The sequence below is a fragment of the Neisseria sp. HMSC070H10 genome (assembly GCF_001837635.1).
Classification (GTDB): Bacteria; Pseudomonadota; Gammaproteobacteria; order Burkholderiales; family Neisseriaceae; genus Neisseria; species Neisseria subflava_A.
In genome coordinates, this window is sequence record NZ_KV833368.1 from 56,432 (window position 1) to 113,512 (window position 57,081).

The following is a 57,081-nucleotide window of genomic DNA, read 5'->3' on the forward strand; positions in this document are numbered from 1 at the left end:
CTCCGGCTGCGTTTTCGCGGTTCCATTCTGCCAAGTCGGCTTTTTTGTACACTTGGATGCTGCGGTCGGTGGAGGTGGTTTGTTCGGCGGCTTGAGCGTTTAGAGATGTGCCGAGCAGAAGGGCGACAGATAATGCGGCAAATAGTGGTTTCATGGCGGTTCTCCGTTTGTCAGGTTGAGTCAGATAATGCGGATTCCGTTTTCAGACGGCCTGCGGGGTTGAAACGATTAACCCCGCAGGCTTCCCCCAAGATTTATTTCACGTTGCGCAGATAGTTCAACAATAATGGAACAGGGCGGCCGGTCGCGCCTTTTTCACCGCCGGATTTCCATGCGGTACCTGCGATGTCGAGGTGTGCCCACGGGTAGTCTTCGGTGAAATAAGACAGGAAGGTGGCGGCGGTAATCGTGCCTGCGCCGGGCGTGCCGATGTTGGGAATGTCGGCGAAGTTGGACTTGAGTTGGTCTTTGTAGGTCTCAAAGAGCGGCAGTTGCCATGCTTTGTCGTCCACGTTGCGGGAAGCGGCCAGCAGGCTGTCGACCAAATCTTGATTGTTGCCCATCACGCCGCTGACGTCATGACCCAAGGCGATGATGCACGCGCCGGTCAGAGTGGCAACGTCGATGACGGCTTTAGGTTTGAATTGCTCGGCGTAAGTGAGTGCGTCGCACAAAATCAGACGGCCTTCGGCATCGGTGTTCAACACTTCGATGGTCAAGCCTTTCATGCTTTTCACGACGTCGCCCGGTTTGTTGGCTGCGCCGGAAGGCATGTTTTCACAAGTGGCGACGATGGCAATCAGGTTGATCGGCAGTTGCAGTTTGACGGCGGCGCAGAAGGTACTGATGACGGTTGCCGCGCCACACATGTCGAACTTCATTTCGTCCATGTTCAGGCCGGGTTTGAGGGAGATGCCGCCGGTGTCGAAGGTAATGCCTTTGCCGACCAATACCACAGGCGCGGCTTCTTTGTCGGCCGCACCGAAATAGCTCAGTTCGACCAAATATGGATCCTCAACGCTGCCTTTGGCGACAGACCAGAACGAACCCATATTTTCTTTGATGTAGTCTTTTTCAATGATTTTGGCGTGTGCGCCCAGTTTTTCAGCTTCGGCTTTGGCGGTACGCGCGAGGAATTCAGGCGTGCATTCGTTCGGTGCCGCATTGCCCAAGTCACGGCAGAGGCTTTGTCCGTAAACTTGCGCTTCGGCGACGCGCAGGGCTTCTTTGACGGCGGCTTCGTGTGCAGTGTAAAACACGGCTTCTGCAAATTTGGCCGGTTTGGCTTCTTTTTTATAGCGGTCGAAACGGTAGGCGGCGTTGCCGAACGCGATGGCGAAGGCTTCGGCAACAGCTGCTGCTTGCGCTTCTTCAAAGGCATGAACGTCCACATTGACCGTTTCTTGGTTTTGCGCCCATTTGGCGGCTTCGGCGGCGGCTTTGTTCAGCGCGGCGCGGTCGGTTTTTTGGAGGCGGGCGACGGCAATGGCTTGCAAACCGTTGTCCGTCGGGATTTTGGCGTCGGCGAAATTTTGACCTTCTTCAAGGGAAGCGAAGAGGGCGAGGGCAGTCGGGTTGCTCAGTTGCGATGCTTCGGCGCAGACAAATAATTGCGCACCTGCCTGTTGAGCCTGCAAAGTTTCGGCTTTTGTGCTAAATTTCACGTTTATTCTCCTGATTGGAACGGTTGTCGGTTATTCAGACGGCCTGTTGACCAACCGTCCGAACAGATGAAAATCATTGTACTCCATTTGTGTCATGCCGTCTGAAGCCTTATGAATAAATATGGGTTTCCCATAAACCGTAGACCACGCTCAATCTTATGATTTACCAAAGAAACTTTATTAAAGAACTTTCCTTTACCGCCGTCGGCATCTTTGTCGTCCTCTTGGCGGTATTGGTGTCCACGCAGGCGATCAACCTGCTTGGCCGCGCAGCCGACGGGCGTGTCGCCATCGATGCCGTGCTGGCCTTGGTCGGCTTCTGGGTCATCGGCATGACGCCGCTTTTGCTGGTGTTGACCGCATTTATCAGCACGCTGACCGTATTGACCCGCTACTGGCGCGACAGCGAGATGTCGGTTTGGCTTTCCTGCGGATTGGCATTGAAACAATGGATACGCCCGGTCATGCAGTTTGCCGTGCCGTTTGCTATTTTGATTGCCGTCATGCAGCTTTGGGTGATGCCGTGGGCAGAGTTGCGCAGCCGCGAATATGCCGAAATTTTGAAGCAGAAACAGGAATTATCTTTGGTGGAAGCCGGCGAGTTCAATAACTTGGGCAAGCGCAACGGCAGGGTTTATTTTGTCGAAACCTTCGATACCGAATCCGGCATCATGAAAAACCTCTTCCTGCGTGAGCAGGACAAAAACGGCAACGACAACATCGTTTTTGCCAAAGAGGGCAATTTTTCGCTGACCGACAACAAACGCACGCTTGAATTGCGCGACGGCTACCGTTACAGCGGTACGCCCGGCAAAGCCGATTACAACCGCGTTTCTTTCCAACACCTCAGCCTGATTGTCAGCACCACGCCCAAACTCATCGACCCTGTTTCACACCGCCGTACCATTCCGACCGCACAACTGATTGGCAGCAGCAATCCCCAACACCAAGCGGAATTGATGTGGCGCATTTCGCTGACCGTCAGCGTTTTGTTGCTGTGCCTGCTTGCTGTGCCGCTTTCCTATTTCAATCCGCGCAGCGGCCATACTTACAATATCTTGATTGCCATCGGTTTGTTTTTGGTTTACCAAAACGGGCTGACCTTCCTGCGCAATGCCGTGGAAGACGGCAAAATCCATTTCTGGCTCGGACTGCTGCCCATGCACATCATCATGTTTGTGATTGCCGTCGTCCTGCTGCGCGTGCGCAGTATGCCTAGCCAACCCTTCTGGCAGGCGGTTGGCAAAAGTCTGACATTGAAAGGCGGAAAATGAACCTGATTTCACGTTACATCATCCGTCAAATGGCGGTTATGGCAGTTTACGCCCTCCTTGCCTTCCTCGCTTTGTACAGCTTTTTTGAAATCATCAACGAAGTCGGCGATCTTGGAAAAGGCAGCTATAACGGCGCAAAATTGGGGCAGTATGTTTTAATGCAGATGCCTGCGCGCGCATATGAACTGATGCCGCTTGCCGTTTTGATCGGCGGCCTGATTTCCCTCAGCCAGCTGGCTTCCGGCAGCGAACTGACCGTCATCAAAGCCAGCGGCATGAGCACCAAAAAGCTGCTGTTGATTCTGTCGCAGTTCGGTTTGATTTTCGCCATTGCCACCGTCGCGCTCGGCGAATGGGTTGCCCCCACGCTGAGCCAAAAAGCCGAAAACATTAAGGCCGCCGCCATCAACGGCAAAATCAGTACCGGCAATACCGGCCTTTGGCTGAAAGAAAAAAACAGCATTATCAACGTGCGCGAAATGTTGCCCGACCATACCCTGCTGGGCATTAAAATTTGGCAGCGCAACGATAAAAACGAACTGACCCAAGCGGCAGAAGCAGAATCCGCCGTTTTGAATCCTGACGGTAGCTGGCAGCTGAAAAACATCCGCCGCAGCATATTGGGCGAAGATAAAGTCGAGGTTTCCACTGCCGCCGAAGAAAACTGGCCGATTTCCGTCAAGCGCAACCTGATGGACGTATTGCTCGTCAAGCCCGACCAAATGTCTGTCGGCGAATTGACCACCTACATCGACCATCTGGAAAAAAACAACCAAAATACCCAAGTCTATGCCATCGCATGGTGGCGCAAGCTGGTGTATCCCGTTGCCGCATGGGTGATGGCGCTTGTTGCCTTCGCCTTTACGCCGCAAACCACGCGCCACGGCAATATGGGCTTGAAACTCTTCGGCGGTATCTGCCTCGGTTTGCTGTTCCACTTTGCCGGACGGCTCTTCGGCTTTACCAGCCAGTTGTACGGCGTGCCGCCGTTTTTGGCAGGCGCATTGCCGACGGTTTTGTTTGCACTGTTGGCGGTGTATCTGATACGCCGTCAGGAAAAAAGATAAGGCAAAATAAACTTCAGGCCGTCTGAAAGGCAATCTTCAGACGGCCTGAGTATTTTGTGTGCAAAAAACAAAATGCTAAAGTAAAATAATACCTTTCCAAACCAATGCGGCTATTGAAAATGTCCCAAACCATCTGCTTGAATATGATTGTCAAAAATGAAGCGGCAATTATCGAAGAAACACTGGCCAACATCACCGACCACATCAAACTTGACTACTACGTCATCAGCGACACCGGCTCGACCGATGATACTGCCGGCGTGATCCGCCGCTTTTTCAATGCAAAGGGCATCGCGGGCGAGATTCATCATGATGGTTGGCAAAATTTTGCATACAACCGTAATCAGGCTTTGAAACACGCAAAAGACAAAACCGATTACGTGTTGATTTTTGATGCGGACGACCGCTTTGAAGGTAAATTGGAATTGCCCGAGCTGACCGCCGACCGCTACCGCCTTCGCATGAGAAATGCCATGGGCAGCGTGGTTTATTACCGTCCGCTGTTGTTGCGCAATGACGGAACATTCTACTGGCGCGGCGTGTTGCACGAATTTATCGAAACCGACAAACAAGATGCCAGCGAAGCCACGCTTCATGGCGACTATACGGTTCTCAGCGGCCGTTTCGGCGCACGCAGCAATATGGCGAACAAATACCTGCTTGACGCCGTTTCTTTGGAAAAAGCGTTTTACAGTCCTGAAGATGAAGACCTGAAACCGCGTTACGCCTTTTATGCGGCGCGTTCTTATTGGGATTCTGATATGCCCGAGCGTGCGAGCGAATGGTTTAAAAAACGTATCGAGTTGGGCGGTTGGATCGAGGAAGTAACGGTTTCTTACCAACAGCTGGGCGAGTGCTACAAATTAATGGGCAAACGCGATGAAGCCTTGGCGACTTGGTTGGCAGGCTACGATTACAACCCGCACCGTGCCGAGTGTCTCTACCTCGCGCAAACCATGCTGCGTCAGGAAGGAAAATACCGCATTTCCCATGCGATTGGCCTGATGGCGAAACGCATTCCTTTCCCGAACGACGATATTCTTTTTGTCCAAAGCAATGTTTATCAGTTGGACATCGACTATGAATTGTCGGTTACCGCCTATGCGGCCGGCGATTTGCGCCAAGGCTATGAGTCTTGCCGCCACTTGCTCTTGCTTAATGTACGCGAGGCATTGACCACGGTGACCATGCAAAATATGTGGCTCTACCGCGAATACGCGCAAACCGAAACGCGCGAAGTATTGGAGCAGCTGGTGGCCGTAATGCAGCCTTATGCCGCGCAAGGCGGACGTTTGGCAGAAGTGACCGAATATTTTGCCGATATTTTGAAAAACCGTTAATCAGCACTTTGACCCAGCCGTCAGGCCGTCTGAAAGGAAATTTTTTGAGCAAGCGCAATCTGTTTTCCGTCGATAAATCTTTGGAGCAGCCCGAACGAGTCCTCTTGGTCGGCGTGATGTTGACGGCGGACTATTCCGGCGCGAACGAAACGCGCGAACGCGGCTTTCAGACGGCCTTGACCGAAGCGGCAGAATTGGTGAGCGCGGCCGGCGGTGATTTGGTTTCTATCGAAACTTCACGCCGCGACAAACCGCATCCGGCTTTGTTTGTCGGTACGGGCAAGGCGGAAGAGTTGGCGGCAGTGGTCAAGCAGCATGATGTCGGGCTGGTCGTGTTTAACCACGAACTCACGCCGACACAAGAGCGTAATCTGGAAAAAGAGCTTCAATGCCGCGTACTCGACAGAGTGGGTTTGATTTTGGCGATTTTTGCCAAACGCGCCCAATCGCAGGAAGGTAAGTTGCAGGTGGAGTTGGCTCAGTTGAACCATTTGAGCGGACGGCTGATACGCGGTTATGGACACCTGCAAAGTCAGAAGGGCGGTATCGGCTTGAAAGGGCCGGGTGAAACCCAGTTGGAAACCGACCGCCGCTTAATCGGACAAAAAATCACGGCATTGAAAAAACAGCTTGCCGATGTCCGCAAACAACGCGCCACGCGCCGCAAATCGCGCATGAGCGGCCGTCTGAAAACCTTTGCCATTGTCGGCTATACCAATGCCGGAAAATCCAGCCTGTTCAACCGCTTGACCAAAGCGGACGTATTGGCGAAAGACCAGTTGTTCGCTACTTTGGATACTACTGCGCGCCGGCTTTTCCTGTCGCATGAGGCAAGCGTGATTTTGACCGATACCGTCGGCTTCGTCCGCGATTTGCCGCACAAACTGGTGTCGGCGTTTTCCGCCACCTTGGAAGAGACGGCGATGGCGGATGTGCTATTGCACGTCGTTGATGCGTCCAATCCCGATTTTGAACGGCAGATGGACGATGTCAACGAAGTTTTGGAAGAAATCGGCGCGCATGAAATTCCGCAATTGGTGGTGTACAACAAAATTGATTTGCTGCCGTCGGGTATGCGTGAAGCAGGCATTTTGCGCGACAATTCCGGGCATGCCGTCGGCGTGAATGTTTCCGTTGTCGAAAGTTTGGGCTTGGACGGTTTGCGCGAAGCGATGATTGAATTGGCTATACAACCAAATGCTTGATAGTATGGAATGAAACAAGGCCGTCTGAATGTTCAGACGGCCTTACCGTAAAATTTTAAATCCGAGGATTATGCCGACAGAGGGCTTTTCTTTTTGAACACGCTTTCGTAAAGCATCCAAGCGGCGAGGCTCAGGTATACGGTGCTGGACAAAATGCCGATAACGGCAAAAATAGGCATAAGGCGATCAATCATGGTGAGGTTTCCCAATAAGTTAGTTTTATAAGTAAATGTGTGTTTTTTATTTCCGTCTTCGCGGAATGGCTAAAGTATGCTGCTTAAATGGACTGAGGTCAATAAAAAACATATTTGAATTTTTAAAAAAGTTCCATTTTTACATTAAAATAATTGGAAGTTTTTAAAGATAAACGGTATTTATATGTTACCGTTCATCATCTGATAAACGGTCAATACTTTGTTTTCCATATTTTTTACAAAGTCCGACAGTCTGTTAATTCAAAATTGAATGAAAAGAGGCGGAAAAACGCTTTTTGCTAAAATGTAACACCCTGGGACGGTTGTTTCAGGCCGTCTGAAAAATAAATCGAACACGTTATGACATCTTCCACACATCCCCAAAAAAACTGTTTCCATTGCGGGCTTGAAGTCCCGGATCATCTGCATCTGACGGTTCGTTTTGAAGACGAAGAACACGAAACCTGCTGCGCCGGCTGCCAAGCAGTGGCGCAGAGTATTATTGATGCCGGTTTGGGCAATTATTACAAACAGCGTACTGCAGATGCAGAAAAATCTGAATTACCGCCACCGGAAGTGTTGTCGCAATTAAAGCTGTACGATTTGCCCGAAGTACAGGCGGACTTTGTCGAGGTCGGCGCAGGGGATGAACGCGAGGCGGTGTTGATGCTGGGCGGCATTACCTGCGCCGCGTGTGTGTGGCTGATTGAGCAGCAGTTGTTGCGCATGAAGGGCGTAGTGCGCGTGGATTTGAATTACAGCACACACCGCTGCCGCGTGTTGTGGGACAGCGCCCACATCGAATTGTCGGACATTTTGCTGAAAATCCGCCAAACCGGTTATACCACCGCGCCTTATGATGCGCAAAAAATCGAAGCGCAGGCTCAGAAGGAACGCAAACAGTTTATCGTCAGATTGGCCGTAGCCGGTCTGGGTATGATGCAGACGATGATGTTTGCCCTGCCGACTTATTTTTACGGCGGCGACATCGAGCCGCTTTATTTGGAAATCTTGCATTGGGGCGGCTTTTTGATGGTGTTGCCCGTTGTATTTTACAGCGCGTTGCCGTTTTACCGCGGCGCATGGCGCGACTGGAAAAACCGCCGTGTCGGCATGGATACGCCGATTGCCATTGCCATTGTGATGACCTTTATCGCCGGTATTTACAGCTTGGCCACCAACGCAGGGCAGGGCATGTATTTTGAATCCATCGCCATGCTGTTGTTTTTCCTGTTGGGCGGGCGTTTTATGGAACAGATTGCCCGACGCAAAGCAGGCGATGCGGCGGAGCGGTTGGTCAAACTGGTTCCGGCATTCTGCCACCGTTTGCCGTCTTATCCGGAAAGTGATGACATCGAGGAAGCCGCAGTCGTCCGCCTCAATATCGGCGATACGATTGTTGTGAAGCCCGGCGAAGTCATTCCGGTGGACGGTACGGTTTTATCCGGCGAGAGTGAAGTTAACGAAGCCATGTTGACCGGCGAAAGTCTGCCCATCGTGAAAAGGCCGTCTGAAAAAGTAACCGCCGGCACGCTCAACACCAGTAGCCCTTTAATCATCCGCACCGACCATACCGGCGGCAACACGCGCCTGTCCCATATCGTCAAACTGCTCGACCGTGCGCTGGCGCAAAAACCGCGTGCCGCCGAGTTGGCCGAAAAATACGCGTCCAGTTTTGTGTTTGGCGAACTCTTGCTTGCTATTCCCGTTTTTATCGGCTGGGCTTGGTATGCCGACGCGCACACAGCCTTATGGATTACCGTTGCCCTGCTGGTCATCACCTGCCCCTGTGCCTTGTCGCTTGCCACACCGACCGCGCTGGCTGCTTCTACCGGTGCGCTGGCCAAAGACGGCATTCTCATCAGCGGCAAACAAAGCCTGGAAACGCTTGCCCAAATTGACGATGTCGTGTTCGACAAAACCGGTACGCTGACCAAAGGGCAGCTTTCCGTCAGCCGTATGTTGTCAGCAGGCCGTCTGAACGAAGTCCAAGCCCTTGCCGTTGCCCAAGCATTGGAACAGCAATCCGAACACCCCATCGCCCGTGCCATTTTGAACCATACGCTTTCAGACGGCCCTGTATCCGCGCTTGATGTGAAAGTACAGCAACGGGTCAGCCGTATCGGACATGGCGTCAGCGCGCAAATCGAATTTGATGGCGAAACCCAAGTTTGGGCTTTGGGCAAAGCGGCGTTTGTTTCGGAAATCTCCGGTCATCTGCCCGAAGCCTTTGCCCATATCGACCACACAGGCGGCATTATTTTCTTGGGCAATCAAAGAGGTTTTCAGACGGCCTTTTTATTGGAAGACCAAATCAAAGACAGCGCCGCTGAAATGTTGCAAAACCTGAAACAACACGGCATCCGTCTGCACCTTTTAAGCGGCGACCGTCAAGCCGCCGTAGACCAAGTCGCGAAAGAGCTGGGATTGGATGCCTATCGTGCCGAAGCCACGCCTGAAGACAAGCTGGCTTATGTGGAAAATCTGCAAAAACAAGGGCGTAAAGTCATGATGATCGGCGACGGGATTAACGATGCCCCCGTCCTTGCCCAAGCAGACGTATCGGCAGCCGTGGCAACGAGTGCCGATGTGGCGCGAGATGGTGCGGATGTGGTTTTGCTCAATGATGATTTGAACGTTTTGCCCGTGATGATGGAACAGGCACGCCGCACCCATCAAATTATCCGCCAAAACCTGACTTGGGCTAGCGCATACAATCTGGTTGCCGTTCCGCTGGCCGTGTTTGGTTACGTTACCCCGTGGATCGCCGCGCTCGGCATGAGTTTCAGCTCGCTGCTGGTGTTGGGCAATGCCTTGAGATTGTTGAAAACCAAAAAGGCCATCTGAAAACGGCAAATCCATTGCCTAAACGAAAGAATACGCTATGCCTAAAGCCACTTTTTATACACACGTCGCCCAGCCGGCTGCCTTTGCCTGCCGCCTGATTGCGCGCGTCATACGCGATGGTGGGCAGATTTTGGTGTGGTCGGATTCTGCTGCGGCAGTGCAGCAACTCGACATTGATTTGTGGCAGCAGATTCCCGAAAGCTTTATTCCGCATGAAGTCTGGCTGCCTACCGACCCCATGCCGTCTGAAACGCCGGTATTGCTTGCGTTTGGAAATGCATTGCCGAATATTCCGCAGGATTGCACGGTTTTGAACCTGTCGGCCGATTTCTGGAGCCAAGCCCCGGCCATTCCAAACCGTATCCTTGAAATTGTCGGCAACAGCTTAGAAGATTTGGCCGAAGCCCGAGACCGTTTTCGAGCTTATCGTCAGAGCGGATTTGAGATTGAGCATTTTTCGAGAGAAGGGAAGGATTGAGTGTTGGAGATATTCAAGGCCGTCTGAATATAAACAAAGGGACATTTTGATGATGTCCCTTTCTGCTATTTATTGGAAACAATAGGCTTATTGGGAGTATTTTTTGCCTAAAGCTTCGGCAGCTTTTTGTACTTCTTGATTGGCTGCACGCAGGGTTTCTTGCAATTTTTGAGATTTTTCTTGGAAATCATTGGCAAATTTGAGTGAATCTTTATCTTTGCCGTTGATAGTCAGCTCAGAAGCATGCTTACCTGCATAAATCATCAGGTTGTTGGCAGCACTGCTGACTTGTATAGTTCGGTCTAAAACTGCTTTGATTTCAGGATCTTTGATATCGAGGGCAGCTGCGCTCTGATGGAATTGCTCCAGTGCATCAGTCAATTTTTTCATCTGCTCTAAAGTCTCGGCTTCTTTACCTTGGCTGGCCAGTTGTTGCAATTCTTGTCCCATTTTGCCGATGTTTTGTGCTTCTTCACCGGTGGTGAAATGAATGAATTTTTGTAATTCGGCAAGACCTTCTGGAGATTTTTTATCGGAAATGACGATAGGTTCGGCCAGTTTAGGATCTGCTTCCGGGAATTCGCTCAGGGCTTTTTCGTATTTGTTGGCCGGGCTAGATTCGCTTTGGGCAACTTGTTCTGCCGGTTTGTCGCTGCTGCCTTTATTGCCGGAGTCACCGCAGGCTGTCAGCAGGGAAGCGGTCAAGATCAGCATACCGAATTTGTTTAATACGTTCATATTAGGATTCCTTCTTAAGTTAGGGGAAAATTGGGGGAAATTTGTTTTTATTGATGAGCGTAGATAATTATTTGTGCTTTTGTCCTATTTTATTACAAATTTGTTTATTTTCCTTAAATTAGGTTAAGTGGTATGTTTTTGGAATTAAACGGCGAAGATGGATGGTTGTAAAATATTGAACATATAATGAAATTAACAAGGGTAATAATAAGGCAAGCTGTGCTGTTTTGAATTAAAGTAGATTTTTTTATTAAGATGTTGTTGATTTATGTAATGGAAATAAAAAAGGCCGTCTGAAACAATAAAGTTTCAGACGGCCTTTTGATTGGCTGGAATTAGTTGCCTAAGTCGAATGCTTTATGCAGAACGCGGGTGGCCAGTTCCATGTATTTTTCGTCAATCAGGACGGATACTTTGATTTCGGAAGTTGAAATCATTTGGATGTTGATGCCTTCTTCTGCGAGGGTGCGGAAGATTTTGGCAGCTACGCCGACGTGTGAACGCATGCCCAAGCCGACTGCGGAGACTTTGCATACGGTGTCGTCGCCGTCGATGTAAGCGGCGCCGATGCTGTCTTGGCGTTGTTGCAGCAGTTCGATGGTTTGTTTGTAGTCACCGCGTGGGACGGTGAAGGAGAAGTCGGTTGTGCCTTCGCTGCCGACATTTTGGATGATCATGTCGACTTCGATGTTGGCATCGGCAACAGCGCCGAGGATTTGGTAGGCAACGCCGGGTTTGTCAGGTACGCCGCGTACGTTGATGCGTGCTTGGTTTTTGTCGAATGCGATACCGGTTACGGCTGCTCTTTCCATGTTGTCGTCCTCTTCAAAGGTAATCAGGGTGCCGTTGCCGCCATCTTGCAGGCTGCTGAGTACGCGCAGGCGCACTTTGTATTTTCCGGCGAATTCTACGGAGCGGATTTGTAAAACTTTTGAGCCAAGGCTGGCCAATTCGATCATTTCTTCGAATGTGATCGTGTCCATGCGGCGTGCTTCGGGTACGACGCGCGGGTCGGTGGTGTAAACGCCGTCCACGTCGGTGTAAATTTGGCATTCGTCGGCTTTGAGGGCTGCGGCGATGGCAACGGCAGAGGTGTCCGAACCGCCACGGCCGAGGGTTGAGATATTGCCTTCGCTGCTGATGCCTTGGAAACCGGCTACGATAACGACTTTACCGGCGGCCAAATCGGCACGCATTCTTTCGTCGTCGATGTTTTCGATGCGGGCTTTGGTGTGGGAAGTGTCGGTTTGGAGGGCGACTTGCCAGCCGGTGTAGCTTTTGGCGTCAACGCCGATGTCTTTCAGCGCCATGGCCAGTAGGCCGATGGTCACTTGTTCGCCGGTAGCGAGAACGACGTCGAGTTCGCGCGGATCGGGATGCTCTTGCATTTCGTGCGCCAGTGCGACCAGTCGGTTGGTTTCGCCGCTCATGGCGGATACGACGACTACGATGTCGTGTCCTTCGGCGCGGGCTTTGGCGACACGTTTGGCTACGTTTTTGATGCGTTCTGGCGAGCCTACTGATGTGCCGCCGTATTTATGTACGATTAACGCCATGTTTCGTGCTTTCTTGTGGGGGTTATCGGGCAGCTTGGTTTGCTGGAAAAAGGGTTATTATTACTATTTTTTACATGGAATTCAAGGATGGAACGCGCTTTTTTGAGTAAATACGCATAAAGGGGTTTGGTTAAAAAAGGCCGTCTGAAAGTTTTCAGACGGCCTTGCTGATTATCGGGCTAAAAGGGCGGCCTGCTGGTGTTGGACTAATTCGGCAATGCCTTTATGCGCGAGGGCAATGAGTTTGCCCAATTCTTCGATGCTGAACGGTGCGCCTTCGGCCGTACCTTGGATTTCGATGATTTTGCCGGATGCGGTCATGATGATGTTGACGTCGCTGTCGCAGCCTGAGTCTTCGGGATAGTCCAAGTCCAAAAGCGGTACACCACCCACCACGCCGGCGGAAACGGCGGCAACGGCTTCACGGATGGGGTTTTCGCTGATAAGGCCGTCTGAAAGGAGTTTGTCCACGGCGATTTGCAGGGCAACGTAGGCGCCGGTAATGGAGGCGGTACGCGTGCCGCCGTCGGCTTGGATGACGTCGCAGTCAATCAGGATTTGGCGTTCGCCGAGTTTTTCCATATCGACGACGGCGCGTAGAGAGCGGCCGATCAAGCGTTGGATTTCTTGTGTGCGTCCGGATTGTTTGCCCGCGGCGGCCTCGCGGCGCATACGGGAGGCGGTGGAAGCCGGCAACATACCGTATTCGGCCGTTACCCAGCCTTGTTCTTTACCGCGCAGGAAGGGTGGGACATTTTCGTCGATGGAGGCAGTGCAAATCACTTTGGTATTGCCGCACTCGATAAGGCAGGAGCCGTCGGCGTGGGGGAGAAAATTGGGCGTAATTTTGATGTTGCGCAGGCTGTCGGCGGCGCGGCCGGTGCGGGTGTAGTTACTCATGATGAACCTTTGGGGGGAATAAAAAATAGGTTGCCTTGAATTATAGAGGAATTTGGCACCAAAGGCCGTCTGAAAATCGTCGGTCGGGTGTGTTATAGTGTCCATACTTTCACTCGTATTTGGAAACGGAGTAAAACCATGGCTACAAGACGAACTATTCAAATCCACAGCATGACCGGCTTTGCCAATGCCGCAGGCGAATGCGGCGGCAAGCGGATTAATTTGGAAATCCGCGCGGTCAACCATCGTTATTTGGATGTCCAATTCCGTATGCCGGAAGAGTTGCGCTATTTGGAAGGTGCGTTGCGCGAACAGATTGCCGCGGCTGTGGCTCGCGGTAAACTGGAATGCCGTGTTCAGCTGCAAGATGCGGCTTCTGGCGGTCAGACTTTGGAGGTCAATCAGGACTTGGTCGCACAGCTGGCGAAGTTGAACAAAGAATGGCGCAAGGAACACAATTTCGGCAAGCTGAGCGTGGCCGATGTTTTGCGTTTCCCCGGCGTTTTGGCAGGGCAGGGCGAAGACGCCGAGGCCTTGGCGAAAGGTGTCAAAGATTTATTGACCGGCGCGTTGAAAGAGTTCACGGCTGCCCGCAAACGTGAAGGCAAAAAACTGGGCGAGCACCTGCTGCAACGTCTGGACGGCATGGAAGAGATTGTGGATGCTTTGAACGAACTGTTCCCAAGCCTGCTGCAGGCGCATATGGACAAAGTCAAAGCCCGTTTGGCAGAAGCCGTCGGCAATATCGACAACGACCGCTTGCAACAGGAATTTGCTTTATTCATCCAAAAATCCGATGTGGATGAGGAATTCAGCCGTTTGCGCACCCATATCGCCGAAGTACGCCGCATCGTTACCGAAGGCAAGGGCAGCGTAGGGAAACGTTTGGATTTCCTGATGCAGGAGCTCAACCGCGAGGCCAACACTTTGGGCAGCAAAGCCATCGCTGCCGAATGCACGCAAGCTTCGGTAGAACTGAAAGTCTTAATCGAACAAATGCGCGAACAGGTTCAAAATATCGAATAAATCGATAACGAACAGATAAAACAAGGCCGTCTGAAAACTTTCAGACGGCCTTTGTGTTGATATTGGATGGAGTCAGTGTGGTTTGTTTTTAAACATTATTGGATGATGGATTTCCTGTTTCGTTACTGTAATTGCGCATAAGAGTTAACATGTGTTAAATTATGGCAATTATTGTCATGATAAGAACATACAAAGGAGTAAAAACATGAACTTTCTAACCGCAGTCAGTCGGCAAATGACCCGCTTCACCGCCTTGATTATCGTCCTTGCCTCCATCATCGCCTTTATTGAACCTGCCACTTTTTCGTGGGTAAAAGGCGATACGCAAGTCGTTGTACTCGGCATCATCATGCTCGGTATGGGCATGACTTTGGGCAAAGAAGATTATCAAATTCTGGCGCAACGTCCGCTCGATATTTTTATCGGTGCAATCGCCCAATATACGATTATGCCCTTGCTCGCCATCGGCATTGCCAAAGCCTTTGACCTTTCGCCCGGATTGACACTGGGTTTGGTTTTGGTCGGCACCTGCCCGGGCGGCGTTTCATCCAATATCATGAGTTTTTTGGCTAAAGGCGATGTCGCCTTTTCAGTCGGTATGACCACCGTCTCCACCGTCCTCGCGCCTGTGATGACGCCGCTGTGGATGACTTATTTGGTCAGACAAACCGTCGAAATGGACGGCTGGGGTATGTTCAAATTTATGCTGCTCGTTACCCTGTTGCCTGTCGTTATCGGTTCTGTCGCCAATATCTTGCTGCATAAAAAACATTGGTTTGAAGACGTGCGCGCGATTATGCCTGCCGTTGCCGTTGTTGCGTTTGCCTGCATCGTCGGCGGCGTTGCTGCCGTTCATGGGCACCGATTTGCCGAATCCGCCTTCGTGATGGTACTTGCCATCGCTGCCCACAACATCGGCGGCTACATCCTCGGCTATTACAGCGGCGTACTGACCGGCATGAATACCGCCAAAAAACGCACCCTCGCCATCGAAGTCGGCGTACAAAATGCCGGACTTGCGACCGGTTTGAGTGCTAAATTCTTCCCCGGCAATGCCGAGTCTGCCGTTGCCGCCGCCGTTGCCTGCGTTTGGCACTCTGTATCGGGAACGGTTTTGGGCAATTTGTTTGCCTGGTGGGACAAGCGTAAACAATAAGCTGTAAACATTGCCAGATAACAAAAGGCCGTCTGAAACACTTCAGACGGCCTTTTGATTGCCTTTTATCAATGCGCTTTATGCGTTGTGCTGTACACGATTTTGTCTGTTAAAGCCATGGCGAGGGCGGAAATCAGGAAACAGATGTGGGTAATACATTGCCACATGATTTGTTTTTCCGACAGATTGGCGGCGTTGAGGAAGGTTTGCAGCAGATGGATGGAGGAAATGCTGATGATGGACATCGACAGCTTAACCTTTAAAACCGAAGCATTGACATGGCTGAGCCATTCGGGTTGGTCGGGGTGTTCGTCAACGTGGAGGCGGGAAACGAAGGTTTCGTAGCCGCCGACAATGACCATGGTCAGCAGGTTGGCAATCATCACGACATCAATCAGGTTCAATACGGCGATCATGACGGTATTGTCATCCATAATGCCGAAGTTGGAGATCAAGTACCACAGGGATTTGAGGAACTTACAGGCATAAATGACTTGGGCGATAATCAAGCCTAAATAAATCGGCAGTTGCAGCCAGCGGCTGGCGAAAATGAAATGCGCGAAGATGCCCATTCGTTCGTGGGCTGTGCGTTTGGTCGGGGAGGAATGTTCCATAAAATGTGTTGTGTGTAGGAAAGATAAGGGGCGGCATTTTAATGGAAAAATTTTTAAGCTGCAATTTGAGCGGCTGAATTTAAAAAGAAAGGCCGTCTGAAAACAGAATATCGTTCCTTGTTTTTCAGACGGCCTTGTAGGTTGTCAGGACAGGCAAACATGCGCAAAATCGCTTTGCTTTTTAGAGATGGACATCATGCTTGCAGATTCGTTTTTTTATTATCTGGTATTGGTCGGCTTTGCCGCTGGGTTGATGGATGCGGCGGTTGGTGGCGGCGGGCTGTTGCAGATTCCCGGATTGTTCAACCTATTGCCAAACGCTACGCCTGTGGCCTCGGTGATGGGTGTCAATAAATTTGCTTCCTGCTGCGGCACGTTGACCGCGACGGGTCAATATCTGCGCCGAATTCCTGTGCCGTGGAAAATGCTGCTGCCTGCCGCGGCGTTGGCGTTTGCCGCTTCATATTTGGGCGCGAAAACGGTGGTGTATTTCCCCGTGTAATATATGAAACCGGCGATGCTGGTCATCATGATTGCCATGTGCCTGTACACTTTTTTGAAAAAAGACTTGGGGCAGACGGCGCGCACTGAAAAGCTGACGCGCCGTGAAACTTTATGGGGCTTATTTTTCGGCGCGTTAATCGGGTTTTACGACGGCGTGTTCGGGCCGGGAACGGGCAGCTTGTTGGCTTTTGTGTTTGTCCGCTTTTACGGCTATGATTTTTTAGCGGCCAACGCTTCGGCAAAGGTCATCAATTCGACCACCAATCTTGCCGCGCTGACGTTTTTTATTCCGCAAGGCCATGTTGTGTGGGCATGGGCGATACCGTTGGCGGTGGCGAATTTATGCGGCGGCGTGGTCGGCGCGCGCTTGGCAATACGCGGCGGCACCAAGCTGCTACGTTATGGATTTATGTTGCTGCTGTGCCTGACCATTGGGAAGTTTGCTTGGGATTTATTGGGTTGATATCGAATGAAAAAAAGGCCGTCTGAAAGTTTCAGACGGCCTTTGCATTTTACAGTTTAACCGAATGCTCGCGTGTTTCGTGGAATACGATATCCGGCCAGCGTTCTTGTGTCAGATTAATGATTTGAGACGTTCTAACAACTGGAAAAAACGATTCATGAGTACATTCATTATTACAACCATGAGCGCATTCAGGGGAAACTAAAAGGACTGAGCTCTGTGAATTACAGAACTCAGTCCTTGAACTAAATCAGTCTAACTTTTGGGGTCAGATCATTTTACGGAGCTTTTTTTGTTGTGTGCTTTAAGCCATTTTTGCATTTGTTCAATTTCCGCTTGTTGTGCGTTAATAATATCCTCAGCAAGCTTACGCATCTCAGGATCCTTTCCGTATTTTAATTCAACTTCCGCCATTTTTACTGCGCCAATATGGTGTGGCAACATACCTGCTGCAAAAGCAACATCAGGATCTTTATATTGCGCAGCTGCCATCATGTCTTGATTCATTTGATCCATACCTTGCATTAATTCTTGTTGCATTGCAGAATCTGCCGACATTGACATATTCATGTGTGCTTGATGAGGTTGTCCATTAGCTTGGGCATAATTTGAAATTGCAATAGCGCTAAGTGTGATAAAAGTCATAAGTTTTTTCATGTTTTTCGCCTATGTGATAACTGAAGGAGCACAAATTATGAACTTTGACCTAAGGTTAAAGTCAACATTTATTCCGAAAATGTTTGGTGAGGTACTAAAAGCTAAAATAAGACAATATTTGAGCTGCGTTACGGATTTATGTTGCTGCTGTGCCTGACCATTGGGAAGTTTGCTTGGGATTTATTGGGTTGATATCGAATGAAAAAAAGGCCGTCTGAAAGTTTCAGACGGCCTTTGCGTTTTACAGTTTAACCGAATGTTCGCGTGTTTCGTGGAACACGATATCCGGCCAGCGTTCTTGCGTCAGGTTCAGGTTGACGCGGTTAGGCGCGAGGTAGGCGAGGTTGCCGCCAGCGTCTATCGAAAGGTTGCCTGCGTTGGCTTTTTCAAATTCCGCCAGCTTTTTCTTGTCTTCACACGATACCCAGCGCGCCGACCAGATGGATGCGCTGTCAAACACGGCTTCCACGCCGTATTCATTGGCGAGGCGCGAGGTAACGACTTCAAACTGCAACACGCCGACCGCACCTAAAATCAAATCTGCACCGCTCATCGGTTTGAAAACCTGTACCGCGCCTTCTTCGCCGAGCTGTTGCAAACCTTTTTGCAGTTGCTTGATTTTCAGCGGATTTTTGATGCGTACGCTGCGGAACAGTTCGGGCGCGAAGAATGGGATGCCGGTGAACGCCAGTTGTTCGCCTTCGGAGAAGCTGTCGCCGATTTGGATGTTGCCGTGGTTCGGGATACCAATAATGTCGCCGGCGTAGGCTTCTTCCACCAGCTCACGGTCGTGGGACATGAAGGTTACTACGCTGGAGGCGGCGATTTCGCGGTTGATGCGCAGGTGTTTCATCTTCATGCCGCGCTCGAATTTACCGGAGCAGACGCGTAAGAAGGCGATACGGTCGCGGTGTTTCGGGTCCATATTGGCTTGGATTTTGAAGATAAATCCGGAGAACTTAGGTTCGTCAGGCTCAACCATGCGTACGGTCGCATCACGCGGTTTCGGAGCAGGCGCCCATTCAATCAATGAATTGAGGATTTCCTGAATACCGAAGTTGTTAATCGCCGAGCCGAAGAACACGGGCGTGAGTTCGCCGGCGAGGAATTCGTCGAGATTAAACTCGTTGGAAGCAGCCTGCACCAATTCGATTTCGTCGCGCAACTGCTGGATTTCCAGCGGAAAGCGTTGTTCCAATTCAGGATTGTCGATGCCTTTGATGATGTCGAACTCGTGCGGCAGGCGCTCGCCACCTGCATCGAAGAGATAGATTTCGTCGTTCAGGATGTGGTACACGCCCTTGAAGTTTTTGCCCATGCCGATCGGCCAGGTGACGGGCGCGCAGCGGATTTGCAGGATGTTTTCCACTTCGTCCAGCAATTCCAGAGAATCGCGTACTTCGCGGTCGTATTTGTTCATGAACGTGACAATCGGCGTATTGCGCAGGCGGCAGACGTTCAAGAGTTTGATGGTTTGCGCTTCCACGCCTTTTGCCGCATCGATGACCATCAAGGCGCTGTCGACGGCGGTCAATACGCGGTAGGTATCTTCGGAGAAGTCTTGGTGTCCCGGCGTATCCAAGAGGTTGACGGTATGGTCTTTGTAGTCGAACTGCATTACGGACGAGGCCACGGAAATGCCGCGCTGCTTCTCGATGTCCATCCAGTCGGAGGTGGCGAACTTGCCGGTTTTCTTGCCTTTTACCGTACCCGCGCTTTGAATCGCACCTGAAAACAGCAAGAGTTTTTCGGTCAGCGTGGTTTTACCCGCGTCAGGGTGGGAGATGATGGCAAACGTGCGGCGGCGGCGCACTTGGTCGAGGATTTCTTGGGACATGGTTTTCTTTGCAAAAAGGTTCAGGCCGCTTTTTCAGACGGCCTGAAGGATATGGGTGTTGGAAAACAGGCTAAAATAAGGGCGTGTGCAACACGCCCTGCAATAGATTGAAAGATGCGGAATTGTACAAAAAAATGCTTGATAATTCAATGTTTGTACCAAAACAAAGGCCGTCTGAAAAGTTTCAGACGACCTTTGTTTATGAATCGATGATTAAATATCCATCGGTTTCCATTCCACACCTTTTACCGGCGGCAGCCATGATTGCGTACCGCTGGAGGCAAATCCCCACAAGGTGTCGGGGAGGCCGTAATGGTCGGCGCGCGTTGGATCGAGTTGCGTTTCGATTTCATCTTCGCGGCCTTCACGGATTTGTGTGGCGATGTGCGGATTAATCATCACGGTTTTGCCCAATGCGATAAATTCTGCCCAGCCGGTTTCATAGGCGGCCAAAATTTGGTCGGCGGTAAACAGGTTGCCCACGCCGATAAGCGGCAGTTTGCCGTTGATGCGTTCGTGGATGAACTGCATACGGGTTTGCGCGGTATCGCCGCCGCGACGGATTTTTTTATCAAATTCCCACAGGGAAACGTGCAGATATTGCAGCGGTTTTTGTACCAATGCGTCAATCAGTGCGCCGGTTTCGGTCATGGTTAAGCCGTCATCGCCCGGCTCTTCAGGGGAGAAGCGGTAGCCGATAATGAAGTCGTTGCGCTGGTGTTTTTCACGGACGGCAACTACGGCATCGATAACGGCCAGCGGGAAGCGCATTCTGTTTTCCAAGCTGCCGCCCCATTGGTCGTTGCGACGGTTGCTTTGGGCAGAGTAAAACTGTTGGATCAGATAGCCGTTCGCACCGTGGATTTCCACGCCGTCAAAACCGGCGCGAAGCGCCAAATCGGCGGCTTGCGCATAAGAGGCGATGAGTGCTTCGACTTCTTCTGCGGTCGCTTCGCGTGCGTGTTCGGTTTCGCTGGCGGAAGCGCTGATTTTGTCGAGACCGTCCAAAAGGTCATCAATGGCTTTGGAACCGCCGTGATGGATTTGCAAAATCGCTTTTGCGCCTTGCTGTTGCAGGATTTGTGCGGTTTCTTTCAGGCTGTCGAGGCAGTGTTCGCCTGTGGCCTCAGGTTGGCCGTGAAAGGCTTTGCCGTCTTTTTGAACCAAAGTGGCGGCAGTGATAAACAGGCCCATATCGCCTGCGCGGTTGCTGAGGAAGGTACGCTCTTGGTCGCTGATCAAACCGTCGGCTTGTGAGCCGAAATGGGTCATGGGGGCGACGACAAGGCGGTTTTTGATGGTTACGCCGTTATTGAGGGTGTATGTTTGGAAGAGTTGGGCGTATTTTGGATTCATGAGATTTTGCTTTTGATAAGTGAATGGTTGGCAGAGAATTGGGCCATTCGGGAATTTATCAAGTAGACAGGCCGTCTGAAAAGTTTCAGACGGCCTGTTTTATTCTTTAAGCCTTAGGATTAAAGATTAGGATTGACAATGATTTTTACTGCGGATTCGTTGTTGTGGATCAAGCGCTCGAAGCCTTCGGAAATCAATTCGTCCAGTTTGATGCGCTGGGTGATGAAAGGCTCAAGGTTGATTTTGCCTTCTTCAACCAATTTGATGGTTTCTGCGTGGTCGTTGCAGTAGGCGATGGTGCCGCGCACGTCCAGCTCTTTCATCACGACGCTATGGACGTTGATGGTGGCGGGGTGGCTCCAAATGGATACGATGACGACTTTCGCAGTCGGACGGCATGCTTCGACCATGGTGTCCAGCACTTTGTTGACGCTGGTGCATTCGAATGCGACATCTACGCCTTCGCCGTTGGTCAGTTTTTTCACTTCTTCGACGACATCGACTTCGGACGGGTCGAGGATGTAGTCGGCCACGCCGGCTTCGCGTGCTTTGTCTTTACGTGCTTTGCTCAATTCGGTGATGATGACTTTGATGCCTTTGGCTTTCAATACGGCAGCCAACAGCAAACCGATTGGGCCTGCGCCGCCGACCAATGCCACGTCGCCTTCTTTCGCGCCACTGCGTACATAAGCATGGTGGCCGACAGACAGAGGCTCAATCAAAGCAGCTTGGTCTAATGGAATTTTGTCGGAAATAGGGTGTACCCAACGGCGTTTAACGGCGATTTTTTCAGACAAGCCGCCACCGCAGCCGCCTAAGCCGATGAAGTTCATGTCTTTGGAGAGGTGGTAGTTGCTGCCTTCGCCGGTCGGTACGTCGTCGCGGATGATGTAGGGTTCAACGACAACGTGTTGGCCGACTTTGATGTCGTCCACGCCTTCGCCTACGGCATAAACCACGCCGGAGAACTCGTGACCCATGGTTACAGGGGCTGACTCGCCGGAGATTGGGTGCGGATGGCCGCAAGGCGGAATGAAAATCGGACCTTCCATGAATTCATGCAGGTCGGTACCGCAGATACCGCACCACGCAACATTAATGCCGACCGTACCCGGAGCTACGGTTGGCTCGGGAATGTCTTCGATGCGGATGTCGCCTTTGTTGTAAAAACGTGCTGCTTTCATTGTAACGCTCCTTTTTTTGTGGAGGCCGTCTGAAAAAGACGGTCAATTAGGGAAAGGGAAGCAGTGTGGCGTGTGAAGTATTTTTATTGATATGTTTTATGTTTGTTATTTTACTACTGATAATATGAAAATGGTTTGTCTTCGCTCAAATTAAGGTGTGTAAATTGTAAATGAAGAAAAGGCCGTCTGAAACGGATAATATGTTTTCAGACGGCCTGGGGTCGATAGTTTAAATGCGTTATTGCGTAGGATTGTTACTTTTGCCACGCTTCAAATGCTTTTGGTAGGCGATGACGTAATCGGCCTTGCTCAAGCCTGCTAATACGCGGATGTGGGCGGCGGCGGATTTGGACATGGATTCCAAGGTATAGCCGCCTTCCAGTACGGAAACGACACGCCCCTGACAGCTTGCCGTTGCTTGGACGATTTTGTGCGTCAGCCAGGCAAAATCGGCTTCATGCAGGTTCAGACGGCCTGTTTCGTCTTGTTTGTGCCCGTCAAAACCAGCTGAAAGCAACACCAACTCGGGGCGGAAAGCTTCCAGCTTGGGCAGCCATTGTTCACGGATGGTCGTACGGAAGATACGGCTGCCTGTGCCCGGTTTGAGGGGCGTATGCAGCATATTTTTGCTGCCGGCGTATTGTTCCGCCTCCGGGAAGGGGAAGATGTCGGTTTCAAACAGGTTGAAAAACATCACGCGCGGATCGTCTCGGAGAATCTCCGCCGTACCGTCGCCGAAGTGGGCGTCGAAATCGATGACGGCGATGCGTTGCAGGCGGTATTGGGCAATGGCGTGCATCACGCCGGCGGCAGTGTTGTTGACGAGGCAGAATCCGCTGGCGCTGTTGCTGTGGGCATGGTGGCCGGGTGGGCGGATGGCGCAAAAAGCATGCCAAGCCTTTTTGTGCATCACCATATCGACTGCTTTAACAACGGCTCCGGCCGCAAAACGGGCGGCTTGGAGGGAGTCGTGGCAGATGACCGTATCGTCGTCGATACGGTGGATTTTACCGGGGAGCGGCTGGGCGGCTTCCAACTCGTGCAGATAGTTGCGCGAGTGGACCAATGCCAGCTGCGCATCTTTGATTTCCGGTGCTTCGGCGGTTTGCAGGCGACGCCAAATGCCTTCTTGTTTTAAGGCGGTTTGAATGGCGCTGATGCGTTTGGGCCTGTCGGGATGGTTGGGTCCCGGCTGGTGCTGCAGAAATATCGGATGGGAAATCCATACGGTGCGGGCGTTTTTGCCAAACAAACGGCGTAGGCGGGTGCTGATGCGCCAAAGGATTTTTTTGAACATGGAACAGTATGTGTCGGACAAGTCGTAAAGACTGCTAAATATGGTTAATAAATACGGAAATGCTTGGAAATTTTTCAGACGGCCTTTAGAATAGCTCAATTTTGCAGTCCAACCAATGTGTTTGATTGCAGTGTGCAGTTTTTTACTTAATCTAAAACTTGAAAGAACGGATATATTATGAATCAAGCAGTGGCTCAATTTGCCCCTTTAGTGCTGATCATGGTGGTGTTTTACTTCCTGATTATGCGTCCTCAACAAAAGAAATTCAAAGCACACCAAGCTATGCTGGCTGCTTTGAAAGTAGGCGATAAAGTCGTTTTGGCGGCAGGTTTCAAAGGCCGCGTGACCAAAGTCGGCGAGCAATTCTACACTGTCGACATCGGCCAAGGTGCGAGAATCGAAGTAGAAGTGGAACGCAACGCGATTGCCGCGAAAGCCGAATAATCCGTTTTTTTGCGAAAAGCCGCCTCATTTTCCGAGTGCGGCTGTTTGCCTTTATAAATAAAGCAAAGGTTTACCATGAACCGTTATCCTTTATGGAAATACCTGCTGATTGCGTTCACGATTGTGGTTGCGGCTGTTTACTCGCTGCCCAACCTTTTCGGTGAAACGCCTGCCGTACAGGTATCGACCAACCGACAAGCCATCGTGATCAACGATCAAACCCAGTCTAAAGTGGATGCCGCGCTGAAACAGGCAGGTATTCAGACTGATGGTATGTTCATCGTCGACAACTCGCTGAAAGTGCGTTTCAAAGATACCGAAACGCAACTGAAAGCGCGTGATGTCATCGAAAACACTTTGGGCGAAGGTTATATTACCGCGCTCAACCTTTTGGCGGACAGCCCAGAGTGGATGGCGAAAATTAAAGCCAATCCGATGTTCTTGGGTCTGGACTTGCGCGGCGGCGTGCATTTCACCATGCAGGTGGACATGAAAGCCGCGATGCAGAAAACGTTTGAACGTTACGCCGGCGACATTCGCCGCGAATTGCGCCGCGAAAAAATCCGTACCGGCACGGTGCATCAGTCTGAGAATGGTCTGACTGTGCCTCTGCAAGATGCTGCCGATGTACAAAAGGCTTTGCCTCAGTTGCAAAAAATGTTCCCTGAAGCCACTTTAGTTGCAGACGGCAACAATATCGTGCTGACTCTGTCTGAAGAGGCGATTAATAAAGTACGCTCTGATGCGGTGAAGCAAAACATCAACACTTTGCACAACCGTGTGAACGAATTGGGTGTGGCAGAACCGGTTATCCAGCAATCCGGCCTTGACCGCATTGTCGTACAGCTGCCGGGTGTGCAAGATACTGCCAAAGCAAAAGACATTATCGGTCGTACTGCGACTTTGGAAGTACGCATGGTGGAAGACGATCCGATTAAATTGCAGGAAGCCTTAAACGGTAATGTCCCGACTGGTTATGAGTTGCTGTCAAGCGGTGGCGATCATCCGGAAACTATTTTGGTTAACAAACAAGTTGAACTGACCGGCGACAACATCAACGACGCGCAACCTAGCTTTGACCAAATGGGCGCGCCTGCCGTGAGCCTGAGTTTGGACAGCGCAGGTGGTAGCATTTTTGGCGAATTGACTTCGGCCAATGTGGGTAAACGTATGGCTATGGTGTTGATCGACCAAGGTAAATCCGAAGTCGTAACCGCGCCTGTCATTCGCGCCGCCATTACCGGTGGCCGTGTGGAGATTTCCGGCAGCATGACAACTGCCGAAGCCAACGATACTTCATTGTTGCTGCGTGCCGGCTCGCTGGCTGCTCCGATGCAGATTGTCGAAGAACGTACCATCGGCCCGTCTTTGGGTAAAGAAAACATTGAAAAAGGTTTCAATTCCACCTTGTGGGGCTTTGCCGCCGTTGCAGCGTTTATGGTGGTTTACTACCGTCTGATGGGTTTCTTCTCTACTATCGCTTTGAGTACCAATATCTTGTTCTTGGTAGGTATTTTGTCTGCCATGCAGGCAACGCTGACCTTGCCGGGTATTGCCGCGTTGGCATTGACACTGGGTATGGCGATTGACTCCAACGTATTGATTAACGAGCGTATCCGTGAAGAATTACGCGCAGGTATACCACCTCAGCAGGCCATCAATCTCGGTTTCCAACATGCTTGGGCAACTATTGTCGACTCTAACTTGACCTCTCTGATTGCCGGTATTGCTTTGTTGGTATTCGGTTCCGGCCCTGTACGCGGTTTTGCCGTTGTGCACTGTATCGGTATTCTGACCTCGATGTATTCATCTGTGGTCGTGTTCCGTGCTTTGGTTAACCTGTGGTACGGCCGCCGTCGCAAATTGCGGAATATTTCCATTGGTTCGGTATGGAAGCCGAAAGCTGAAATGGCAGAAGGCAAGGAGTAAAACATGGAATTATTTAAAATCAAACGCGATATTCCGTTTATGAGCTACGGCAAACTGACGACTTTTATTTCGTTGGTTACGTTTATCGCCGCCGTGTTCTTTTTGGTAACCAAAGGCCTGAATTTCTCCGTCGAATTTACCGGCGGTACGGTGATGGAAGTCCAATATCAGCAGGGCGTTGATGTGAATAAAACACGCAAACGCCTCGATACGCTGAAAATGGGCGATGTACAGGTTCAGGCATTGGGTACGAACAAGCACATCATGATTCGCCTGCCGAACAAAGAAGGCGTAACCTCCGCCCAATTGTCCAACCAAGTGATGGATTTGCTGAAAAAAGACAATCCTGACGTTACCTTGCGCCAAGTTGAATTCATCGGCCCTCAGGTTGGTGAAGAATTGGTTACCAATGGTTTGATGGCATTGGGCTTCGTGGTGGCAGGTATTATTATTTACTTGTCCATGCGTTTTGAGTGGCGTTTTGCAGTATCCGCGATTATTGCGAATATGCACGATATCGTGATTATTCTCGGCTGTTTCGCCTTCTTCCAATGGGAATTCTCTCTGACTGTCTTGGCAGGTATTTTGGCAGTTCTGGGTTATTCTGTGAACGAATCCGTGGTGGTGTTTGACCGTATTCGTGAAAACTTCCGCAAACCGCATATGCGCGGCCATACTGTTCCGGAGGTTATCGACAATGCGATTACCGCTACCATGAGCCGTACCATCATTACCCACGGTTCGACCGAGGCAATGGTTGTTTCTATGCTGGTGTTCGGCGGAGCGGCCTTGCACGGCTTCTCTATGGCGCTGACCATCGGTATCGTGTTCGGTATTTACTCTTCCGTATTGGTTGCTAGCCCGCTCTTGCTGATGTTTGGCTTGAGCCGTGAGAACATTGCCAAAGAAGTGAAGAAAAAAGAAGAAGTGGTAGTTTAATCGCTGCAATACTTCGATAAAGGCCGTCTGAAAATTGATTGAATCAGTTTTCAGACGGCCTTTTGTATTTAAATTTCAAAATGTTTTATTTTGATGAAATCAGAGGGGATAAATGTGAAAGAAAAAGAAAAAATATGGACGATATAATTTTGTGATGAATCAAGTTTATTGTCTGATGTCCCCTTAATTGCTTGTCAGTCCCAATATTTTAAAACATAATACTTTTGCCCCCGATGCTGGAGTTTTACTACAAGTACATGATTTGCAAAAAATCTGTCGGGAGTGCAGACCCTGCCAATCAACCTCAAAAAAGGAAGGCCAAGAATGAAAGTAACCAGTTTCGGCGAAGTGCTGTGGGACGATTTTCCAAACGGAAAGGTATTGGGTGGCGCCCCCTTGAATGTTGCTGTCCGTTTGCAGTCTTTGGGTATCGATGCTGCCATCATCAGCCGTCGCGGCGATGATGCCGATGGCGAGGAATTGCTGCGCCAGGTCCAAAGCAAAAACGTCAATACTGATTATTTGCAGGTTTGCCACGAATGCGCGACCAGTTTGGTAAAAGTGCATTTGGACAAGTCTGGCAGTGCGTCTTATGAGATTGTTTATCCTTGCGCGTGGGACAGAATTGCAAATAATAATGCGGCAATCAAGCGAGTGGCGGAATCCGATGCGTTCGTTTTCGGCAGCTTGGCAACCCGCGATGAAGTTTCGCGTAAAAGCTTGGCAGTTTTGCTGAAAGAAGCCAAATTCAAAATTTTTGACGTTAATCTGCGCAAGCCGCATTACGATCTTGACCGCTTGTTGGAGACCATGAAACAGTCCGATATGGTCAAACTCAATGACGATGAGTTGTATGAATTGGCTGCGGCTTACGGTTCTCCTTATCACAGTATCGAACAAAATATCAGCTACCTTGTTAAGCTGACCGGTGTCAAAATCTTGTGTGTGACTTTGGGCAGCCATGGCGCGGTTTTGTATAAGGACGGCGAGGTGTACCGCCATTGCGGTTTCCGCGTTAAAGTGGTGGATACTGTCGGCTCGGGCGACAGCTTTCTTGGCGGTTTGACTTACAAATTGTTGAACAATGCGCCTCCTCAAGAAGCCATTACTTTTGCTTGTGCGTTGGGCGCGTTGGTTGCTTCGCGTCATGGTGCAACGGCGGATATTTCTTTGGAAGAAATTGAAGCGTTTATGAATCCGGCTTGATATTTTGACAAGAGACATAAAAAGGCCGTCTGAAAACCATTAAATCAGGTTTTCAGACGGCCTGAGTATTTTCAGGCTTTACCAATAAGTGGTAAAGCATTCCAGGTTGGTATTTTTCGGGCCGCCGCCTTCTTCGGTCGGCGAGCCAATCATCATCAGGCCGATGATTTTGTCTTTGTCGGCACAATCAAATGCTTCGCGCAACAATGGGCTGTTGACCCACATGCCCGTGATCCAAACATTGTCGAAGCCTTGAGCAGAAGCAGCCAGTTGTAAAGCATAGGCGGCACAGCCGGCAGTCAGCATTTGTTCCCATTCAGGTTTGGGTTTCGCCACTTCACGGTTTGGCGCAAATGTAACGCCAATAATCATAGGCGCCATGTTGCCGACGCGTTCGGCCTTTTTCATGGCATCATCACCGAAGTTGAGTTCGGTAACGGTCTTGCTCAAAAGCTCGCGGAAACGTTGCAAGCCGGTCTCGCTTTGAATCACAGTAAAGCGGTAAGGGCGCATATTGCCGTGATCAGGTACTTGTGTTGCCGCTTGCAGCATTTGTTCCAGTTGCTCGGCGTTGGGCGCCGGAGCCGTCAGTTTTTTGGAAGAGCGACGCGTGGTGAGGAGATTTAAGGCATCCATTTTTATTCTTTCTTGTGAATTCGAATGAGAATAATTATATAGCAGAACAATAAATAAATCAGCAAAAGACTGAGGCCGTCTGAATTAAGGTTTCAGACGGCCTTTGAGTTTTACAGGATACCGTTGTTTTGTGTATTTTCAGTCATCAGTGCTTTGCTGATTTCGTCGGCGGTGTAGCTCTTACCGTTTCTGAATACAAAGCTGTCGACATTATTGTTGGCAATGTCATGGATGGTCAGGGTGTCGCCTGTATCTTTGATGGTTAAGACCCAATCATCGCCGGTTTTCAACTGTAAATCTTTCAGCGTAAGTCCTTCTTTGAAAAGGACTTGGGTATCGCTGCCACCATATGGATTAAAGGTGTCGTTGCCGCTGTTTCTGCCAAACATGATAACGGTGTTGTTGGCACCCGGGTCGGTAATGGTATCGTTGCCGCCGGCTGTATCAACGATGTTGATACCTCGGCCCAAAGTAATGGTTTCATCACTGCGGTTGCCCCTGTATTCGACAACAGAAGTGTAACGCGAAAAATCTAAATCGTTGTTGTTGCTATCGGCATGGATGGTGTGGTTGAAGTTGTTGTACACATCACGGTTGAGTTCTTCAATGGGTTGGCCGGTGTATTGGACGATGTTTGTGTTGCCGATCATGTGCGGGATAGACAGTTTGAAGTGGTTGATCAGCTCGCCCGTGCTGTATGAGGTATTGCCGTCAAACTGAAACTCGGAAATCGCACCGTAAATGCCGCTTTGGTTTTTGATGGTTAAAACATCGTCTGTGCCTTTAATGCGGATATGCCAAGTATCGCCATCCAACAGGGGATTGGATACAAATTGGTTGCTGTCGGGCATGTCGGCAATCCCGGTCTTGTCGTAACCTTTTTTAACGGTAATTTCAAGGTCGTCAAGGGTGATGCCGCCGGTAAATTTAACGACGTTGGCGTTGAGTCTGTGTAGGCTTGCTTTGCTATCAAAACCGAGGTTGAAGTCAAAAATGGTGTCGTGACCGTAACCTTTGCCGAAAACATAGGTATCGTTGTGTTCGCCGCCTTCAAGATAATCATTGCCTGTGCCGCCGTCGAGTAAGTCTGCACCTACATGGGCATAGAGTTTGTCGTTACCGTTGCCGCCATAGAGTTTATCGTCGGAAGCAGGTTCGTTGCCGTAATAGGTTTCGCTGTGTTCGCGCAAGATGTCATCTCCGTCGTGGCCATAGAGGGTGTCATGGCCGTCGTTGCCGCCGTCGATTTCATTGTTGCCTGCATTGCCATGCAAGGTATCGTCGCCGTTTGTGCCGACAAATTTGATGGTTTCACCTTTCAGCGCTTGGAAGGCTTGTTGGAACTGCGCGGCAGTGTAGGTTTGGTCGTTGAACTGGAAACGGTCGATGGAAATGCTGCCATCAGCGCCGATTTGGTTTTGAATCAGTGCTGAACCTTGCTCCGAAGTAATTTCCCAACTTTGGCTGCCATCATCGTTATGAATGGTCTTCAGGTTGAGCTTGGCATTGTTCAGGCCGTCTGAAAACTTGAGGGTATTGATGCCTTGGTTGTCGATAATGGTATCGTTGTCGCCGTAGATATAGGTATCGTTTCCGGCGCCGCCTTTCAGGATGTCTTTACCGTTGCCACCCACCAAAACATCGTCGCCAGCATCGCCATTGATGGCATCGTTACCGTCGCCGCCATCCAGATAATCGTTGCCGTCGCCGCCATTGAGATTGTCGTTGCCGCCCATGCCGTAAACGGTATCATCACCACGTCCGCTATTGAGGCGGTTGCGGCCTTCGTTACCGGTCAGGATGTTATTACTGTTGTTGCCGGCGGCAAAAATATTGGCTGAGCCGGTCAGGGTAACATTTTCGACGTGGGTAGCGGCAGTATGGGAAATGCTGCTGAATACGGTATCTTCGCCGCCACCAGCCTGTTCAATCACCACGTCTTTTACATCATCAACGTAGTAAGTGTCATTGCCGTCCCCACCTTCCATAATGTCGGCATCGGCTTTGCCGTCGATCATATCATCGCCGGATGTGCCGATCAGGTAGTCATTGTCGTCGCTGCCATCGATGGTCTGACCGATTTCGGTATGCTCAGTCAGGGAAATATCAAAATATTTGGCAAAGTTGTTTACATCCAGTTTTTGTGTGCCGATGATGAAGTGGGAGACTGCCGGTGTTGTACCGTTTTGAGTGTATTGGTTTTTGATGGTTAAAACGGCGTTGCTGTTTTTTACGGCAATCAGCCAGTCTTTACCACCGGTTTCGTTGTTTTGGACTTCAACGGTTAAATCGTTAAGGCTCAGATTAGTATGAAAGCGGATGCTGTTGTGGCCTTGATTGTCGATGATGGTGTCTTGCTCGCTTTGGGCAGAGAAAAGGTAGGTATCATCGCCTTCGCCACCTTCAAGCACATCGTTGCCTGCTTCGCCGTTGAGGATGTCATTGCCTGTTTCGCCGAAAAGAAGGTCGTTGCCTTCGCCCCCATTGATGACATCGTTGCCACCGCCGCCGTAAACGATGTCGTCACCGCGCCCGCTGTTGAGGCGGTTGCGGCCTTCATTGCCGATGAGGATGTTGTTGCTGTTGTTGCCAGCACCGAAAATGTTGGCTGTACCGGTCAAAACAAGGTTTTTAACGTGGTTTGGAAGGGTATAGCTGACGTTGCTGCAAACCGTATCATCGCCGCCATTTGGGTTTTCAATGATTGTATCGTCACTGAGGGTTACATAATAAACGTCATCTTCCGACGTGCCTGTCGTTACTTGTTCAAGGAAGGAAGGTTGTAATTGCTCTAAATGTCGTAATTCAAATTGCGCATTGGAGGTGCGCATTGCTTTTTCGATTGTCATGATATTTTCTTTAGATATTGATGAGAGTAACAAGGAAGTAAACGTATCCGGCATATGGCCGGTATTGCTTAATTTGTATTGTGTTTAGGCTGTATATACTAGTGCCGAAATTTGATAAAAACAACAGAAACGTTAAGATATGACAATATATAGAGAGCTTTATCAGGCTTTGTCTGCCGTCTATTCCTTTGCTAAATGGCTTTGCCTTGTATGGCTGTTTTGTTTCTTATATACCACACATCAATTTTCATAGTTTCAAACTATGAATGGTTGTAAAAAGGCCGTCTGAAAAAAGAAGCAGGTTTTGCATTGCAAAACCTGCTTCTGATTTTTCAGACGGCCTGTCTGATTATAGAGTACGGGCAACTTCGACGATGTCGAAACATTCGAGTTGGTCGCCTTCCATAATCTCGTTGTAGCCTTTGAGCATCAGACCACACTCGAAGCCCATGCGGACTTCTTTGACGTCGTCTTTGTAGCGTTTCAAAGAAGACAGCTCGCCGGTATGGATAACCACGTTGTTGCGGATGAGGCGGACATGGGAATCGCGTTTGACCACACCGTCGGTAACCATACAGCCTGCAATGTTGCCGACTTTGGAAACGGAGATAACCTGACGGATTTCGACTGTACCGGTTACTTGCTCTTTCTCTTCCGGAGAGAGCATACCGCTCATGGCGGCTTTCACATCGTCGATGGCATCGTAAATGATGTTGTAGTAACGGATTTCCACGTTTTCATTCTCAGCCAGTTTGCGTGCGGAAGCATCTGCACGGACGTTAAAGCCGATGATGAATGCGCCGGAAGCGATGGCCAAGTTGACATCAGATTCGGTAATGCCGCCAACGCCGCTGTGCAACACGTTCACTTTCACTTCGTCAGTGGACAGTTTTTTCAGGCTGCCCGCCAAAGCTTCGTAAGAACCTTGTACGTCTGCTTTGATGATGACAGACAAGGATTGGGCTTGGTTTTCGCCCATGTTGTTGAACATGTTTTCCAGTTTTGCGGCCTGTTGTTTGGCCAAGCGCACGTCGCGGTATTTGCCTTGACGGAAGAGGGCGATTTCGCGCGCTTTTTTCTCGTCGGCCAATACCATTGCATCTTCGCCTGCGTTCGGAACGTCGGACAAGCCGAGGATTTCGACAGGGATAGACGGACCGGCTTCATTGATGGCTTTGCCGTTTTCGTCAACCATCGCACGGATTTTACCGAATGCAGTACCGGCCAGCAGCATATCGCCTTTTTTCAGCGTACCGCTTTGAACCAGTAATGTGGCAACCGCGCCACGGCCTTTGTCCAAACGTGCCTCAACGATGATACCTTTGGCAGGTGCATCGACTGGGGCAGTCAGTTCCAAAACTTCGGCTTCGAGCAAGACGGCTTCGAGCAATGCATCGATGTTCAGGCCTTTTTTAGCGGAAACGTCGATAAACTGTACATCGCCGCCCCATTCGTCAGGCACGACTTCGTGCGCAGTCAGCTCTTGGCGGATACGCTCAGGGTTGGCAGCTTCTTTATCGATTTTGTTGACGGCAACCACCATCGGTACGCCCGCAGCTTTAGCGTGGGCAATCGCCTCGATGGTTTGCGGCATTACGCCGTCGTCGGCTGCAACCACAAGAATCACGATATCGGTTGCTTTTGCACCGCGCGCACGCATGGCGGTAAACGCTTCGTGACCCGGAGTATCCAAGAAGGTAATTACGCCGCGAGGGGTTTCAACGTGGTATGCACCGATGTGTTGGGTAATGCCGCCCGCTTCGCCTTGTACCACTTTGGCGCGGCGGATGTAGTCCAGCAGGGAAGTTTTACCGTGGTCAACGTGACCCATCACGGTAACAACCGGAGGACGCGGCAATGCTTCGGCTTCTACTGCTTCAACGCCTTCATCCAAGAATGCTTCAGGGTCGTCGGCTGCGGCAGGTTTGCCGATGTGGCCGAGTTCTTCCACCACAATCAGGGCAGTGTCTTGGTCGATAGATTGGTTGATGGTTACCATCATGCCCATTTTCATCAGGGCTTTAACCACTTCGACGCCTTTAACGGCCATTTTGTGTGCCAAGTCGGCAACGGTAATGGTTTCAGGCACCAAAACTTCGTGTACGACAGGTTCGGTCGGCGCTTGGAAGGCGTGTTGGTTCGGCTCTAGTTTGAGTTTCTTGCCTTTTTTACCGCCGCGTACGCGCTCGTCGTCGCCGTTGCGTGCATTGCGGTCACGTCCGCCTTTACCGCCTTTACCTTTGGCGTTACGGCCTTGAGTGTCTTCATCACGCTCACGACGGTCTTCTTTTTTACCGCGCGCGTTGTGTTCGGATTTGCCTTCGCCGGATGCTGCTTTGGCTTTCTCGGCAGGTTTATTACGTTCGCCTGATTTGGCTTCTTTAGTAGGTTTTGAGTCTTTCTCGGCCTGTTGTTTTATGGCTTCACGGCGTGCTTGACGCTCTTGTTTTTCTTTTAACAAGGCTTCTTGATGCGCACGCAGGGCGGCAGCACGACGGGCTTCTTCATCGCGTTGAGCCTGTTCTTCCACGCTGACGACAGGTTGCGGTACGGCAGGAGCAGCAGGTTTGGCTACCTTTTTCGCTTCTTTGCCTTTGCCGCCTTTGTCTTGTTTGGCTTTGGCAGGTTTTTTGGCTTCAGCTGGTTTTTCACCTTCAACGGATTTTTCAGACGGCTTGTTGTCTGCTTTAGCCTCAACTTTTGCTTCGGCCTTAGCTTCTACGGCTTCAACCGGTTTGGCTTCTTCTTTTTTGGCTTCGGCAGGTTTGCCTTCCGCTTTTGGTGCGGCTTTGGCTGCTTTCAGTCTGGCTGCTTCAGCCTCTGCTTTGGCGCGGGCTTCGGCCTTTGCGGCAGCTTCTGCTTCAGCTTTGGCTTTTTCTTCGGCAGCTTGAGCGGCTGCTTTTTCTGCTTCGGCTCTTTGGTTTTCTGCTGCTACTTTGGCTTTGGCTTCTGCTGCCAATTCTTCGGAAGAAGGAATGGTAACGGCACGGCTGCGGCGGCGTGTTTCCACTTTTACGCCGTCAACGGTGCTGACTTCGGTTTTTTTGCGGCGGATGCTGATGGTGCCGCTGTTGCTGCCGTTTTTCTTTTGCAGGTAAGCAGTCAACAGTTGTTTGTCGTCAGTGGTTATGCTGTCATTGCCGCTGTTTTTGTTGACCCCGGCTTCTTTCAATTGTTTAAGCAAATCATCGACGGGGCGGTTTAGTTCGGCGGCAAATTGCGCTACGGTTGTATTACTCATTCATTACCCCCTTAGTTATTTTCTTCAGTAAACCAGTGTTCGCGTGCAGCCAAAATCACTTTTTTGGCTTCTTCTTCGTCAATACCGGTAATTTCGACCAATTCGTCAACAGACAACTCGGCCAGATCATCGCGTTGGGTAACGCCGGCTTCGGCCAGTTTGCGCAACATATCGGAATCTACGCCGTCCAGATTGCGCATGTCTTCAGACACTTCACCCAGTTTTTCTTCTGCGGCGATGGTAATGGTCAGGATCGCGTCGCGTGCGCGGTTGCGCAGGGTTTCAACGATTTCTTCGTCAAAGCCGTCAATCGAGAGCAATTCTGCCGCTGGAACGTAAGCAACTTCTTCCAATGTGGCAAAGCCTTCTTCCACCAAGATATCGGCGGTTTCGTCGTCGATGTTCAAGTGGGTGGTGAAGAGGTTGCGGATAACGGCATCTTCGGCGGCATTGCGCTCGTCGGCTTCTTCAACGGTCATGATGTTCAGCTGCCAGCCTGTCAGGATGGAAGCCAGGCGGACGTTTTGACCGCCGCGGCCGATAGCCAGTGCCAGTTGGTTTTCGTCAACGATCACGTCAACCGCGTGTTTGTCTTCATCAATCACGATACGGCTCACTTCGGCAGGAGACAGCGCATTCATCACGAATTGGGCAGGCTCAGGAGACCACAATACGATGTCGATGCGTTCGCCGGACAATTCGTTGCTCACGGCGTTAACACGGGAACCGCGCACGCCGATACAAGTACCCTGCGGGTCGATGCGTTGGTCGTTGGCTTTAACGGCAACTTTGGCGCGTTGACCTGGGTCGCGTGCTACTTCGCGGATTTCCAACAGGCCGTCTGCAATTTCAGGCACTTCGTTGGCGTAGAGTTTGGCCAAGAAGTCGCCGCTGGTACGGCTCAAAATAACTTGTTTGCGGCCGGTATTGCCGATTTCGTCCACGCGCAGGAAGAGGGCGCGGATGCGGTCGCCGCTGCGGAAGTTTTCACGCGGAATCATTTCTTCGCGCGGAATCAGGGCGTCAAGTTTGCCCGCGACGACTTCAACGATGATGCCGTGGCGCTCGACACGTTTTACTGTACCGGAAACGATGTCTTCTTTAGAGGCGAGGAACTCGTTCAGGTTTTGCTCGCGCTCCGCATCACGGATGCGTTGCAGGATGATTTGTTTGGCAGTTTGCGCGGCTTGGCGGCCGAAGCCTTCGTTTGGCAGCTGCTCTTCGTAGTATTCGCCGATTTGGATGGTTGTGCCGGGAATTTCTTCTTGGATTTCCTCGATGGTTTTTTCTACGTCGGGGTAGGTGTAGTCTTCATCGGCAACAATCAGCCAGCGGCGGAAGGTTTGGTATTCGCCGGTATCGCGGTCGATTTCGACGCGCACGTCCATGTGCTCGCGGTCGGCTTTTTTCTTGGCAGCAGTAGAGAGAGCGAATTCAAGGGCTTTGAATACGACTTCCGTTTCAACGTTTTTTTCACTTGCCAGCGCTTCGGCCAGCTGTAACATTTCGCGACTCATTTTCTAGAATCTCCAAGTAATCGGTTTTTAAAATTTAAATTCGGGGCGCAAACGGGCTTTATCGATGTTGCTCAATTCGATTTGGGCAGTTTTGCCGTCGAAAGAGACGGTAACGATGTCGTTTTCGCAAGATTCGATGCGGCCGATGAAGTTTTTCTGACCATCAATCGGCAGGCGTGTTTTGATTTTGGCGTTCTGGCCGGCAAAGCGTACGAAGTCGGCGGCTTTTTTCAGCGGACGGTCAAGGCCAGGGCTGGAGATTTCCAAACGTTTGTAGTCGATGTCTTCAACCATAAACACGCGGCTCAGATGGTTGCTGACAGTGGCGCAGTCTTCGACGGTGATGCCGCCTTCTTTATCGATGAAAACGCGCAAATCGCCTTGTGCGGTCAGTTCGAAATCGACCAGCTCGTAGCCCAAGCCGGGCAGGGTTTTATCAAGAATGCTTTGAATATCCATGCTTCTCCAGAAGTACATAAACAAAAAAATGGCCGCGCGGCCATTTTTCGTGTGATTTGAAAAATTGGCCTATTATAACTGTTTTCAAGATAAAAGAAAAGTGTTGATTTGGCGTGGATTTTTTGAAGTGATTGCTTAAATGTAAAGGATAGGGTTGAGGCCGTCTGAAAAGGAAATTGTTGACAAGTTTTGATGTAGTGTTTTTGAAATTTTTTTGAAAAACAAATAATTGGTATTTCTTTATTTTCAGGCGGCCTTGTATTTCCGGATTTTTCGTGCTTGCACAATGTGCAAGGCGGTTCTACAATTTCTTTATACCCACCGAATAAGAAAGAAGGCTGCAATGTCTGCACACCCGATTTACAATTTTTCCGCCGGTCCTGCCGTATTGCCGGAAGCGGTATTGCGTACCGCGCAACAGGAAATGCTCGACTACAACGGTACGGGCTTTCCCGTGATGGCGATGAGCCACCGTTCGGATATGTTTTTGGGTATTCTGTATCATGCCGAACAAGACTTGCGCCAGCTTTTGAATATTCCGTCCAACTATAAAATCCTGTTTTTACAGGGCGGTGCGACCACGCAATTTAATATGGTGGCCATGAATTTGGCGCACGGTTTTGCGACTGCCGACGCGGTGGTAACGGGCAACTGGAGCCGTATTGCCTATGAGCAGATGAGCCGTTTGAGCAATGCCGAAATCCGTTTGGCTGCGCATGGCGGCGAGCAATATGCCTATAAAAACCTGCCTGCGGTGGAGGATTGGGATGTCAACCCGAATTCCGCGTTTGTTCATTTTGCGATTAATGAAACCGTAAACGGCTTGCAGTATCAAAACGTCCCCAAACTTTCAGACGGCCTGCCGCCGCTGGTGTGCGATATGTCGAGCGAGATTTTGTCTCGTGAGTTTAATGTGTCCGATTACGGCTTGATTTATGCCGGCGCGCAAAAAAATATTGGCCCTGCCGGTGCGACCGTGGTCATTATCCGCGAGGATTTGCTGGAGCGTTGTCCGAACGATATTCCCGATGTGTTTAACTACCGTTCGCACATCAACCGCGACGGTATGTACAACACGCCTTCCACTTATGCGATTTATATGTCGGGCTTGGTGTTCCGCTGGCTGCAAACGCAGGGCGGTGTGAAAAAAATTGAAGCGGTCAATCGAATAAAGGCGCAAACCTTGTATGAGACGATAGACGGCAGCGGCGGTTTTTACATCAATGATATTCATCCTGATGCGCGCTCCAAAATGAACGTGGTCTTCAAAACCGCAAGCGAAGACTTGGACCGCCGCTTTGTGTTGGAAGCCGAGTTGCAGGGCTTGTGCCTGCTTAAGGGCTATAAAACCGTCGGCGGTATGCGTGCCAGCATTTACAATGCGATGCCGCTTGAAGGTGTAAACGCGTTGGCCGACTTTATGAAAGATTTTCAACGGCGTTATGGTTAAGACTTAAGATCAAAAGGCCGTCTGAAACTGGGTTTCAGACGGCCTTTTTATTTGAACAAGCCTTATTCGGTGACTTCTTCAGTAATGCTGTCGCGGTAGATAGTACTGTCGTAAGTCGGAACAGGAGGCGGCAGCAGGCTGTCGAGTGTCAGCACGGACGGATTCAGCGTAGGATAGCCGCTGAAGGTTACGGAATAACCGCCGTTGCCGGTACTGCGGACTTTGGCATGCGCGCCCAAAGGGAAAGTGGTTTTGTTGGTGATGTGGCCGAATGGGAAGCCGGTCAACACAGGAATCTTGGCGGTGCGCGAAATGTGATTGACTACGGCGGAGAAATCGTAGCTGGAGTCGTACACGTCGCGGATGGTGCCCATGCGGAAATCGCCGAAGATGATGGCGCGTTGTTTTTGCAAAACACCTGACAGATAAAGCGTATTGAGCATACGCTCGATGCGGTAGGGTTGCTCGCTGACGTCTTCGATAAAGAGGATGCCGCCTTGAATATCGGGCATGTAAGGCGTACCGGCGAGGGAGGCGAGAACGCTGAGGTTGCCGCCCCACAATGTGCCTTCGACGTTGACATCGGCGCGTTGGATGGTCGGAACATCAACGATGTTGACGTTGTTGGTCGTGCCGCGGATGAATGAATCCATGGTAAAGACGCTGGGGTCTGCTTTACCGAATTCGCTGTACACCATCGGGCCTGCAAAGCTCATCATATTGCCTTTGGCCAACAGGGCGAGTTGGACGGCACACACGTCGCTGAAACCGAAGAATAATGTGCCGAGTTCGCGCATTCTGGCACCGAGTGAGGCAAAGTCAATTTGCGGCAGGATGCGTGCCGCGCCGTAGCCGCCGCGCAGGCCCATCAAGACTTTAGGCGTTTCGACACGACCGCTGGCAACGTCTTGGAAGTCGGCGGCGCGTTGGGCATCGCTGCCGGCAAAGCGTTGGTAACGGCGGCTGCCTGCCTGTTGGTTGGTTACGGTAAAGCCTGCGTTGTAGAGGCGGGTCAGGCCGGTGGTCACGCGGTTGGGGTCTTCGGCGAAGCCTGACGGCGCAACAACGCGCAGGAGGTTGTCGCCGGAACGTGGCGGATGGGGTTGCTTAGGTTGCACGGTTTGGGCTTTCGCGGTGGTAGATGTGGTTTTTGTTTGCGGCGTGGTGGTCGTGCCTGTGCCGCAGGCTTGCAACAACCCTGCGCCTGCCGCGGCAGAGCAGGTACGCAGGAAATGGCGACGCGTGGTAGAGTTCATTGAGGTTTTCCTTTCGTTATATGTTCAGACGGCCTGAACTTGGCGTGTCGGACCTTACAGGCCGTCTGAAAGTTTAAGCGATTAAGTTTTTGATTTGTTCCGGCCAGTTTTCGGGCAAGGCCATACCGTGTTCGCGGACGGGCGCAGCCCAAATCGGCGCGGGGAAATTGGCGTCGTTTTCAAAACGGGCGATGACGTGCCAATGCAGGTGTGGCACAACATTGCCGAGGCTGGCCAGATTGATTTTGGCCGGGCGGAAGACTTGGCGCATTGCGGCTTCAACCTGATACACCATTTCCATGATTTCGTTGCGTTCGGCAGGGGAAAGGTCGGTCATCTCGGAGACATGGTTATTCCAAATAACGCGGCAGAATGCCGGTGCGCCGGCTTCATTGTGGACGGCGATCACGCGCAGGTTTGGCGTTTGCAGCAAAATATCTTCGTTGTCGGCAGTGCAGATGGGGCAGGTCATGGTTTTCTCTTTTTTAGTCTGAATAGGAATCGGATGATTGCCATCAGGATTTTTAGAATGAGGTAAATAGCAGTCAGCGTGATGAATGTGAACAGCCACGGTTCAGGTATAAACCACCAAAATAAATAGGTAGGCGTGATTCAGTCGGCACATTCTTCGGCACTCTTAACGTGATCGCATAAGCCAAAGCGAAAAAAATCATCGACATCATGAAAGGGCGAATAGGCGGACATAAGTGCTTTTGGCGTCACACAAATCAATGCAATGATAGCAATCCAAAAGAATGGTTTGAGATATTTGAGTACAGTCATGGGTGAAGTGTTATGCAAATTTTGCCGCCCCTTGATTAGCAAGCTCGTCGGCTTTTTCGTTTTCAGAGTGTCCGGCGTGGCCTTTGACCCACGTCCAGCGGACATCGTGCTGTTGAACCAGACTATCCAGCTCTTTCCATAAATCGTCGTTTTTAACCGGTTTTTTGGCGGCAGTTTTCCAGCCGTTTTTTTTCCAGCCGTGTATCCAGCTTTCCATGCCGTTTTTGACGTATTGCGAGTCGGTGCAGATAACGACTTGGCAGCGGCGTTTTAAGGATTTCAGTCCTTCGATAACGGCGGTCAGCTCCATGCGGTTGTTGGTGGTTTCGGCTTCGCCGCCGAACAGTTCTTTTTCGTGTGTGCCGTAGCGCATAAATACCCCCCAGCCGCCTGCGCCGGGGTTGCCTTTGCATGCGCCGTCTGTGTAGAGGTAAACGGGTTTATCCATGGGCATGTCTTTGTCGAATAAGGCGGTATCATAACATAAGGCCGTCTGAAATATCGGCAAATGCCGTCTGAAATATCGGCAAATACGGTTTGCGCGTGTAAAATACCCTGCACTTTATCACTCGTATAGAAAGCAGGTAGATATGGGATTGTTCAGCGGCCTTTTGGGCAATGCTTCGCAAAAAGACGCAGATGCGGTGGAACGCGATTTGGCAAATATCCTGATTGATGGCGAACAGGTAAAAATGGCATTCAGCCTGGTGCGCGATTTGATTGTGTTTACCGAATATCGGCTGGTGTTGGTGGACAAACAGGGTTTGACCGGCAAGAAAGTGTCTTACCGTTCGATTCCGTACCGTTCCGTATCGCGCTTTTCGGTGGAAACCTCGGGCCATTTCGATTTGGATGCCGAGCTGAAGATTTGGGTTTCTTCCAGCGAAGCACCAACCGAAACCTTGCAGTTTAAAAGCGACAAGAGCGTGATTGCCATTCAAAAAGCCTTGGCAGAAGCTGTGTTGAAACCGTCAAAATAGAAAGGAAATATGATGAGCGAACAGCAAGAATTGTTTTGTTACAAACAGATGCCGGTGTGGACGGCGGACGAGATTCCCGAAGCTTTGTTGTCCAAACACAATACCGCCGCCGGTACTTGGGGCTGCCTCAATGTCCTCCAAGGCCGTCTGAACTTCAATGAAGTGGACGAGGCGGGCAATGTTACGGCTACGCACGAGCTGACGCCTGAAAGCGATGATTGGATTATCCATCCGCAAGCATGGCACTTTATCGCGCCGCAAACGCAAGATACGGAAATCCAACTGTCGTTTTACTGCGAGGCGGCGGACTATTTTAATAAGAAATACGGCATGAGCGCGACACATTCGGCCGTCCGTGCCGCCGAAGGCATCGTGCCCGTCGGCAAGGTTTTGGATATGGGCTGCGGTCAGGGGCGCAATGCGCTGTATTTGGGTTTGAAAGGTTTTGACGTTACCGCTGTCGATAATAATCCCCATGCGGTTCAAAACGTGGAAGAGCTGGCGCGTATTGAAGAGTTGAATGTCCGCGCGTTTGAATACGACCTCAACGCCGCCAATATTCAGGAAAACTTCGATTATATGGTGGCGACCGTGGTGTTTATGTTCCTGATGCCGCGTTACGTTCCTGACGTGATTGCCAATATGAAGGAACACACCAACCCCAGCGGCTACAATCTGATAGTGTCTGCGATGGATACTGAAGATTTCCCTTGCCCGATGCCGTTCCCATTCAAGTTCGGCGAGGGCGAGTTGCGCGAATACTATAAGGATTGGGAATTGGTGGAATACAAGGAAGAGCTGGGCTCGATGCACGCGAAAGACGAATTTGGCAATCCGATTCAGTTTAAATTCGTTACCATGCTGGCGAAGAAACCGGAATAAAGGTTTTGCCGTCAAAAGGCCGTCTGAATTCAGTTTTCAGACGGCCTTTGTCGTAATCAATCCACAATCCTTTTGCCCAAAATCACCACGTCTGCCAACATGGTGTCCAAATCGCAGACTTGCGGCAGCCGCCCCCATTCTTCAAAACCGAAACGGTGAAACAGGTTCAGGCTCGGATAGTTGTGGCCGAACACAAGCGCGATGACGTTGCGGATGTCTAAGGATGGCGCGCGTTCGAGCATATGCCGCAACAGGATTTTGCCTACGCCTGCGCCGCGCATATCGTGGCGGACATAAACGCTGACTTCCGCACTGATGTGGTAGGCGTAGCGCGGATGGTAGTCGCTGAAACTGCCCCAGGCCAATACGGTGCCGTCGGCATCGTAAAGGGCGTAGATCGGGCGTTTGTCCGTGTGCGCGGCAAACCACATTTCACGCTCGGCAACCGTGGTCGGCGATAAATCGGCGGTGGATTGGCGCGTGGCCACGGTGCTGTTGTAAATATCGACGATGGCGGGCAAGTCTTGGCGCAGGGCAGGGCGGATGGTGTATTGCATTTCAGACGGCCTGTTATTGAATCAGTTTGGAGATAGTCTTAAAGGCCGGATGTTTGGCATCGCCGAGCAGTTGGAACAAAATACTTTCGACATTGGAAACGGTAATGCCCTGACGGCTTAGTTGCGCCAAACCATTGTCGCGGTTGGCTGTTGTGCGCGAGGCGGTGCATTCGAAAGGCAGGGATACGGCGTAACCTTGCGTCTTCAAATCCAAGGCCGTCTGAAGCATACAGATATGCGCTTCTGCTCCCACTAAAATAACGTTTTTGATGTCGTTTTTGCGTAAGATTTCCTGAATTTCAGGTAAAAACGCCGAGAATCGGGTTTTCTCGACAACAGGCGTACCTTCTGGCAACAGCAGCGATACGGCGGATACGGTGCTGCCCAAACCTTTCGGATATTGTTCGGTTACGGCAAAGGGTACGTCCAAAGCCGTCAAACCTTGAATCAGCAGGCGGCAGCGTTCCACCATTTCGTCCGCGCCGGAAAGGGCGGGCAGCAGGCGTTCTTGAATATCGACAATCAGACAAAGCGTATTTTTGGGGTTCATGGCTTTTCCTTTCAGACGGCCTTTACGGCAAGATCGTTGAATCAGAATGCAATCATATAACAAGCCGCTGGAAAAGTATTGCAGCTTGCCCTGTTTTAAAGCCCGAAATTCTTTTAAAATACCGCCTGATTTGAATTGATAGAGACCGACAACATGAATTTATACCAAACCGTCGAACGTGAAGCCCAAGCAGCCTTTGCCGCTGCCGGTTTGTCCGACAGCCCCGTCGTATTGCAGGCGGCGAAAAATCCCGACTTCGGCGATTTCCAAATCAACGGCGTGATGGGTGCGGCGAAAAAAGCCAAACAAAATCCGCGCGAATTGGCGCAAAAAGTGGCCGAGGCATTGGCGGACAACGCTGTGATTGAAAGTGCGGAAGTAGCCGGCCCGGGCTTTATCAACCTGCGCCTGCGTCCTGAGTTCCTCGCCCAAAACATTCAGACGGCCTTGAGCGACGCGCGTTTCGGCGTAGCGAAAACCGACAAACCTCAAACCGTCGTTATCGACTATTCCTCTCCTAATCTTGCCAAAGAAATGCACGTCGGCCATCTGCGTTCCAGCATCATCGGCGACAGCATTTCGCGCGTGTTGGAATTTATGGGCAACACCGTTATCCGTCAAAACCACGTCGGCGACTGGGGTACGCAGTTCGGCATGTTGGTCGCTTATTTGGTTGAGCAGCAAAAAGACAATGCCGCGTTTGAGCTGGCGGATTTGGAGCAGTTTTACCGCGCCGCCAAAGTGCGCTTTGACGAAGATCCTGCCTTCGCCGACACCGCACGCGAATACGTTGTGAAGCTGCAAGGCGGCGATGAAACCGTTTTGGCATTGTGGAAACAGTTTGTCGATATTTCACTCTCGCACGCCCAAGCCGTTTATGACACGCTGGGCTTGAAACTGCGTCCTGAAGACGTGGCAGGCGAATCGAAATACAACGACGATTTGCAACCCGTAGTCGATGATTTGGTCGAAAAAGGTTTGGCAGTCGAAGACGACGGCGCGAAAGTCGTGTTCTTGGACGAGTTCAAAAACAAAGACGGCGAACCTGCCGCATTTATCGTGCAAAAACAAGGCGGCGGCTTCCTTTATGCTTCCACCGACTTGGCATGTTTGCGCTACCGTGTCGGCACGCTTCATGCAGACCGCTTGCTGTACGTCGTCGACCACCGCCAAGCCCTGCACTTTGAGCAACTCTTTACCACTTCCCGCAAAGCAGGCTATCTGCCGGAAGATGTAAAAGCCGAGTTTATCGGCTTCGGCACCATGATGGGCAAAGACGGTAAACCGTTCAAAACGCGCAGCGGCGACACCGTAAAACTGGTTGACCTGCTGACCGAAGCCGTTGAACGCGCCACCGCTTTGGTGAAAGAGAAAAACCCTGAATTGGGCACAGACGAAGCAGGTAAAATTGGTAAAACCGTCGGCATCGGTGCAGTCAAATACGCCGACTTGAGCAAAAACCGCACCAGCGATTATGTGTTCGACTGGGACGCCATGCTTTCGTTTGAAGGCAATACCGCCCCCTACCTGCAATACGCCTACACACGCGTACAAAGCGTATTCCGCAAAGCCGGCGAATGGGACGCAACTGCGCCAACCGTTTTGACCGAACCTTTGGAAAAACAACTGGCCGCAGAGCTGTTGAAATTTGAAGACGTACTGCAAAGCGTGGCAGATACCGCTTATCCGCACTACCTCGCCGCCTACCTCTATCAAATCGCCACTCTGTTCAGCCGCTTCTACGAAGCCTGCCCGATTTTGAAATCAGAAGGTGCAACCCGCAACAGCCGCCTGCAACTGGCGAAGCTGACCGGCGACACGCTGAAACAAGGCTTGGAGTTGTTGGGTATTGATGTATTGAGTGTTATGTAAGTTTTTGAATAAAAACGATGAAAGGCCGTCTGAAACCTTGCAGGTTGCAAGGTTTCAGACGGCCTTTTTGATGCTTTAAAAAATATTGTGATACCGTTGATTTTGAGCCTAAGCGGTTTTGAATTTGCTCAGGTAATGCGTTCAGACGGCCTTGTCTTTATTTCAAATTGCTTGCCAACAACCAAGCCTGCGCTTCGGTAGCATCGCTGAAATATTTTGGGTGTTGGTTGGTCAGGAGACTGGAAAGGCGCGCGCCGAGTTTGATCCAGATGTCGTCGGTAATGACGGCAACGCGGCCGAAGTCGGTTTCGTGTTGGTTGAGGAATTTGATTTGCTCGACCGCCATATCGATGGTGAAGTCTTTTAGCATGGACAAATCCAACAGGATGTCGGGCAGATGGATTTTTTGTTTTGCGGCCAACAAGGCTTCTTCCAATTGGCGGAAATCGTCCAAAGTGAACTCGTTGTACAGCGCTACGTTTAAGCCGTAAGATTGTTCGCGGATGGAAATCATGGTGTTCTCCTTGTTAAATTATTGCTTCATCAGAAATTTTTTGATTGAGGCCGGAGTAAAACTGCTGAACACGCCGCCTGCAACAATGATAACCATGCCGGCGGCTTCCTGCCAAGTGATTTTATCGCCGAAAAGCAGTACGCCGGATAGGGCGGAGAAAACGACGGTTAGGTAGGAAAGCGAGGCAACGGTAAATTTCTTCCCGACCTTATAGGCGCGGGTCATGGCCAATTGTGCAATCATGGCGGAGATGCCGATGCCGGCCAGATAGGGCAGGGAAGACGCGGTCAGCGGATGCCAGCCGGTAAAGCAGCTCCAAATGGCGGACATAATCAGGCCGGTAAGCGACAGATAAAACACCACGCGCCAGCCCGGTTCGCCCAAAAGCGAGAGTTCGCGCACTTGCAAATACGCCCAGCCTGACATGGCGCCGCCTGCCAAACTGACCAGTGCGGCAAATTCTTGTCCGCCTTGAAAAGATGGGTTGAGCAACAGGATAACGCCGATAAAGCCCATAACCAAAATGGCTTGGGTATAAAGTGTAATTCGTTCTTTTAAAATGAAAAATGAAAAAATGGCAAGCCAGATGGAGGACGTGTAGTTGAGCGTGACGCCTGTTGCCAGCGGCAGATGTATGACGGAATAAAGCGTGCACATCATGGCAAGCGTGCCGATGACGCTGCGGTTGAGATGGGTTTTCCAATGCGGCGTGGAAAATGTGTTGCCTTGCGCTTTGGCCATGATGCCTAAGAACAGGGTGGAGACCAGCATGCGCCAAAAGACCAGCTCGCCGCTGGAAAAGCCGAAATGTGTAGAGGCGGCTTTGACGGAGAGGTTCATGACGGTAAAGCCGAGCGCGGCAATAACCACCCATGCCGAGCCGAGCGGATCTTTTCTGATGGTTTCCATTTGATGGGTATGTAAAGCGATTTTATTAATAAGAAAATATTATACAGGTCAATCAGGCCGTCTGAAAAATATCGTTGGGCTTCAACGGCCTTTTATTAGAAAATGAGAATTATTATTGAACAATGAAGTGGGTTTTTATAGAATGGGGGTTCTGTTTTTAAGAAAGGCTTGCCATGAAAGTATCCAATATTTCTGCCGTATTGCTGTCCGCTTTGTTTTCCGTTGCCGTTTCTGCCGCGCCTTTGGGGGAGGTTTCTTCCGAAAACGGTAAGATTTTCAGCGGCGAAAATTACATGGTCGTTAAGAAAGACATGAAGAAAGGGGAGCAGATTAAGCCGCACGATCATCCGGGTTTTAAAACGTTGATTTTTGCCGTTGGAAAAGGAAGCTTTGACGTGACGCTGAATCAGACTGAAAAACATACGGTCGGCGCAGGCTCGATTTTGCGGTTTGGCGGCGATGCAGTGATTGAGGCAGTTGCAACCGAAGATGCTGATGTGGCAATTACTTTGATTAAGTAAACCGATAGATAATAAAAGGCCGTCTGAAAAATGATGTTTCAGACGGCCTTGTTTATTCATACAACCGTTGCCATTAAGCGCAAATCAAATAGATGAAGCCGGAGCCGAAGATATCTGCCAAGGCGTGAATCAGGAAAAACGGCAGCAGGTTTTTGACTTTGTATTTGTAGAAGAAGTAGTACATCAAGCCGAAAACAACGCCGATAACGGTCGCCCAAAGCATGCCTTGGTAAGTATGGAAGGAGACGCGAACCAAGGTCGAATAGGCCAATGCTTGCCATTTGTATTTGTCTTCCACGCAGGTTAAAAGGCCGAGGAAACAGAATTCTTCGTAAAAGCCGTTTAAAAGGCCGTAGAGGATGGCCATCGGCGCAAGGGCGGCGAATTTGTCGAAGATGGATAATGGTTTGATGTATTGGAATATTTCAGTGGTAAAGTAATTGTAGCCGCCGCTTAACGAAGTCACCGCATCGGCGGTCAGACCCATCAGGATAAAAATCACAGGCGTCCAAAACAATACGCCTAAATTAAAGCGAATCGGCAATTGTTTGAAGTCGAAACGGCGAATAATGAGGTAAATCAGAGCAATAGCAAGCAGCGTCAACTGCAGGCTCATGTTTTCCGAATAAGCCACGCCGGTTACCGCAGTATCGCGCACTTCTTCGGTAGCAGCAGCTGTTTCCACTTGCGGCATCAGGCTGGCGATATAAAGTTGGGTAGAACGGTAGGCAAATTGACCGAACAGGATGGCGGTAACAATCAGCATGTCAAACCAGCGCAGATGGCGCAAAGGCTCTTTAGGGCGGATAGCGGCGAGCATGCTCATAATTCTCCTCTTTACTCTAATTAAATGGCAGTGCGCAATAGTTACATAAACATACAAAAATCGTCAACAATTATCGTAATAAAACATGAATTAAAAATCAGGCTGTTTCAGACGGCCTGAAGCGCTTCTAAAATGCCGTATTTTCAGAAGGGTTTATCTTCAAAAATATGGCATAATCACTTTATTGCAAACTAAGGAATCTTATCGTGAGTATTTCTCTGTCCCAATATCTGCTGTACCTGCAATATATGTTGGCAGGTATCGCCATGACTGTAGTTTTCGGTGCCGTATATCTGCGGATTACCCCCGCCGAAGAATTGCGCCTGATTAAAAACGGCAACCTTGCCTGCGCCTTATCGTTTGGCGGCGCGTTGGTCGGTTTCTGTCTGACGCTTGCCTCAAGCATTGCACACAGCGTCAGCTTCATCGATTTTATCCTGTGGGGACTTGCCGCAGCAGTGATTCAGATTTTTGTCTATTTCGCTGCAACAATGATGATTAAAGACGCTACCCCAGAACTTATCGGCAACAATGTCGCCGTCGGCGCGCTGTTTGGTGCAGTGTCCATCTCGATCGGCATTTTGAATGCGGCTTGCTTGACTTGATTTTGATGGTCGGTTGGATAGCAAAAGATGTGCTGATCCTGACTCCTGCCTGGAGAAATTATCGGTAGATTTTTTTGACTGATAATGGCTTATGCCTGATGGTATTGGCGTTATAGTGAAATTCTGAAAGTATCAAAAAATTCAGACGGCCTGTTATATACAAGGCCGTCTGAAACGTTTTAACTACTTAAACTCATCAAATTAGAAAGAGTATTGCAATCTTATGCCCGCTTCGTGGGTGTGGTTTTTAGGTTCTATAGATCCCAATCCATATGAGTCATACTCTTCCGTAACGGTAAGGTTCGATTCTTTAACTTTCCAGCCGCGATAGAATGGAGTGAGGCTGATTTTGGAGCCGTTAGCGAATTTTTTAGATATAGGCACTTCAACCTCAATCCCTTGTCCGCCGCCTTGTTTCATTCGGGTTTCTACCTGGTCGGGTTCGTAAGAATATTGGCGGCCTTTTACGGCACGATTGTAGGCAATGCGGGGAGATATCTCAAAGTTTGCAGGAAGGGCGATATTTACTCCGGTATTGATTTGCGCATATGTGGTTCGGTTTTTGCGGTCATAATCATTAGGATCAATGCGGCTACTTAAGTCTCTCAGAACACGGTGTCCCAAGCCGGCTCCGGCAGTAATGCTAAAGCGATCATTAATCGGGAGTGTATATTCGTATAAGGCACGGATATCGTATGCGCGGCGTGGTGCATTTTTGAGTGTAGCTGAGCCATAACTTGCTGAATCGTCGATATAATCCTCGGTTATATATTGTACGCTTCCTGTGTAATCTGTTTTACCGCGCGAATAACGGCCTTCTAATTTTGCCGCATGGCGATCGTTGAAGCGGTATTTTACGCCGGCATTAATAGACCATAAGTTGCCTTTTTGCTGCATTAAGCGACTACCATCTTTTTCGTATTCGCGATAGGTCTCGTTGTAATATTCGCTACCAACGGTAAATTCAACAGGGCGGGCAGCCTGTGTACTTACGGCAGCAGAGAGTACTAACACAGCAAAACAGAAATGAGCAGAATTTTTCATATAAATTCCTTTTACTTTATGAAAGCCAATGTGATAATTTGAAAATACAGCATGATGAATTTCTAGGATTTGGTAAATATTAACAGGTGTAGTGAACGCTTGGTATGGTGTTTAATGATTTTCTACCTGTATTTGTCTTTTTTATGATATAGCGCAGGTAAAAGCAGAAAAATAGTGTAAAACAGAGTCTGCATGAATTTTAATGATATATTAATGTTTCTGGGTCGGTTAGTGGGTTTAACACTAAAAATAGATACAGCCACTCACTCTATTCCCATGCATAAAGACATTTTGAATGTTAATATCGTATGACATTCTATTTATATAAAATAAGAGATATAACCAACCAGGCAAATTGACCTGACTGCCCATAAGTTATCCCTTCTTCTTCAAATAAGGAACTGCGATGTTCAACTTTATCAAGAAACAGTTTATCGACGTCATTCAATGGCCGAATCCCGATGACAGCCTGCTGATGTGGCGTTTTCCGATTGCCGATGAGGAGATCCAAAACGGTGCAAGCCTGACTGTGCGTGAGGCGCAGATGGCGATGTTTGTCGATGAAGGCGTAACCGCCGATGTGTTCGGGCCGGGACGTTATACGCTCAATACGCAAACGCTGCCAGTGCTGACCAACTTGAAAAACTGGGACAAGCTTTTTGAGTCTCCGTTTAAATCGGATGTTTACTTTTTCAATACCAAACAACAGCTCGCACGAAAATGGGGGACGTCCCAACCAGTTACCGTGCGCGATGCCGAGTTTGGCGCGGTGCAACTGCGTTCGTTCGGTATGTATTCTTACCGCATCAGCGACCCGGCAAAATTCTTTAAAGAAGTCAGCGGTGTGGCGGCGCAATACAGCGGCGTAGATTTGGAAAACCAACTGCGCAATATTGCAGTCACCCAATTGTCGGCCGCGTTTGGCAGCTCCGGTATCCCATTCTTGGATATGGCGGCGAACCAAGTTTTGCTGTCGCAAAAAATCGGCGAATTGCTTGGCGCGGAATTTGCCAAGCTGGGTTTGGCGCTGGAAAACTTCACTGTTGAAAGCATTACCTTGCCTGCGTCTATTCAGGCTGCGTTGGATAAGAAAATTTCAATGGGCGTTATCGGCGATTTGGGACGCTACACCCAATATCAAACCGCCGAATCTATCCCACTTGCGGCACAAAATGAAGGCGGACTTGCCGGAATCGGTGCAGGTTTGGGCGTAGGTGCCGGTATTGGTCAGGCGATGGCGGGTGCCATGGCGGGCATGATGCAGCCGAATACGCAACAGGCTCAGCAAAATGCTCAGCCGGCTGCCGAAGATCCGCAGGCTAAATTGGTGAAACTCAAGTCTTTGCTGGATGGCGGTTTGATTTCGCAAGAAGATTTTGATAAGGCCAAGGCTGAAGTGTTGAAGCAGCTGATTGGTTAATCAATTGAAGGCCGTCTGAAAAATATCATTCAAAGAAGCGTATCTGCTTCTGTGAAAAGGTTTCAGACGGCCTTTTGAATCATTTGATTGAGTCCGTTCGGCGTTTTAATCTGAAATCATTGATAAAACCAGTTGATATAAACGCTAAGGCCGTCTGAAACACTCCAACCCATTCTGGAAAAGCAAATCCATGTCTCAAACTCCTTTCTTCAAAACCGACTGCCCAAGCTGCGGCGCACCTGTCGAAGCGCATTCTGCTTCTGCCGTGACGCTGGTGTGCGGCTATTGCAACAGCATGCTGGTGCGGCAAGATAACGGCGTTGTCGACTCCGGCCGCGATTCCGCATTGCTGGAAGATTTTAGTCCGCTGCAAATCGGAACCAGCGGCACATTTGTCGCTCAACGCTTTACCTTGGTCGGACGGCTTCAGGTGCAATACGACGATGGTGCGTGGAATGAATGGTATGCGCTGTTTGACGACGGCAGAGCCGGTTGGCTTTCTGAGGCGGGCGATTTGTATGTGATGACCATGCCGGTCGAAATCGATAATCCGCCGAAATTTGAAGACACGCGAGCCGGATTTAGCGAGCTGACTTTCCAAGATAAGCACTATATTGCCTCCGATGTCCGCAAAATCAGCTTGAAACGCGCCGCCGCGCAGGGCGAATTGCCGTTTGTTTTGAAAGAGGATACAGAAAATCGGGTTTCCGACTGGCGTTGCGAAAACCTTTTCATTACGCTCGATTACAGCAACAAAACACCCGAAGCCTTCTTCGGTCGGATGGTAAACCTAGATGATTTGAAGCTGGAAAACACGCGCCACGAAGATGAAATTAAAGAAAGCGCAGGCCGTCTGAAAGGCAGTATTACTTCAGAAAACTGTCCTAACTGCGGCTCATCCATTCATTGGGTAAACGGGCTGACTTCCCATCTGAGCTGTCAAAGTTGCGGCAGCGAATTGGCAGTCGGTAAGGATAAAGCGGAGCTTATTACCGCCAATAATCTGCGTTTGTCGCAAAATACGATGTTTACTTTGCCTGTCGGATCGACAGGCCGTCTGAAAAATAAAGAGTTTCATGTTATCGGCGCAATTAGATATTTAGAAACAGATGCGCAGGAAACATTTGATAACTTGTTCAAAGGTGCCAAACATACATTGGCACCAGAAGGGCAGTGGACAGAGTATCTGCTTTACAACCCAACTCAGGGTTTCTTATGGCTGGTTGAAGCTGATGAAGGTTGGAATATTTCCGAAACCTTGAACGATTGGCCGCGCCTCGACCGCAACCGCCAACCGCAAGGCTATGGCAAACTTTATGACTATGGCGGACGGGTCAGGATTGCCAGCGGAGCGTTTTATTGGCGTGTCCGAAACGGTGATTTGAACTATTACAGCGATTACCGAGACGGACAAAGCCGTAAGATTGGCTCCGAACTAAACAGTCACGAAATGACATGGACTAGAAGTGCCCCAATTGCTTATCGGGAAATTGCAGATGCATTTGAATTGACCAATAAAATATCATCTTACACCGTGAAAATGAGTGCAGATGATATCGATGAAAAATTACGACTTCTGATGATTGCTATTTTGGTTATCGTCAATATTCCGTCATTGTTTATGAATGGCTTCGATGCACTATTCGATATATTTCTTATCGGTTGGGGTGTCTATGCTCTTTTTATAGTCGGACGGAAGAGAGATGAAAATGGCGAACAGAGTATCTCTCGAGTGGGATATGTTATTTGCGCAATGGCTTTGATTGTTTTTGTTACGATGATGAATTATGCAGATTTGTCTGATTTGGATGATGACGGTAGCCGAGTTCATTCAGGAGGAAGCTACGGAGGCTATTCAAGCGGCTATTCCGGAGGCCATAAATGACCCACATGCCCGGTAATCATGGTCTATTGGACTTATATGGCTGCGATGAAGCCATCTTAAAAGATGAAGGCCGTCTGAAAACCGCTTTGGTAGCAGCCGCACAGGCAGCAGAAGCGACTATATTGACCAAACATTTCCACACCTTCGGCGGCGCAGGCGGCGTAACCGGCGTTTTGCTGCTCGCCGAGTCCCATATCAGTATCCATACTTGGCCTGAACACCGTTTTGCCGCTATAGACGCATTTATTTGCGGAGGTATGAAATTGGAAAAAGTGAAGGAAGTGTTGTGCAGGGAGTTGGCTGCGGAACGGGTGGATTGGACGGTTGTAAATAGAGGCAGTGATTTGACTTTATTTTAGTTTTATTAATATTGGCAAAAGGGGAAAAAGTTCAATGTCAAGCATACGCCATTTGATATTTTAGGGGATGTTAATGTATTGCTGGTTAAGTGTTATCGGTTCTATAACATGAAGGCATTTGGAAATAATGGGTATCTTACAGAGAAAAGGGTGTACGACTTGCTTTCCTAAAAAATACTGAAAAGCAATAATTTATTATGCTAACCCGCCGTCAATTTCTCAGCTATACAGCCGCGCTTGGCGCTGCTTCTGCTTTTTCTTGGCAGACTTACAAATACCTTAACCATAAACCGCCGGTTTCTATTAACCGTGTCGGCTTACCGTTGGGGCATTTGTTGCGTGACGGGGAATTGCTCAGTCCGCCGACCCGTCGTTATGAATGCAATACGTTGATACTCGGCGGCGGTGCGGCTGGGTTGGGATCATTGTGGTATTTGGCGAAGCATAATCACCGCGATGTATTGTTGGCAGAAGGGTTTGAGCGCAATGGCAACAATGCCGCCTATACATCTTCAGACGGCCTGAAAGCGCCGAGTGGTGCGCATTATTTGGCTTTGCCGTCGAAAGAAAGCGTGTATGTGCGCGAGATGTTGGCGGATTTCGGTATTTTGCAGTCGGACGGCAGCTTTAGGGAAACCGATTTGGTCTATGCGCCCGAATCGCGCCTCTTATATCAGGATAAATGGGTGGAACATTTATTGCCGAAAGAAGATGCGGATTCCAAACGGTTTTTTGATTTGATAAGCCGTCTGAAACAGGCTTACGGCAATGACGGTAAGAAAATTTTTGCCATTCCGATCGCGCTGTCATCGGCAGATGAGACATGGCGCAAACTCGATAATCTGACGTTTAAACAATGGCTTGAGCAAGAAGGTTACCACTCGCCCGAGCTTTTATGGTATCTCGATTATTGTTGCCGCGACGATTACGGACAAGGCATCGGGCAAGTGTCTGCCTTTGCCGGACTGCATTATTTTGCCGCCCGCAACAATGCAGAAACCGTCCTCACTTGGCCCGAAGGTTTGGCGCATCTTTCTGAAAACCTACGCCGTCATGCCGGTTTGCAGGAAGGCTGGCAATGGCCGTCTGAAAACAGTATCCGTTTGGAGAAACCTGCTTCGGTTAATGCTTCCTCCGTCAAAATCAAACCGCTTTCAGACGGCCGGATTGAAGTGTGGTTGCGTGATAATGTAAAAGGGGAAACCGTTGCCGTTACCGCGCAACACGTAATCTCTGCCATGCCGCTGATGGTTGCCGCACGCATTATTGAACATCCAGAACAATTTGGTCTGGATATTCCCGAATACGCGCCATGGCTGGTTTCCAATTTCGAACTGCACAGTTTCCCAAAAGAAAAAAACAACAGCGAACTTGCGTGGGACAATGTGGTTTACGGCAGCCAAGGGCTGGGCTACGTTGTTGCGACCAACCAGCTTATTCGGGTTGCCCGTCCTGAACGCACGATTTTTACCGCCTACGCCGCGCTCAATCACGATACGCCACAAGCCGTCCGCCGCCAGCTACTTGAAGCAAGCGACGAAGAGCTGCTCCAGCTTGCCGCCCAAGATCTGCTTACCGCTTACGGCGAAGGCTTTTGGCGGCACGTTTCCCATGTTGACATTACTGTTCGCGGGCATGGCATGAGCGTGCCGAAGCCCGGCTATTTAAGCGATGAGGCTTTATTAAAAATCAGAAACCGAAATGGCGGATTGTTGTTCGCACACAGTGACTTAAGCAGCTATTCGGTATTTGAAGAGGCTTTGTATTGGGGTGTGGAAGCGGCACGGAAAGTGTTGGCTTAATTGATATAAAAAAGGCCGTCTGAAATTATATTCAGATGGCCTTTGCTCTTTTATCCTGATTAGGCTTTGGGTTTCAAAGCGGCAGCTTCGCGAGCCAGACGGGTGATGGTATCCCAGTCTTTGTTTTTGATGGCTTCTTTTGGAGTCAGCCATGAGCCGCCGACGCACAAGACATTAGGCAGTGCCAAGTACTCGGGTGCAGTTGCCAGGCTGATGCCGCCGGTCGGGCAGAAGCGCACGTCGGCGTAAGGGCCGTAGAGGGCTTTGAGCATGGCTTTGCCGCCGACGACTTCGGCGGGAAAGAGTTTAAGGGTGTCGATGCCGTGTTCCAAAGCCAGTTGGACTTCGCCAGGAGTGGCAACGCCGGGAATCAGGGGGATGCCGCTGTTGTGGCTGGCTTTGGCGAGGGATTCGTGCAAACCCGGGCTGATGGCGAAAACCGCGCCTGCGTCTTCGACGGCTTTGAGCTGTTCAGGGTTGGTAACCGTACCCGCGCCGACGATGGCGTTGGGCACTTCTTTGGCAATCAGGCGGATGGCGTCGAGGCCGACGGGGGTGCGCAGGGTGATTTCGAGGGTAGGGATGCCGCCTTCGACAAGGGCGTGGGACAAATCGACGGCAGTACTCAAGTCGTCAATCGCCATTACCGGCACAACTGCGCCGGCAGTCAGAATTTCACGAGGGGTCAGTTTAGACATTTTAGGTCTCCGTTGGGGACTGTATCGTAATAGGGTCGTTAACATGGTTTCAGACGACCTGATTGTTTTAAGAGGCCGTCTGAAAAGGGTTTAGGCAAATTCGCCGCCGAAGCTCATGGCACCGGTTTCTGCGCTGCTGGTCATGCTGCGGAAGTTGGCGAAGAGTTCGCGGCCGCAACCTTGTTGGTTCGCGCTCAAGTCGATACGTTCGACTTCGCGGGCGTTCCATTCGGCTTCGTTAATCAGGACGTTGAGTTCGCCGGTAACGGAGTCGAAGCGGATCAAGTCGCCGGTACGGATTTTGGCGATATTGCCGCCCATCAGGGCTTCGGGGGTCATGTGGATGGAGGCCGGAACTTTGCCGGATGCGCCGGACATACGGCCGTCGGTCAGCAGCGCCACTTTGAAGCCGCGGTCTTGCAGAATGCCCAAAGGCGGGGTCAGTTTGTGTAACTCGGGCATACCGTTGGCGCGCGGGCCTTGGTAGCGGACGACGCAGACGAAATCGCGTTCCAACTCGCCGCGTTCAAATGCAGCCAATACTTCGCGTTGGTCATTGAATACAATGGCGGGCGCTTCAATAATGCGGCAGCCTTCGCGTACGGCGGACACTTTAATCACGCCGCGACCGATGTTGCCTTTCATCAGGCGCAAACCACCGTCTGGGGAGAACGGGTTGTCGGCTTTGCGCAGGATGTCTTCATTGCCGCTGGTTTCGGGGGCCTCGCGCCATTCGAGTTTGCCGTCGATAAGGAAAGGCTCTTTGGTGTAGTGGCGCATACCGTGTCCGACGACGGTATCGACATCGTCGTGCAACAGGCCTGCGTCCAGCAATTCGCGGATAACGAAAGGCAGGCCGCCGGCTGCGGTGAAGTGGTTCACGTCGGCTTTGCCGTTTGGATACACACGGATCAGCAATGGGATGATGGAGGAAATTTCGTCGAAGTCGTCCCAGTTCAAAATCACGCCTGCGGCACGCGCCATGGCGACGAGGTGCATGGTGTGGTTGGTCGAGCCGCCGGTTGCCATCAGGCCGATCAGGGCGTTGATGAAGGATTTTTCGGTCAACATTTCGCCCAATGGTTTGATGGTACCGTTTTTGATGCCACGTGCGAGGTGTCCGGCTGCGTAGCGGGTCAGTGCTTCGCGCAGGTCGGTATATGGGTGGACAAAGGCGGCGGCAGGCAGGTGCACGCCCATCATTTCCATCATCATTTGGTTGGAGTTGGCGGTGCCGTAGAAGGTACAAGTACCCGGGCTGTGGTAAGAGCCCATTTCGCTTTCAAGCAAGGCATCGCGGCCGACTTTGCCTTCGGCGAAAAGCTGGCGGGTACGGGCTTTTTCTTTATTGCCGATACCGCTGGACATAGGGCCTGCGGGGACGAAGATGCCGGGAATATGGCCGAAAGACAACGCACCGATCATCAGGCCGGGAACGATTTTGTCGCACACGCCCATAAACAGGCTGCCGTCAAACATTTGATGCGACAGACCGATGGCGGTACTCATGGCAATCACGTCGCGGGAAAACAGCGACAATTCCATACCGGCGTAGCCTTGGGTAATACCGTCGCACATGGCGGGTGTGCCG

At 50.4% G+C, this 57,081-nt stretch carries 50 protein-coding genes and 2 pseudogenes (2 of these 52 only partly in view); 24 read left to right on the forward strand and 28 right to left on the reverse strand.

Going from position 1 to position 57,081, the window contains the following annotated elements:
* Together HMPREF2606_RS04625 and HMPREF2606_RS04630 are read right to left on the reverse strand one after the other, a co-directional pair.
* Positions 1 to 154, reverse strand: the 5' portion of a protein-coding gene (locus tag HMPREF2606_RS04625; RefSeq protein ID WP_070713367.1) for a cupin domain-containing protein. The gene continues 329 nt to the left of window position 1, outside the view; the window shows 154 of its 483 coding nt (coding positions 1-154); the start codon lies at positions 152 to 154; its stop codon lies off the left edge, out of view.
* Between the two features lie 100 nt (positions 155 to 254).
* The gene (locus tag HMPREF2606_RS04630) at positions 255 to 1,664 is read right to left on the reverse strand and encodes a leucyl aminopeptidase (protein ID WP_070713365.1); all 1,410 of its coding nucleotides are present in this window, start codon (positions 1,662 to 1,664) and stop codon (positions 255 to 257) included.
* Positions 1,665 to 1,822: 158 nt separating this feature from the next.
* On the opposite strand from HMPREF2606_RS04630, the gene lptF reads away from it, so the two are divergent.
* From lptF to hflX, 4 genes are all read left to right on the forward strand, one after another.
* The gene (lptF, locus tag HMPREF2606_RS04635; RefSeq protein ID WP_070713362.1) at positions 1,823 to 2,938 is read left to right on the forward strand and encodes an LPS export ABC transporter permease LptF; all 1,116 of its coding nucleotides are present in this window, start codon (positions 1,823 to 1,825) and stop codon (positions 2,936 to 2,938) included.
* Positions 2,935 to 4,005: an LPS export ABC transporter permease LptG gene (gene lptG / locus HMPREF2606_RS04640; protein WP_003745632.1), complete on the forward strand. Its 1,071-nt coding sequence runs from the start codon at positions 2,935 to 2,937 to the stop codon at positions 4,003 to 4,005. Before lptF ends, lptG begins: the two co-directional genes overlap by 4 nt.
* A gap of 119 nt (positions 4,006 to 4,124) precedes the next feature.
* Complete coding sequence (locus HMPREF2606_RS04645) at positions 4,125 to 5,345, forward strand: glycosyltransferase (RefSeq protein ID WP_283122344.1); 1,221 nt, start codon at positions 4,125 to 4,127, stop codon at positions 5,343 to 5,345.
* A 44-nt stretch (positions 5,346 to 5,389) separates the two neighbouring features.
* Entirely contained in the window at positions 5,390 to 6,550 is a 1,161-nt protein-coding gene (hflX, locus tag HMPREF2606_RS04650) for a GTPase HflX (protein ID WP_070713359.1), read from the forward strand.
* A 68-nt stretch (positions 6,551 to 6,618) separates the two neighbouring features.
* Here hflX and HMPREF2606_RS11260 read toward each other — a convergent pair whose 3' ends face one another.
* Positions 6,619 to 6,744: a hypothetical protein gene (locus HMPREF2606_RS11260; protein ID WP_003678791.1), complete on the reverse strand. Its 126-nt coding sequence runs from the start codon at positions 6,742 to 6,744 to the stop codon at positions 6,619 to 6,621.
* A gap of 360 nt (positions 6,745 to 7,104) precedes the next feature.
* Here HMPREF2606_RS11260 and HMPREF2606_RS04655 point away from each other — a divergent pair, with 360 nt between their 5' ends.
* Together HMPREF2606_RS04655 and HMPREF2606_RS04660 are read left to right on the forward strand one after the other, a co-directional pair.
* Positions 7,105 to 9,591, forward strand: coding sequence for a heavy metal translocating P-type ATPase (locus tag HMPREF2606_RS04655; RefSeq protein WP_070843380.1), 2,487 nt, complete (start codon positions 7,105 to 7,107; stop codon positions 9,589 to 9,591).
* Between the two features lie 37 nt (positions 9,592 to 9,628).
* Positions 9,629 to 10,069: a DNA polymerase III subunit chi gene (locus HMPREF2606_RS04660; RefSeq protein ID WP_070713355.1), complete on the forward strand. Its 441-nt coding sequence runs from the start codon at positions 9,629 to 9,631 to the stop codon at positions 10,067 to 10,069.
* A gap of 87 nt (positions 10,070 to 10,156) precedes the next feature.
* Here HMPREF2606_RS04660 and HMPREF2606_RS04665 read toward each other — a convergent pair whose 3' ends face one another.
* From HMPREF2606_RS04665 to rph, 3 genes are all read right to left on the reverse strand, one after another.
* A complete protein-coding gene (locus HMPREF2606_RS04665) occupies positions 10,157 to 10,807 on the reverse strand; it encodes a hypothetical protein (protein ID WP_070713353.1) in 651 nt (216 codons plus the stop codon).
* A gap of 335 nt (positions 10,808 to 11,142) precedes the next feature.
* Positions 11,143 to 12,363, reverse strand: coding sequence for an aspartate kinase (locus HMPREF2606_RS04670; RefSeq protein WP_004519299.1), 1,221 nt, complete (start codon positions 12,361 to 12,363; stop codon positions 11,143 to 11,145).
* Positions 12,364 to 12,534: 171 nt separating this feature from the next.
* Positions 12,535 to 13,263, reverse strand: a complete 729-nt coding sequence (rph, locus tag HMPREF2606_RS04675; RefSeq protein ID WP_070713348.1) for a ribonuclease PH — start codon at positions 13,261 to 13,263, stop codon at positions 12,535 to 12,537.
* 138 nt (positions 13,264 to 13,401) lie between these two features.
* Here rph and HMPREF2606_RS04680 point away from each other — a divergent pair, with 138 nt between their 5' ends.
* Positions 13,402 to 14,289, forward strand: a complete 888-nt coding sequence (locus HMPREF2606_RS04680) for a YicC/YloC family endoribonuclease (protein ID WP_283122345.1) — start codon at positions 13,402 to 13,404, stop codon at positions 14,287 to 14,289.
* A 205-nt stretch (positions 14,290 to 14,494) separates the two neighbouring features.
* Positions 14,495 to 15,445, forward strand: coding sequence for a bile acid:sodium symporter family protein (locus HMPREF2606_RS04685; RefSeq protein WP_070843381.1), 951 nt, complete (start codon positions 14,495 to 14,497; stop codon positions 15,443 to 15,445).
* 68 nt (positions 15,446 to 15,513) lie between these two features.
* Here the strand turns inward: HMPREF2606_RS04685 and HMPREF2606_RS04690 are convergent, their stop codons facing one another.
* A complete protein-coding gene (locus HMPREF2606_RS04690) occupies positions 15,514 to 16,059 on the reverse strand; it encodes a TIGR00645 family protein (RefSeq protein WP_070843382.1) in 546 nt (181 codons plus the stop codon).
* A 196-nt stretch (positions 16,060 to 16,255) separates the two neighbouring features.
* Here HMPREF2606_RS04690 and HMPREF2606_RS04695 point away from each other — a divergent pair.
* Positions 16,256 to 17,026 (forward strand): annotated as a pseudogene (locus tag HMPREF2606_RS04695) (TSUP family transporter).
* Positions 17,027 to 17,164: 138 nt separating this feature from the next.
* Positions 17,165 to 17,275, forward strand: a pseudogene (locus HMPREF2606_RS10670) (IS3 family transposase); the annotation flags it as partial.
* 24 nt (positions 17,276 to 17,299) lie between these two features.
* Here HMPREF2606_RS10670 and HMPREF2606_RS04700 read toward each other — a convergent pair.
* The 5 genes from HMPREF2606_RS04700 to HMPREF2606_RS04720 all read right to left on the reverse strand — a co-directional run bounded on the left by HMPREF2606_RS04700 (position 17,300) and on the right by HMPREF2606_RS04720 (position 23,357).
* Positions 17,300 to 17,683 carry a CopM family metallochaperone gene (locus HMPREF2606_RS04700; RefSeq protein ID WP_070843383.1) on the reverse strand — a complete coding sequence of 128 codons (384 nt, stop codon included), beginning with the start codon at positions 17,681 to 17,683 and terminating at the stop codon, positions 17,300 to 17,302.
* A 241-nt stretch (positions 17,684 to 17,924) separates the two neighbouring features.
* Positions 17,925 to 19,520 (reverse strand): peptide chain release factor 3, encoded by a 1,596-nt coding sequence (locus tag HMPREF2606_RS04705; protein WP_070645472.1) that lies wholly within the window; start codon positions 19,518 to 19,520, stop codon positions 17,925 to 17,927.
* A 213-nt stretch (positions 19,521 to 19,733) separates the two neighbouring features.
* A complete protein-coding gene (locus tag HMPREF2606_RS04710) occupies positions 19,734 to 20,876 on the reverse strand; it encodes an NADH-dependent flavin oxidoreductase (protein WP_070843384.1) in 1,143 nt (380 codons plus the stop codon).
* 119 nt (positions 20,877 to 20,995) lie between these two features.
* Positions 20,996 to 22,060, reverse strand: coding sequence for a 2,3-butanediol dehydrogenase (locus HMPREF2606_RS04715; RefSeq protein ID WP_003745670.1), 1,065 nt, complete (start codon positions 22,058 to 22,060; stop codon positions 20,996 to 20,998).
* Positions 22,061 to 22,298: 238 nt separating this feature from the next.
* Complete coding sequence (locus tag HMPREF2606_RS04720) at positions 22,299 to 23,357, reverse strand: histone deacetylase family protein (protein WP_070843385.1); 1,059 nt, start codon at positions 23,355 to 23,357, stop codon at positions 22,299 to 22,301.
* 177 nt (positions 23,358 to 23,534) lie between these two features.
* Here HMPREF2606_RS04720 and yajC point away from each other — a divergent pair, with 177 nt between their 5' ends.
* From yajC to HMPREF2606_RS04740, 4 genes are all read left to right on the forward strand, one after another.
* Positions 23,535 to 23,801, forward strand: coding sequence for a preprotein translocase subunit YajC (gene yajC / locus HMPREF2606_RS04725; protein ID WP_070843386.1), 267 nt, complete (start codon positions 23,535 to 23,537; stop codon positions 23,799 to 23,801).
* Positions 23,802 to 23,876: 75 nt separating this feature from the next.
* Complete coding sequence (gene secD, locus HMPREF2606_RS04730; RefSeq protein WP_070843387.1) at positions 23,877 to 25,730, forward strand: protein translocase subunit SecD; 1,854 nt, start codon at positions 23,877 to 23,879, stop codon at positions 25,728 to 25,730.
* Positions 25,731 to 25,733: 3 nt separating this feature from the next.
* On the forward strand, positions 25,734 to 26,669 hold the full coding sequence (gene secF, locus HMPREF2606_RS04735) for a protein translocase subunit SecF (RefSeq protein ID WP_070843388.1): 936 nt from the start codon (positions 25,734 to 25,736) through the stop codon (positions 26,667 to 26,669).
* A gap of 324 nt (positions 26,670 to 26,993) precedes the next feature.
* Positions 26,994 to 27,875 carry a carbohydrate kinase family protein gene (locus HMPREF2606_RS04740; RefSeq protein ID WP_070843389.1) on the forward strand — a complete coding sequence of 294 codons (882 nt, stop codon included), beginning with the start codon at positions 26,994 to 26,996 and terminating at the stop codon, positions 27,873 to 27,875.
* A 78-nt stretch (positions 27,876 to 27,953) separates the two neighbouring features.
* Here HMPREF2606_RS04740 and HMPREF2606_RS04745 read toward each other — a convergent pair whose 3' ends face one another.
* The 5 genes from HMPREF2606_RS04745 to rimP form a co-directional block, all read right to left on the reverse strand.
* On the reverse strand, positions 27,954 to 28,511 hold the full coding sequence (locus tag HMPREF2606_RS04745; protein WP_070843390.1) for a nitroreductase family protein: 558 nt from the start codon (positions 28,509 to 28,511) through the stop codon (positions 27,954 to 27,956).
* A 110-nt stretch (positions 28,512 to 28,621) separates the two neighbouring features.
* Positions 28,622 to 31,360 (reverse strand): calcium-binding protein, encoded by a 2,739-nt coding sequence (locus HMPREF2606_RS04750; protein WP_070843391.1) that lies wholly within the window; start codon positions 31,358 to 31,360, stop codon positions 28,622 to 28,624.
* A 349-nt stretch (positions 31,361 to 31,709) separates the two neighbouring features.
* A complete protein-coding gene (infB, locus tag HMPREF2606_RS04755) occupies positions 31,710 to 34,601 on the reverse strand; it encodes a translation initiation factor IF-2 (protein WP_070843392.1) in 2,892 nt (963 codons plus the stop codon).
* An 11-nt stretch (positions 34,602 to 34,612) separates the two neighbouring features.
* Positions 34,613 to 36,118: a transcription termination factor NusA gene (gene nusA, locus HMPREF2606_RS04760; protein ID WP_070713315.1), complete on the reverse strand. Its 1,506-nt coding sequence runs from the start codon at positions 36,116 to 36,118 to the stop codon at positions 34,613 to 34,615.
* A 27-nt stretch (positions 36,119 to 36,145) separates the two neighbouring features.
* On the reverse strand, positions 36,146 to 36,577 hold the full coding sequence (gene rimP, locus HMPREF2606_RS04765) for a ribosome maturation factor RimP (RefSeq protein WP_003685973.1): 432 nt from the start codon (positions 36,575 to 36,577) through the stop codon (positions 36,146 to 36,148).
* 343 nt (positions 36,578 to 36,920) lie between these two features.
* Between rimP and serC the strand changes: the two genes are divergently transcribed.
* On the forward strand, positions 36,921 to 38,027 hold the full coding sequence (serC, locus tag HMPREF2606_RS04770) for a phosphoserine transaminase (protein WP_070843393.1): 1,107 nt from the start codon (positions 36,921 to 36,923) through the stop codon (positions 38,025 to 38,027).
* Positions 38,028 to 38,089: 62 nt separating this feature from the next.
* Here serC and HMPREF2606_RS04775 read toward each other — a convergent pair whose 3' ends face one another.
* From HMPREF2606_RS04775 to rnhA, 3 genes are all read right to left on the reverse strand, one after another.
* Positions 38,090 to 39,283, reverse strand: a complete 1,194-nt coding sequence (locus tag HMPREF2606_RS04775; protein ID WP_070843394.1) for an LD-carboxypeptidase — start codon at positions 39,281 to 39,283, stop codon at positions 38,090 to 38,092.
* Between the two features lie 73 nt (positions 39,284 to 39,356).
* Entirely contained in the window at positions 39,357 to 39,755 is a 399-nt protein-coding gene (locus tag HMPREF2606_RS04780) for an HIT family protein (RefSeq protein ID WP_070843395.1), read from the reverse strand.
* A gap of 321 nt (positions 39,756 to 40,076) precedes the next feature.
* Entirely contained in the window at positions 40,077 to 40,514 is a 438-nt protein-coding gene (rnhA, locus tag HMPREF2606_RS04785; protein WP_070843396.1) for a ribonuclease HI, read from the reverse strand.
* Between the two features lie 142 nt (positions 40,515 to 40,656).
* Here rnhA and HMPREF2606_RS04790 point away from each other — a divergent pair, with 142 nt between their 5' ends.
* Both HMPREF2606_RS04790 and tehB read left to right on the forward strand, forming a co-directional pair.
* On the forward strand, positions 40,657 to 41,046 hold the full coding sequence (locus HMPREF2606_RS04790) for a PH domain-containing protein (protein WP_049329817.1): 390 nt from the start codon (positions 40,657 to 40,659) through the stop codon (positions 41,044 to 41,046).
* Positions 41,047 to 41,058: 12 nt separating this feature from the next.
* A complete protein-coding gene (gene tehB / locus HMPREF2606_RS04795; RefSeq protein WP_070843397.1) occupies positions 41,059 to 41,928 on the forward strand; it encodes an SAM-dependent methyltransferase TehB in 870 nt (289 codons plus the stop codon).
* Positions 41,929 to 41,984: 56 nt separating this feature from the next.
* Here tehB and HMPREF2606_RS04800 read toward each other — a convergent pair whose 3' ends face one another.
* A complete protein-coding gene (locus HMPREF2606_RS04800) occupies positions 41,985 to 42,485 on the reverse strand; it encodes a GNAT family N-acetyltransferase (protein ID WP_070843398.1) in 501 nt (166 codons plus the stop codon).
* Between the two features lie 13 nt (positions 42,486 to 42,498).
* Entirely contained in the window at positions 42,499 to 43,035 is a 537-nt protein-coding gene (locus tag HMPREF2606_RS04805) for an isochorismatase family protein (protein ID WP_070843399.1), read from the reverse strand.
* Between the two features lie 153 nt (positions 43,036 to 43,188).
* On the opposite strand from HMPREF2606_RS04805, the gene argS reads away from it, so the two are divergent.
* Complete coding sequence (gene argS / locus HMPREF2606_RS04810; protein WP_070843400.1) at positions 43,189 to 44,907, forward strand: arginine--tRNA ligase; 1,719 nt, start codon at positions 43,189 to 43,191, stop codon at positions 44,905 to 44,907.
* 157 nt (positions 44,908 to 45,064) lie between these two features.
* Here the strand turns inward: argS and HMPREF2606_RS04815 are convergent, their stop codons facing one another.
* Positions 45,065 to 45,421: a SpoIIAA family protein gene (locus HMPREF2606_RS04815; protein ID WP_003745709.1), complete on the reverse strand. Its 357-nt coding sequence runs from the start codon at positions 45,419 to 45,421 to the stop codon at positions 45,065 to 45,067.
* A gap of 18 nt (positions 45,422 to 45,439) precedes the next feature.
* The gene (locus tag HMPREF2606_RS04820) at positions 45,440 to 46,330 is read right to left on the reverse strand and encodes a DMT family transporter (RefSeq protein WP_070713294.1); all 891 of its coding nucleotides are present in this window, start codon (positions 46,328 to 46,330) and stop codon (positions 45,440 to 45,442) included.
* Positions 46,331 to 46,503: 173 nt separating this feature from the next.
* Between HMPREF2606_RS04820 and HMPREF2606_RS04825 the strand changes: the two genes are divergently transcribed.
* Positions 46,504 to 46,851 carry a cupin domain-containing protein gene (locus HMPREF2606_RS04825; protein ID WP_070583580.1) on the forward strand — a complete coding sequence of 116 codons (348 nt, stop codon included), beginning with the start codon at positions 46,504 to 46,506 and terminating at the stop codon, positions 46,849 to 46,851.
* A gap of 73 nt (positions 46,852 to 46,924) precedes the next feature.
* Here HMPREF2606_RS04825 and HMPREF2606_RS04830 read toward each other — a convergent pair whose 3' ends face one another.
* Positions 46,925 to 47,677: a CPBP family glutamic-type intramembrane protease gene (locus HMPREF2606_RS04830; RefSeq protein WP_070583579.1), complete on the reverse strand. Its 753-nt coding sequence runs from the start codon at positions 47,675 to 47,677 to the stop codon at positions 46,925 to 46,927.
* 206 nt (positions 47,678 to 47,883) lie between these two features.
* Here HMPREF2606_RS04830 and HMPREF2606_RS04835 point away from each other — a divergent pair, with 206 nt between their 5' ends.
* Positions 47,884 to 48,282: a DUF350 domain-containing protein gene (locus HMPREF2606_RS04835; protein ID WP_210389033.1), complete on the forward strand. Its 399-nt coding sequence runs from the start codon at positions 47,884 to 47,886 to the stop codon at positions 48,280 to 48,282.
* Between the two features lie 201 nt (positions 48,283 to 48,483).
* Here the strand turns inward: HMPREF2606_RS04835 and HMPREF2606_RS04840 are convergent, their stop codons facing one another.
* On the reverse strand, positions 48,484 to 49,326 hold the full coding sequence (locus tag HMPREF2606_RS04840; protein WP_070583578.1) for an outer membrane beta-barrel protein: 843 nt from the start codon (positions 49,324 to 49,326) through the stop codon (positions 48,484 to 48,486).
* A gap of 406 nt (positions 49,327 to 49,732) precedes the next feature.
* On the opposite strand from HMPREF2606_RS04840, the gene HMPREF2606_RS04845 reads away from it, so the two are divergent.
* The 4 genes from HMPREF2606_RS04845 to HMPREF2606_RS04860 all read left to right on the forward strand — a co-directional run bounded on the left by HMPREF2606_RS04845 (position 49,733) and on the right by HMPREF2606_RS04860 (position 54,792).
* Entirely contained in the window at positions 49,733 to 50,746 is a 1,014-nt protein-coding gene (locus HMPREF2606_RS04845; protein WP_070713291.1) for an SPFH domain-containing protein, read from the forward strand.
* Between the two features lie 190 nt (positions 50,747 to 50,936).
* The gene (locus HMPREF2606_RS04850) at positions 50,937 to 52,631 is read left to right on the forward strand and encodes a DUF4178 domain-containing protein (RefSeq protein ID WP_070713201.1); all 1,695 of its coding nucleotides are present in this window, start codon (positions 50,937 to 50,939) and stop codon (positions 52,629 to 52,631) included.
* A complete protein-coding gene (gene speD / locus HMPREF2606_RS04855; RefSeq protein ID WP_070713198.1) occupies positions 52,628 to 52,990 on the forward strand; it encodes an adenosylmethionine decarboxylase in 363 nt (120 codons plus the stop codon). The genes HMPREF2606_RS04850 and speD overlap by 4 nt, the downstream gene beginning before the upstream one ends.
* Before the next feature lie 197 nt (positions 52,991 to 53,187).
* Complete coding sequence (locus HMPREF2606_RS04860; RefSeq protein ID WP_070713197.1) at positions 53,188 to 54,792, forward strand: NAD(P)-binding protein; 1,605 nt, start codon at positions 53,188 to 53,190, stop codon at positions 54,790 to 54,792.
* 59 nt (positions 54,793 to 54,851) lie between these two features.
* Here HMPREF2606_RS04860 and HMPREF2606_RS04865 read toward each other — a convergent pair whose 3' ends face one another.
* Complete coding sequence (locus HMPREF2606_RS04865) at positions 54,852 to 55,490, reverse strand: bifunctional 4-hydroxy-2-oxoglutarate aldolase/2-dehydro-3-deoxy-phosphogluconate aldolase (RefSeq protein WP_003745733.1); 639 nt, start codon at positions 55,488 to 55,490, stop codon at positions 54,852 to 54,854.
* 90 nt (positions 55,491 to 55,580) lie between these two features.
* A protein-coding gene (gene edd, locus HMPREF2606_RS04870) for a phosphogluconate dehydratase (RefSeq protein ID WP_004519344.1) crosses the window boundary here: on the reverse strand, positions 55,581 to 57,081 show its 3' portion. 335 nt of this gene lie beyond the right edge of the window; 1,501 of the gene's 1,836 nt are visible here — the last part of the coding sequence; its start codon lies off the right edge, out of view — the gene reads right to left on this strand; the stop codon is at positions 55,581 to 55,583.

What these genes read in the sequence shown, in the direction of transcription:
- lptF (WP_070713362.1), top strand. Translation starts at nt 1,823, where the DNA reads ATGATTTACCAAAGAAACTTTATTAAAGAACTTTCCTTTACCGCCGTC.
- lptG (WP_003745632.1), top strand. Translation starts at nt 2,935, where the DNA reads ATGAACCTGATTTCACGTTACATCATCCGTCAAATGGCGGTTATGGCA.
- HMPREF2606_RS04645 (WP_283122344.1), top strand. Translation starts at nt 4,125, where the DNA reads ATGTCCCAAACCATCTGCTTGAATATGATTGTCAAAAATGAAGCGGCA.
- HMPREF2606_RS11260 (WP_003678791.1), bottom strand. Translation starts at nt 6,744, where the DNA reads ATGATTGATCGCCTTATGCCTATTTTTGCCGTTATCGGCATTTTGTCC.
- HMPREF2606_RS04655 (WP_070843380.1), top strand. Translation starts at nt 7,105, where the DNA reads ATGACATCTTCCACACATCCCCAAAAAAACTGTTTCCATTGCGGGCTT.
- HMPREF2606_RS04660 (WP_070713355.1), top strand. Translation starts at nt 9,629, where the DNA reads ATGCCTAAAGCCACTTTTTATACACACGTCGCCCAGCCGGCTGCCTTT.
- HMPREF2606_RS04665 (WP_070713353.1), bottom strand. Translation starts at nt 10,807, where the DNA reads ATGAACGTATTAAACAAATTCGGTATGCTGATCTTGACCGCTTCCCTG.
- HMPREF2606_RS04670 (WP_004519299.1), bottom strand. Translation starts at nt 12,363, where the DNA reads ATGGCGTTAATCGTACATAAATACGGCGGCACATCAGTAGGCTCGCCA.
- rph (WP_070713348.1), bottom strand. Translation starts at nt 13,263, where the DNA reads ATGAGTAACTACACCCGCACCGGCCGCGCCGCCGACAGCCTGCGCAAC.
- HMPREF2606_RS04680 (WP_283122345.1), top strand. Translation starts at nt 13,402, where the DNA reads ATGGCTACAAGACGAACTATTCAAATCCACAGCATGACCGGCTTTGCC.
- HMPREF2606_RS04685 (WP_070843381.1), top strand. Translation starts at nt 14,495, where the DNA reads ATGAACTTTCTAACCGCAGTCAGTCGGCAAATGACCCGCTTCACCGCC.
- HMPREF2606_RS04690 (WP_070843382.1), bottom strand. Translation starts at nt 16,059, where the DNA reads ATGGAACATTCCTCCCCGACCAAACGCACAGCCCACGAACGAATGGGC.
- HMPREF2606_RS04700 (WP_070843383.1), bottom strand. Translation starts at nt 17,683, where the DNA reads ATGAAAAAACTTATGACTTTTATCACACTTAGCGCTATTGCAATTTCA.
- HMPREF2606_RS04705 (WP_070645472.1), bottom strand. Translation starts at nt 19,520, where the DNA reads ATGTCCCAAGAAATCCTCGACCAAGTGCGCCGCCGCCGCACGTTTGCC.
- HMPREF2606_RS04710 (WP_070843384.1), bottom strand. Translation starts at nt 20,876, where the DNA reads ATGAATCCAAAATACGCCCAACTCTTCCAAACATACACCCTCAATAAC.
- HMPREF2606_RS04715 (WP_003745670.1), bottom strand. Translation starts at nt 22,060, where the DNA reads ATGAAAGCAGCACGTTTTTACAACAAAGGCGACATCCGCATCGAAGAC.
- HMPREF2606_RS04720 (WP_070843385.1), bottom strand. Translation starts at nt 23,357, where the DNA reads ATGTTCAAAAAAATCCTTTGGCGCATCAGCACCCGCCTACGCCGTTTG.
- yajC (WP_070843386.1), top strand. Translation starts at nt 23,535, where the DNA reads ATGAATCAAGCAGTGGCTCAATTTGCCCCTTTAGTGCTGATCATGGTG.
- secD (WP_070843387.1), top strand. Translation starts at nt 23,877, where the DNA reads ATGAACCGTTATCCTTTATGGAAATACCTGCTGATTGCGTTCACGATT.
- secF (WP_070843388.1), top strand. Translation starts at nt 25,734, where the DNA reads ATGGAATTATTTAAAATCAAACGCGATATTCCGTTTATGAGCTACGGC.
- HMPREF2606_RS04740 (WP_070843389.1), top strand. Translation starts at nt 26,994, where the DNA reads ATGAAAGTAACCAGTTTCGGCGAAGTGCTGTGGGACGATTTTCCAAAC.
- HMPREF2606_RS04745 (WP_070843390.1), bottom strand. Translation starts at nt 28,511, where the DNA reads ATGGATGCCTTAAATCTCCTCACCACGCGTCGCTCTTCCAAAAAACTG.
- HMPREF2606_RS04750 (WP_070843391.1), bottom strand. Translation starts at nt 31,360, where the DNA reads ATGACAATCGAAAAAGCAATGCGCACCTCCAATGCGCAATTTGAATTA.
- infB (WP_070843392.1), bottom strand. Translation starts at nt 34,601, where the DNA reads ATGAGTAATACAACCGTAGCGCAATTTGCCGCCGAACTAAACCGCCCC.
- nusA (WP_070713315.1), bottom strand. Translation starts at nt 36,118, where the DNA reads ATGAGTCGCGAAATGTTACAGCTGGCCGAAGCGCTGGCAAGTGAAAAA.
- rimP (WP_003685973.1), bottom strand. Translation starts at nt 36,577, where the DNA reads ATGGATATTCAAAGCATTCTTGATAAAACCCTGCCCGGCTTGGGCTAC.
- serC (WP_070843393.1), top strand. Translation starts at nt 36,921, where the DNA reads ATGTCTGCACACCCGATTTACAATTTTTCCGCCGGTCCTGCCGTATTG.
- HMPREF2606_RS04775 (WP_070843394.1), bottom strand. Translation starts at nt 39,283, where the DNA reads ATGAACTCTACCACGCGTCGCCATTTCCTGCGTACCTGCTCTGCCGCG.
- HMPREF2606_RS04780 (WP_070843395.1), bottom strand. Translation starts at nt 39,755, where the DNA reads ATGACCTGCCCCATCTGCACTGCCGACAACGAAGATATTTTGCTGCAA.
- rnhA (WP_070843396.1), bottom strand. Translation starts at nt 40,514, where the DNA reads ATGGATAAACCCGTTTACCTCTACACAGACGGCGCATGCAAAGGCAAC.
- HMPREF2606_RS04790 (WP_049329817.1), top strand. Translation starts at nt 40,657, where the DNA reads ATGGGATTGTTCAGCGGCCTTTTGGGCAATGCTTCGCAAAAAGACGCA.
- tehB (WP_070843397.1), top strand. Translation starts at nt 41,059, where the DNA reads ATGAGCGAACAGCAAGAATTGTTTTGTTACAAACAGATGCCGGTGTGG.
- HMPREF2606_RS04800 (WP_070843398.1), bottom strand. Translation starts at nt 42,485, where the DNA reads ATGCAATACACCATCCGCCCTGCCCTGCGCCAAGACTTGCCCGCCATC.
- HMPREF2606_RS04805 (WP_070843399.1), bottom strand. Translation starts at nt 43,035, where the DNA reads ATGAACCCCAAAAATACGCTTTGTCTGATTGTCGATATTCAAGAACGC.
- argS (WP_070843400.1), top strand. Translation starts at nt 43,189, where the DNA reads ATGAATTTATACCAAACCGTCGAACGTGAAGCCCAAGCAGCCTTTGCC.
- HMPREF2606_RS04815 (WP_003745709.1), bottom strand. Translation starts at nt 45,421, where the DNA reads ATGATTTCCATCCGCGAACAATCTTACGGCTTAAACGTAGCGCTGTAC.
- HMPREF2606_RS04820 (WP_070713294.1), bottom strand. Translation starts at nt 46,330, where the DNA reads ATGGAAACCATCAGAAAAGATCCGCTCGGCTCGGCATGGGTGGTTATT.
- HMPREF2606_RS04825 (WP_070583580.1), top strand. Translation starts at nt 46,504, where the DNA reads ATGAAAGTATCCAATATTTCTGCCGTATTGCTGTCCGCTTTGTTTTCC.
- HMPREF2606_RS04830 (WP_070583579.1), bottom strand. Translation starts at nt 47,677, where the DNA reads ATGAGCATGCTCGCCGCTATCCGCCCTAAAGAGCCTTTGCGCCATCTG.
- HMPREF2606_RS04840 (WP_070583578.1), bottom strand. Translation starts at nt 49,326, where the DNA reads ATGAAAAATTCTGCTCATTTCTGTTTTGCTGTGTTAGTACTCTCTGCT.
- HMPREF2606_RS04845 (WP_070713291.1), top strand. Translation starts at nt 49,733, where the DNA reads ATGTTCAACTTTATCAAGAAACAGTTTATCGACGTCATTCAATGGCCG.
- HMPREF2606_RS04850 (WP_070713201.1), top strand. Translation starts at nt 50,937, where the DNA reads ATGTCTCAAACTCCTTTCTTCAAAACCGACTGCCCAAGCTGCGGCGCA.
- speD (WP_070713198.1), top strand. Translation starts at nt 52,628, where the DNA reads ATGACCCACATGCCCGGTAATCATGGTCTATTGGACTTATATGGCTGC.
- HMPREF2606_RS04860 (WP_070713197.1), top strand. Translation starts at nt 53,188, where the DNA reads ATGCTAACCCGCCGTCAATTTCTCAGCTATACAGCCGCGCTTGGCGCT.
- HMPREF2606_RS04865 (WP_003745733.1), bottom strand. Translation starts at nt 55,490, where the DNA reads ATGTCTAAACTGACCCCTCGTGAAATTCTGACTGCCGGCGCAGTTGTG.